This window comes from Delftia sp. JD2 (assembly GCF_001682645.1).
In the GTDB taxonomy this organism is placed as follows: domain Bacteria; phylum Pseudomonadota; class Gammaproteobacteria; order Burkholderiales; family Burkholderiaceae_C; genus Comamonas; species Comamonas acidovorans.
Window position 1 is genome coordinate 1 of sequence record NZ_LFJT01000035.1, and the last position, 57,671, is coordinate 57,671.

At 67.2% G+C, this 57,671-nt stretch carries 44 protein-coding genes (1 of these 44 running past the window's edge); 13 read left to right on the forward strand and 31 right to left on the reverse strand.

Translation table 11 applies throughout. The features are described 5' to 3' along the window. Positions 1 to 166: 166 nt before the first annotated feature. The 25 genes from tssH to ACM14_RS18795 form a co-directional block, all read right to left on the reverse strand. On the reverse strand, positions 167 to 2,908 hold the full coding sequence (gene tssH / locus ACM14_RS18675) for a type VI secretion system ATPase TssH (RefSeq protein ID WP_065346962.1): 2,742 nt from the start codon (positions 2,906 to 2,908) through the stop codon (positions 167 to 169). 49 nt (positions 2,909 to 2,957) lie between these two features. Then, on the reverse strand, positions 2,958 to 3,323 hold the full coding sequence (locus ACM14_RS32470) for a hypothetical protein (protein WP_254662085.1): 366 nt from the start codon (positions 3,321 to 3,323) through the stop codon (positions 2,958 to 2,960). Positions 3,324 to 3,525: 202 nt separating this feature from the next. Beyond that, positions 3,526 to 3,780, reverse strand: coding sequence for a hypothetical protein (locus ACM14_RS32475; protein ID WP_224986298.1), 255 nt, complete (start codon positions 3,778 to 3,780; stop codon positions 3,526 to 3,528). A 370-nt stretch (positions 3,781 to 4,150) separates the two neighbouring features. Continuing rightward, positions 4,151 to 4,990, reverse strand: a complete 840-nt coding sequence (locus tag ACM14_RS18690) for a hypothetical protein (protein WP_065346964.1) — start codon at positions 4,988 to 4,990, stop codon at positions 4,151 to 4,153. Positions 4,991 to 5,014: 24 nt separating this feature from the next. After that, positions 5,015 to 6,205 carry a type VI secretion system baseplate subunit TssG gene (tssG, locus tag ACM14_RS18695; RefSeq protein WP_065346965.1) on the reverse strand — a complete coding sequence of 397 codons (1,191 nt, stop codon included), beginning with the start codon at positions 6,203 to 6,205 and terminating at the stop codon, positions 5,015 to 5,017. After that, positions 6,202 to 8,076, reverse strand: a complete 1,875-nt coding sequence (tssF, locus tag ACM14_RS18700) for a type VI secretion system baseplate subunit TssF (RefSeq protein ID WP_012205684.1) — start codon at positions 8,074 to 8,076, stop codon at positions 6,202 to 6,204. Before tssF ends, tssG begins: the two co-directional genes overlap by 4 nt. Positions 8,077 to 8,097: 21 nt before the next feature. After that, on the reverse strand, positions 8,098 to 8,652 hold the full coding sequence (gene tssE, locus ACM14_RS18705; RefSeq protein ID WP_012205683.1) for a type VI secretion system baseplate subunit TssE: 555 nt from the start codon (positions 8,650 to 8,652) through the stop codon (positions 8,098 to 8,100). Positions 8,653 to 8,661: 9 nt separating this feature from the next. Further along, positions 8,662 to 9,192, reverse strand: a complete 531-nt coding sequence (locus tag ACM14_RS18710) for a hypothetical protein (RefSeq protein ID WP_013802355.1) — start codon at positions 9,190 to 9,192, stop codon at positions 8,662 to 8,664. Between the two features lie 17 nt (positions 9,193 to 9,209). Further along, complete coding sequence (locus ACM14_RS18715; protein WP_043823013.1) at positions 9,210 to 10,142, reverse strand: hypothetical protein; 933 nt, start codon at positions 10,140 to 10,142, stop codon at positions 9,210 to 9,212. 47 nt (positions 10,143 to 10,189) lie between these two features. Beyond that, positions 10,190 to 10,996 carry a type VI secretion system accessory protein TagJ gene (locus ACM14_RS18720; protein WP_065346966.1) on the reverse strand — a complete coding sequence of 269 codons (807 nt, stop codon included), beginning with the start codon at positions 10,994 to 10,996 and terminating at the stop codon, positions 10,190 to 10,192. A 48-nt stretch (positions 10,997 to 11,044) separates the two neighbouring features. Further along, complete coding sequence (locus ACM14_RS18725) at positions 11,045 to 11,584, reverse strand: hypothetical protein (protein WP_254662086.1); 540 nt, start codon at positions 11,582 to 11,584, stop codon at positions 11,045 to 11,047. A gap of 20 nt (positions 11,585 to 11,604) precedes the next feature. Beyond that, complete coding sequence (locus ACM14_RS18730; RefSeq protein ID WP_013802359.1) at positions 11,605 to 11,976, reverse strand: hypothetical protein; 372 nt, start codon at positions 11,974 to 11,976, stop codon at positions 11,605 to 11,607. Between the two features lie 117 nt (positions 11,977 to 12,093). After that, on the reverse strand, positions 12,094 to 13,587 hold the full coding sequence (gene tssC / locus ACM14_RS18735; RefSeq protein ID WP_012205676.1) for a type VI secretion system contractile sheath large subunit: 1,494 nt from the start codon (positions 13,585 to 13,587) through the stop codon (positions 12,094 to 12,096). Positions 13,588 to 13,615: 28 nt separating this feature from the next. Continuing rightward, positions 13,616 to 14,158, reverse strand: a complete 543-nt coding sequence (gene tssB / locus ACM14_RS18740) for a type VI secretion system contractile sheath small subunit (RefSeq protein WP_012205675.1) — start codon at positions 14,156 to 14,158, stop codon at positions 13,616 to 13,618. A gap of 183 nt (positions 14,159 to 14,341) precedes the next feature. Further along, positions 14,342 to 15,367 carry a type VI secretion system protein TssA gene (gene tssA, locus ACM14_RS18745; protein ID WP_065346968.1) on the reverse strand — a complete coding sequence of 342 codons (1,026 nt, stop codon included), beginning with the start codon at positions 15,365 to 15,367 and terminating at the stop codon, positions 14,342 to 14,344. A gap of 57 nt (positions 15,368 to 15,424) precedes the next feature. Further along, complete coding sequence (tagF, locus tag ACM14_RS18750; RefSeq protein ID WP_065346969.1) at positions 15,425 to 16,129, reverse strand: type VI secretion system-associated protein TagF; 705 nt, start codon at positions 16,127 to 16,129, stop codon at positions 15,425 to 15,427. After that, positions 16,111 to 19,767, reverse strand: coding sequence for a type VI secretion system membrane subunit TssM (gene tssM, locus ACM14_RS18755; RefSeq protein WP_065346970.1), 3,657 nt, complete (start codon positions 19,765 to 19,767; stop codon positions 16,111 to 16,113). The genes tagF and tssM overlap by 19 nt, the downstream gene beginning before the upstream one ends. A gap of 4 nt (positions 19,768 to 19,771) precedes the next feature. Further along, positions 19,772 to 21,103 carry a DotU family type VI secretion system protein gene (locus ACM14_RS18760; RefSeq protein WP_065346971.1) on the reverse strand — a complete coding sequence of 444 codons (1,332 nt, stop codon included), beginning with the start codon at positions 21,101 to 21,103 and terminating at the stop codon, positions 19,772 to 19,774. 21 nt (positions 21,104 to 21,124) lie between these two features. Next, positions 21,125 to 22,459, reverse strand: a complete 1,335-nt coding sequence (tssK, locus tag ACM14_RS18765; RefSeq protein WP_012205669.1) for a type VI secretion system baseplate subunit TssK — start codon at positions 22,457 to 22,459, stop codon at positions 21,125 to 21,127. A 17-nt stretch (positions 22,460 to 22,476) separates the two neighbouring features. Then, complete coding sequence (gene tssJ, locus ACM14_RS18770) at positions 22,477 to 23,067, reverse strand: type VI secretion system lipoprotein TssJ (protein WP_065346972.1); 591 nt, start codon at positions 23,065 to 23,067, stop codon at positions 22,477 to 22,479. 19 nt (positions 23,068 to 23,086) lie between these two features. Further along, the gene (locus ACM14_RS18775; protein WP_065346973.1) at positions 23,087 to 23,875 is read right to left on the reverse strand and encodes a PP2C family serine/threonine-protein phosphatase; all 789 of its coding nucleotides are present in this window, start codon (positions 23,873 to 23,875) and stop codon (positions 23,087 to 23,089) included. Beyond that, on the reverse strand, positions 23,872 to 25,977 hold the full coding sequence (gene tagH, locus ACM14_RS18780; RefSeq protein WP_065346974.1) for a type VI secretion system-associated FHA domain protein TagH: 2,106 nt from the start codon (positions 25,975 to 25,977) through the stop codon (positions 23,872 to 23,874). Before tagH ends, ACM14_RS18775 begins: the two co-directional genes overlap by 4 nt. Before the next feature lie 42 nt (positions 25,978 to 26,019). Continuing rightward, a complete protein-coding gene (locus tag ACM14_RS18785) occupies positions 26,020 to 26,508 on the reverse strand; it encodes a TssQ family T6SS-associated lipoprotein (protein ID WP_224986306.1) in 489 nt (162 codons plus the stop codon). A gap of 8 nt (positions 26,509 to 26,516) precedes the next feature. After that, positions 26,517 to 27,305 (reverse strand): PEGA domain-containing protein, encoded by a 789-nt coding sequence (locus ACM14_RS18790; RefSeq protein WP_065346975.1) that lies wholly within the window; start codon positions 27,303 to 27,305, stop codon positions 26,517 to 26,519. Between the two features lie 9 nt (positions 27,306 to 27,314). Next, complete coding sequence (locus tag ACM14_RS18795; RefSeq protein ID WP_065346976.1) at positions 27,315 to 29,396, reverse strand: serine/threonine-protein kinase; 2,082 nt, start codon at positions 29,394 to 29,396, stop codon at positions 27,315 to 27,317. Between the two features lie 615 nt (positions 29,397 to 30,011). On the opposite strand from ACM14_RS18795, the gene ACM14_RS18800 reads away from it, so the two are divergent. The 4 genes from ACM14_RS18800 to ACM14_RS18815 all read left to right on the forward strand — a co-directional run bounded on the left by ACM14_RS18800 (position 30,012) and on the right by ACM14_RS18815 (position 34,929). Further along, complete coding sequence (locus ACM14_RS18800) at positions 30,012 to 30,494, forward strand: type VI secretion system tube protein Hcp (protein WP_013802370.1); 483 nt, start codon at positions 30,012 to 30,014, stop codon at positions 30,492 to 30,494. Positions 30,495 to 31,308: 814 nt separating this feature from the next. After that, the gene (locus ACM14_RS18805; RefSeq protein ID WP_013802371.1) at positions 31,309 to 32,046 is read left to right on the forward strand and encodes a GntR family transcriptional regulator; all 738 of its coding nucleotides are present in this window, start codon (positions 31,309 to 31,311) and stop codon (positions 32,044 to 32,046) included. Between the two features lie 223 nt (positions 32,047 to 32,269). Continuing rightward, entirely contained in the window at positions 32,270 to 33,100 is an 831-nt protein-coding gene (gene fliD, locus ACM14_RS18810; protein WP_013802372.1) for a flagellar filament capping protein FliD, read from the forward strand. Between the two features lie 41 nt (positions 33,101 to 33,141). Beyond that, complete coding sequence (locus ACM14_RS18815) at positions 33,142 to 34,929, forward strand: methyl-accepting chemotaxis protein (RefSeq protein WP_065346977.1); 1,788 nt, start codon at positions 33,142 to 33,144, stop codon at positions 34,927 to 34,929. A 46-nt stretch (positions 34,930 to 34,975) separates the two neighbouring features. Here ACM14_RS18815 and ACM14_RS18820 read toward each other — a convergent pair whose 3' ends face one another. Then, the gene (locus ACM14_RS18820) at positions 34,976 to 35,383 is read right to left on the reverse strand and encodes a hypothetical protein (protein WP_065346978.1); all 408 of its coding nucleotides are present in this window, start codon (positions 35,381 to 35,383) and stop codon (positions 34,976 to 34,978) included. 106 nt (positions 35,384 to 35,489) lie between these two features. Then, the gene (locus ACM14_RS18825; RefSeq protein WP_013802375.1) at positions 35,490 to 35,879 is read right to left on the reverse strand and encodes a hypothetical protein; all 390 of its coding nucleotides are present in this window, start codon (positions 35,877 to 35,879) and stop codon (positions 35,490 to 35,492) included. A gap of 217 nt (positions 35,880 to 36,096) precedes the next feature. Here ACM14_RS18825 and ACM14_RS18830 point away from each other — a divergent pair, with 217 nt between their 5' ends. The 4 genes from ACM14_RS18830 to ACM14_RS18845 are packed head-to-tail and all read left to right on the forward strand — an operon-like array spanning position 36,097 to position 42,311. Continuing rightward, the gene (locus tag ACM14_RS18830; RefSeq protein ID WP_065346979.1) at positions 36,097 to 39,639 is read left to right on the forward strand and encodes a response regulator; all 3,543 of its coding nucleotides are present in this window, start codon (positions 36,097 to 36,099) and stop codon (positions 39,637 to 39,639) included. Between the two features lie 39 nt (positions 39,640 to 39,678). Continuing rightward, entirely contained in the window at positions 39,679 to 40,518 is an 840-nt protein-coding gene (locus ACM14_RS18835; RefSeq protein WP_012205655.1) for a protein-glutamate O-methyltransferase CheR, read from the forward strand. Beyond that, positions 40,518 to 41,132 carry a chemotaxis protein CheB gene (locus ACM14_RS18840; RefSeq protein WP_034393833.1) on the forward strand — a complete coding sequence of 205 codons (615 nt, stop codon included), beginning with the start codon at positions 40,518 to 40,520 and terminating at the stop codon, positions 41,130 to 41,132. The genes ACM14_RS18835 and ACM14_RS18840 overlap by 1 nt, the downstream gene beginning before the upstream one ends. Positions 41,133 to 41,180: 48 nt before the next feature. Beyond that, positions 41,181 to 42,311: a hybrid sensor histidine kinase/response regulator gene (locus ACM14_RS18845; protein ID WP_175403284.1), complete on the forward strand. Its 1,131-nt coding sequence runs from the start codon at positions 41,181 to 41,183 to the stop codon at positions 42,309 to 42,311. A gap of 35 nt (positions 42,312 to 42,346) precedes the next feature. Here the strand turns inward: ACM14_RS18845 and ACM14_RS18850 are convergent, their stop codons facing one another. From ACM14_RS18850 to ACM14_RS18865, 4 genes are all read right to left on the reverse strand, one after another. Then, the gene (locus ACM14_RS18850; protein WP_012205652.1) at positions 42,347 to 42,715 is read right to left on the reverse strand and encodes a response regulator; all 369 of its coding nucleotides are present in this window, start codon (positions 42,713 to 42,715) and stop codon (positions 42,347 to 42,349) included. Positions 42,716 to 42,899: 184 nt separating this feature from the next. Next, positions 42,900 to 43,715, reverse strand: coding sequence for a metallophosphoesterase (locus tag ACM14_RS18855; protein WP_065346981.1), 816 nt, complete (start codon positions 43,713 to 43,715; stop codon positions 42,900 to 42,902). 22 nt (positions 43,716 to 43,737) lie between these two features. Continuing rightward, positions 43,738 to 44,745 carry a diacylglycerol kinase family protein gene (locus tag ACM14_RS18860; protein ID WP_065346982.1) on the reverse strand — a complete coding sequence of 336 codons (1,008 nt, stop codon included), beginning with the start codon at positions 44,743 to 44,745 and terminating at the stop codon, positions 43,738 to 43,740. A gap of 157 nt (positions 44,746 to 44,902) precedes the next feature. Continuing rightward, positions 44,903 to 47,536, reverse strand: coding sequence for an EAL domain-containing protein (locus ACM14_RS18865; protein ID WP_065346983.1), 2,634 nt, complete (start codon positions 47,534 to 47,536; stop codon positions 44,903 to 44,905). 440 nt (positions 47,537 to 47,976) lie between these two features. Here ACM14_RS18865 and ACM14_RS18870 point away from each other — a divergent pair, with 440 nt between their 5' ends. The 5 genes from ACM14_RS18870 to ACM14_RS18890 form a co-directional block, all read left to right on the forward strand. Next, complete coding sequence (locus tag ACM14_RS18870) at positions 47,977 to 48,459, forward strand: YjfI family protein (protein ID WP_254662087.1); 483 nt, start codon at positions 47,977 to 47,979, stop codon at positions 48,457 to 48,459. Between the two features lie 41 nt (positions 48,460 to 48,500). Further along, positions 48,501 to 49,211 carry a PspA/IM30 family protein gene (locus ACM14_RS18875; protein ID WP_065346985.1) on the forward strand — a complete coding sequence of 237 codons (711 nt, stop codon included), beginning with the start codon at positions 48,501 to 48,503 and terminating at the stop codon, positions 49,209 to 49,211. 74 nt (positions 49,212 to 49,285) lie between these two features. Further along, on the forward strand, positions 49,286 to 49,954 hold the full coding sequence (locus ACM14_RS18880) for a hypothetical protein (protein WP_013802385.1): 669 nt from the start codon (positions 49,286 to 49,288) through the stop codon (positions 49,952 to 49,954). A 98-nt stretch (positions 49,955 to 50,052) separates the two neighbouring features. Continuing rightward, positions 50,053 to 52,128: a hypothetical protein gene (locus tag ACM14_RS18885; protein WP_012205645.1), complete on the forward strand. Its 2,076-nt coding sequence runs from the start codon at positions 50,053 to 50,055 to the stop codon at positions 52,126 to 52,128. A 200-nt stretch (positions 52,129 to 52,328) separates the two neighbouring features. Further along, positions 52,329 to 57,671, forward strand: the 5' portion of a protein-coding gene (locus ACM14_RS18890; protein WP_254662088.1) for a DNA repair ATPase. It continues 186 nt past the right edge of the window; 5,343 of the gene's 5,529 nt are visible here — the first part of the coding sequence; its start codon is at positions 52,329 to 52,331; its stop codon lies off the right edge, out of view.

Below are 57,671 nucleotides of genomic sequence, written 5' to 3' on the forward strand. Positions count from 1 at the left end.
CGGCCGGCCTCCAGCGCCTGCTGGCCGGCCGTGGCGGCGCCCGAGGCCCGCTGCACGGTGTCGGCAGCCTGGCCGATGGCGCCCAGGTCCAGCGCCTGCGCGGCCGGGGCGGCCAGCAGCGCGGCTGCAATCACTGCCGTGGTGGCGCGTGGAAGACGGCGCCCGCTCATGCGGGCTCCGCAGCGCGGGTGCGCACGTCCAGCGTGAAGTCGTCGCCGCTGGCGCTGGCGTGCAGGCTTTGCAGTTCCTGGCCTTCCACGGTGGCCTGCAGGAAGTGGGTGGCCATGCGCGGCAGCAGGTTCTGGGTGAGGATGCCGTCCACCATGCGCGCACCGGACTCGACCTCGCTGCAGCGGCGGCGCACCAGGTCCACGGCGGCTTCGTCGAAGCTGAACTGCGCGCCGTGGCGTTCCTCGATGCGCCGCTGTATGCGCAGCATCTGCAGACGGATGATCTGCTCCAGCATGGCGTCGGAGATGGGGTAGTAGGGCACGACGGTCAGGCGGCCCAGCAGCGCGGCCGGGAAGGTCTGCAACAGCGGCTGGCGCACGGCCTGGGCCAGGCCTTCCGGCGTGGGCGCCAGGTCCGGGTCGCGGCACATGTTGGCAATCAGGTCCGAGCCCACGTTGGAGGTCAGGATGATGACGGTGTTCTTGAAGTCGATGTAGCGGCCCTCGCCGTCTTCCATCCAGCCCTTGTCGAAGACCTGGAAGAACATCTCGTGCACGTCGGAGTGGGCCTTTTCGATTTCATCGAGCAGGACCACGCTGTAGGGGCGGCGGCGCACGGCCTCGGTGAGCACGCCGCCTTCGCCGTAGCCCACGTAGCCCGGTGGCGCGCCCTTGAGGGTGGAGACGGTGTGCGCCTCCTGGAACTCGCTCATGTTGATGGTGATGAGGTTTTGCTCGCCGCCATACAGGGCTTCGGCCAGGGACAGCGCCGTCTCGGTCTTGCCCACGCCCGAGGGACCGGCCAGCAGGAACACGCCGATGGGCTTGCCCGGGTCGTCCAGCCGCGCGCGCGAGGTCTGGATGCGGCGCGTGATGGCCTCCAGGCCATGGCGCTGCCCGATGACGCGCTTCTCCAGCGTGTCTGCCAGCGAGAGCACGGACTGCACCTCGTCGCGCACCATGCGGCCCACGGGAATGCCGGTCCACTCGGCCACGACGGCGGCGACCACGCCGGCATCGACCACGGGCTGCAGCAGCGGGGCATCGCCCTGCAGCTCGGCGAGCTGGCGGCGCAGCGCTTCCAGCGAGGCCACGCTGGGGGGCTCGGCAGGTTCGGTTGCGGTGGCTTCGGCGGCCGTCTCCGGTGCCGCAGCGGACGGGTCTGCGGCGGCGCCGGTGGAGAAGACGGGCGGCTTCAGGCCCATGAGGGCGGCCTCGGTTTCCAGGATGCGGCGGGCCAGCGCGCTTTCCTGGCCAAAGCGCTCGGCCAGCGTGGCCTGGCGGTCGCGCAGGCTGGCCAGGTCGGTTTCCAGCGCCTGCAGGCGCTCGGCCGTGGGCAGGCCGAGGGCTGCCTCGCGCAGCAGCACTTCCTGCTCCACGCCCAGGGCCTCGATGCGGCGCTGCACGGCTTCCAGCTGGGCGGGCGTGGCATGCAGGGCCATGGCCACGCGCGAGCAGGCCGTGTCCAGCAGGCTGACGGCCTTGTCGGGCAGCTGGCGCGAGGGAATGTAGCGGTGCGACAGGCTGACGGCCGCAGCCACCGCGTCGGCCGCAATGCGCACCTGGTGGTGGTTTTCCAGCTTGGCGGCCACGCCGCGCAGCATGTCCACGGCGCTGGGCTCGTCGGGCTCGTGCACCTGAACGAGCTGGAAGCGGCGGGTCAGGGCCGGGTCTTTTTCGATGTATTTCTTGTACTCGGCCCAGGTGGTGGCGCCGATGGTGCGCAGCGTGCCGCGCGCCAGGGCGGGCTTGAGCAGGTTGGCGGCATCGCCCGTACCGGCCTGGCCGCCCGCGCCCACCAGGGTGTGGACTTCGTCGATGAAGAGCACGATGGGCGTGGTGCTGGACTGCACGGCGTCCAGCAGGCCGCGCAGGCGGTTCTCGAACTCGCCCTTCATGCTGGCGCCGGCCTGCAGCAGGCCCACGTCCAGCACGCGCAGCTCCACGCCCTGCAGCGGCGGCGGCACGTCGCCCTGGGCGATGCGCAGGGCCAGGCCTTCGACCACGGCGGTCTTGCCCACGCCGGCCTCGCCCACCAGGATGGGGTTGTTCTGGCGGCGGCGCAGCAGGATGTCCACCATCTGGCGTACTTCGTCGTCGCGGCCCGTGACCGGGTCCAGCTCGCCCGCCTTGGCGCGGGCCGTCAGGTCCACGGTGTATTGCTGCAGCGCGCCGCCCTGGCCGGGCGCGGTGCCCGTGGCCTGGCTGGCTTCGCCCGGCGTGCCTTCCAGCCCGCTGCCATCGGCCGCGCGCATGCGTGCCTCGGGCGAGTCGGGCAGCAGGCGGGCGAAGGCATCGCTGAGCGCGGGCTCGGAGATCTTGTCGAATTCGCGCGAGATGGAGCGCAGCTCATTGGCCAGCGAGCGCGTGCGCACCATGCCCGACAGCAGATAGGCACTGCGGATCTGGCTGTCGTTGAACATCAGCGTGGCATAGACCCAGCCGCGCTCGATGGCGGTCTCTATGTGCTCGGAGAAGTCGCTGATCGAGGTGGCGCCGCGCGGCAGCTGGTCCAGGCGGCGCAGCACGTCGGCGGCCAGGCGGTCGGATGCGATGTCGAAGTGGCGCAGGATGCGGATCAGGTCGCAATCGTTTTCCTGCAGCAGCTGGTGCAGCCAGTGCACCAGCTCCACATAGGGATTGCCGCGCAGCTTGCAGAACACGGTGGCGCCTTCCAGCGACTTGAACAGCAGCGGGTTGAGCTTGCCGAAGAGGGATTGGCGGCTGATTTCTGTCATGGGTCTTGGGTGCGGAAAAAAGTGGATGAATGGGGGCCGGGCATGCCGGCTAGCGGAGGGGGCAGACTTCGACCTTGCGGCCCTTGGCCTGGCACTGCGCCAGCAGCCGGTCGACCCAGGCGCGTTCGACGAGGAAGCTGCTGCCGGTGATTTCCTGCGCCGTTTCACGGACGTCGGTGGCGAGGTGGATGGCCTTGGCTTCGGACAAGGCATCGCCATCCCATTGCGCTTCATCCGGCGATGGTTTGGCGGTGAAGCGGCGCTGTCCCAGATTGGCGATCTGGCCACCTTCGAGCCAGACCATCCAGACCGACGATCGCGCAGGGACTGCGCTGCGGTTGTGCTGTTGCACGAAGCAAAAGCGCTGGAGGGCTGCAGGCTTTCCGTGGCCAGTCGATGCCTGGCGGCTCTTCAAATGGATACGCAGGGCGGCTGGAGAAGGAACCAGGGATTGCGCCGGACGCGAGAAATCGGAGGCCCGCCCGCTTTCAGGCGCTGCCAGCAAAGGCAGGGCCGATCCCGCCAGGGTGGCCAGCAGACACCTTGCGAGCAGGCGACGGCCTTGCCTGACACGGCATGGCCCGGGAAAGCGGTTGCGTCCGATATGCGGCATGCGGCTATCGGGCAGGAGCCACTTTGATGGTGCGGCCCTTGGCCTTGCACTGCGCCAGCAGTCTGTTCACCCAGGCGCGTTCGACGAGGAAGCTGCTACCGGAGATTTCCTCTGCCGTTTCACGGACGTCTGTGGCGAGGTGGATGGACTTGCTTCGTGCCAAGCCTTGGCCGTCTTCTTCGGCCTCTTGCGCCGTCGCGTGGACCTGGGCCGGCAGCCGACCCAGATTGAGAATCTCGCCGCCGTCTTGCCAGATCATCCAGACGAAGGGTCCTGGATCTTCAGGTGGCGTGGAGCGCTGTTGGACAAAGCAAAAGTGCTGGGGCCTCCCCGCCATGGATGTGCCTGCACGCCTTTCCTTGAGCTGAAGGTAGGCGCGCAGCACGGTGGGCGAGGGGATGCTTGCCTTGCTGGGGCGCGAAAAGTCGGCGGGAACGGGATCTCGGGGTGCTGCTGGTGTTGGCGTAGCGGTGGCGTTGTCTGCCGCTTCAGATGTATGGGCAGGCGCGGAGACAGACAGAGCCAGCGTGGCCACTAGACATGCAGTCCATCGTATGCGGCAGGCGGGTAGCCAGGAACTCTTGGGTTGTGGCATGGGCATGGTGTCGGGAGTTGGTGGGACAGGGTCTTCAGTCCTGCTTGCGCAGTCGGGCATGGGTGTAGAAGGTGTTGCCCATGAGCGTGGCGTGCACCTTGAAATCCGGACCGGGCGAACCACTGCCTTCCGATCGCCAGGCATACAGGCCGGTGCTTGTGGGATCCGCAGCGAGCGGTTCGGAGGCAACAGTGATGGCCGCTTGTACAAACTGCTGGTACGCCGTCCGCTTGCCATGCAGGCCGTTGTTGGCGATCTGCAGGTAGTCCGTGAGGTTTTCCTGCATGTTTTGGTTCAGCGTGGGATAGGTCGGAAAGCCATGGAACTGCACCATGCCTCGGTCGTTGGCCTTGATGATGTCGGCGATGGTGGTTGCACCGCGGGCCATGAACTCCTCGGGCTTGCCGCTCTTGAGCCGGTTCTCGATGACGCGGCGCATCCAGCGCATGGACGTCAGGACGTCGGAAGCTTTCCATGCGACGTTTCGGGGGGCGCCGTCTGGCGAGAAGTTCTCGGCCAGCAGCAGGCGCACCAGCATCCCCTCCGTCGTCTTCTCCGCAGGCAGCGAAATGCTTTTCTCCACCTGCACGGTGATGGCTGCGGGCATGACGCTGAGCCCGGTTCCCTGCACCGCCACGATGCTGAGCTTGGTGAGCCCGGGCTGCTGCGCCACGAAGTCGAATTGCCAGCTGTCGGCGCGGGCGTTGTGTACGGGGGGCTGGGCCGCAAGAATGCTGGGCGCATCGATCCTGGCGCCCAGCTTGTAGGTCTTTGCGACGGCCTCGATCTTGACGCGCAGGCGGTTGCCTTCGACCAGCGTCAGCGTGGAAGGGACCGGGGCGTTGTGCGGGAACTTGATCTGTACGGTGGGCATGTGTGCGAGCAGGGAAGTGGTGATTCAGCGGTTCGGTGATTCAGTGGTTCGAGGGCTGGGGCCGGGGCGCCGGCCCCGCACGGGCTGGCGGCGCTGGCGAAGCCAGGCTTCGGGGTCCAGGCGGAAGTCGCGCGCGTCCTGTGCCGGCTCGGCATGGGTGAGCCAGGTGGTCCAGCCCAGCTGGGTGCTGCTGCCCAGCCGGGCGGCAGGCACTTCCTGGCGGCGCAACACCAGCACGTAGTCCCAGGCGAATTCGATGCCCAGGTAGTTGCGCACCCAGTCCACCAGGGTCTGGAACAGTGCGGCCTGGGGCAGCAGCTGCCGGTATTGCTCCAGGCCCAGCGGGCCGAGCACCAGGCGGAACTTGCTTTGCGCATCGGGCACGCGCGAGCCCACGACGGCGTCCACGCCCAGGCGCGAGTTGCAGGGGCGGCCCTGCAGCCGGGTCTGCTGCTCGGGCTCCAGCTCCAGGTGGTGCAGGCAGTTTTCTTCCAGCTTCACGGGAATCTGGAAGTAGTGCGACAGGGCCTGGCACAGGCCTTCGGGGTTGCGCGTCCAGCGAGTCAGATGGCCGGCCATGAAGCGCTTGGCGTGGTCTGGCACGTCGTCGCGCGCGCGCTGGCTGGGCAGGCCGGCGCCTATGAAACTGTCTATGTAGCGGCCAAAGGGGTCTTCGCCCGGGCGGTCCAGCGATGCGGTGGGCTGTGCGTCCGACCAGGCGCGGAACAGCAGCAGCAGCATGCGGTGGTGAAAGATGTCGGAAAAGCGTGCCAGCGTGGCGTCGTCATGCTGGCGCAGGCGCTCGCGCACGTATTCGGTGATGTGCGTGGGCAGCGGGCCGTTGGGGCCGTAGAGGCCGAAGTTCCAGACCGTCATGCGCTCGGGCTCGCCGGCGCGCGAGGGCAGGATTTCGGCAATGGTGGCGGGGGCGAAGGCCAGCGACGGGTCCTGGCCCAGGCGCAGCGGCTCGTCCTTGGGGCGCGTGGCCTGGCCCAGGCGCGGCAGCGCGGGATGGCGTGCCTGCAGGTAGCGCAGGCTGTGCATCAGGTCGAACTGGTAGGGCTTGGCGCTCAGGCGCTGCCAGAACAGGCGCGCCCGGGCGTCTTCGGGCCCGGTGGCCTGCACGGGCGCACGCGCGGGCGCCGGCACTGGAGCCGGAGCCGAAGACTGGAGGTGTTCCGGTTCGGGCAGGGGGGCGTGGGCGGCGTTGCTCATATGCCAGGCCTTTGTCCGGGGCGCGGAGTCCAGCGCGCGACGGGGCCGCGCTGGCGCGAGTGCAGCTGCAGCTCGGTGAAGCTGTTGACGCCCACATGGCGGGCGAAGAATCGCTCCAGCACATTGGACAGGGGCCAGGGGCTGACGCCGGCCATGGCCGGCTCGTCCACGCTCAGGTGTACGCCCACGCCGCGGCCGTAGACCAGTTGCCGGTGCTGGGGCAGGCGGCGCGTGATGGGTTCGATGCGCATGCCCTGGATGGCGGCGATCTGCCCGGCCAACTGGTGGTTGCCCAGGTCCAGGTAAAGGCGCAGCAGCTCCTGCAGCGTGGCCGCGCCTTCCTCGTCGGACAGATCGGTCATGGCCAGGTAGTTCAGGCTCAGGTGGGAGATCAATCGCCAGGTCAGGCCTCCGTCGGCCACGGCGGGGATGGGCGCGCTGGGGCCGGCGATGGCGCGGGCCCATTCCACGGGCGCCGATTCCTGCAGCGCAAAGTCGCCGCCCGGCTGGTTGACGCGCATGAGCAGGGGCAGATCGCGGTTGGTGCACAGGGTGTGCATGGACAGCTGCTTGAGGTCGTCGGAGAACGGGGCCTCGCGCTGGTCCACTAGGGAGATGAAGACTTCCGAGCCCAGGTACTGCGTGCGCGGGCCGCTGCGCAGGCTGCGCTCGGAAAACAGCCGGGGCTCGCGCCGCGTGGTGAAGTAGGCCTGCTCGGTGGAGTGCAGGCCGTGCGTGGATGCGTACAGCGGCGCGAATTCGCGGTCCTGGGTCTTGCCTTCGTGGTGGCCGGTGACGGCCTGCACGCCGTAGACCTCGAAGTCCAGCGGCCGCGTGCGGTCGGGAATGACGTGGTACTCGTGCACGTTGGAGGCCACATGCAGGCGGTCCGCCGTGTACTCGAACAGGTTGATGGCCGGAATGCAGTGCATCAGCAGCTTGGCCGCGTCGATCTGCGGCTCCAGCGTGGGCGCGGCGCGGCGCAGCAGCACGGTGATGCCCACGCCGTCATGGGCAATGCGGCGCATGCTGCGCGACAGGCCGTTGATCGAGAAGAACCGCTGCCGCGCGGGAAACGCAAAGTACTCGTGCAGCAGACGGTGGCCCTGGAAGGCGCGATGCGAATAGGGAATCAGCGCCTGCTCGCTGTCATGGCCTTCGGCCCGCAGTGCATCGGGCTGCAGCACGTCCCAGACCTGGCGCGGGTCCTGCGGGTGGTGGACAACGATGGCCAGCGTCTGCGTGTGGATGAGCTCCTGCAGGTGAGAGGCGACGACATCGCCCGCATGGATGTAGACCCACAGCTGGTCCATCGCCAGCTGCATGCACTGCGAGGCGTCTAGCGTGGCCAGCTGCAGGCGCAGGTGGCCGCCGGCCTCGCCCAGCTGGGGCACCAGCGCATGGGGCAGGTCCAGCGCCGGGCCGCCCAGGCGCGCCTGGCGTATCTCCAGCGGCCACAGCGTCAGCGGCCCGCCGGTGCGGAATTCGCAGATGGTCTGCTCTTCCTGTGACTTGTGGGTGCGCAGCACGCTGCCAGAGGGCAGGGTGAAGCCGTCCACGAGGTTGCCTTCCTTGGCGCTGGGCTTGAGCTGGACTACCACCATGGATGGCGTGGGCGCCAGGTAGTGGGGGCAGACCATCTCCATCATGCGCTGGGACAGGCGCGGAAACTCCGCATCCATCTTCAGCTGGATGCGCGCGCTCAGAAAGCTGAAGCCTTCCAGCAGGCGCTCCACATAGGGGTCGGCCACATCGGTGTCGTGCAGGGAAAGGCGGCCCGCCACCTTGGGGAAGGCGGCGGCGAACTCGGCGCCCAGCTCGCGCAGATAGGCCAGTTCGCGGTTGTAGTACTCGACGAGGCGGGGATTCATGGTATGTGGCGGCGTCCGGGCTCAGGCCCTGAGGTTTTGCAGCGAGACCTGGCCGGTCTCCAGGTCCAGGCTGGTCTTGAGCAGCAGCTCCAGCGGATAGGGCATGGACCAGAACTGGCAGCGGATCTCGAACTGCAGCGTGTTGTGGTGGTTGAGCTGCTCGGTGGAGGCCAGCAGCGTCACGGCCAGCGTCTTGGGCAGGATGCGCGGCTCGAAGGCCAGGATGCTTTCGCGGATGCTGCGCTCCACATGGCTCCAGTCCAGCTCGGAAAGCAGCTGGCCGGCCAGCGGCGGCATGCCGTAGTTGATGACCGAGCGCTGCACATGCTCCAGCCCCTCCATCTCCACGTGGTCCCAGGCATCGCGCGCATTGAGCAGCCAGCCCAGGTCGCGCAGCAGGGCCTCGCGCAGGCGGGATTCGTTCACGAAGACCGCGTCGGGCCGCTCGGTGCGCAGATGGGGCTCATGGTCGGTCAGCCGGTCCAGCAGGGCGGGCTGCAGCCGGTCCTTGGCTGCGGTCGCCTGGTTCTGGCGTGTGCGCAGCGTGGGCATGGGGTTGAGGGGACTGGGGCGCATGCAGGGTCCTCAGGAGCTGAAGTGGCTGGAAAGGGAGGGCAGGCTGGAGGACTCTTTTCCCCGCAGCGCCTGCTCATTCACCCATTCCCGGCTTTTGCCGCGCACGCACCATGCGGGGTTGCTGACCCAGTCGGTGAAGTACATGCTGGGATGGCCTTGAAGAATGTTGCAGCGCTCGTATCCCATTCGGGGCATGGCGTAGTGCTGCAGTGGCGCAATCACCAGAAAGGACACGGCAATGGAAAGCACATTGATGGCGAGGACGCCCATCAGTGCGTACTCCACCTTCTTGAGCACGGTCTTGCTGCAGGGAATGGCATTGGCGATGACCGCTGCAACCATCACCAGTGGGAAGGCCAGCGCTGTGATGGCCAGTGGCGACAGCGGCGTGATCCTGACGGCGGGCGCGCGATCGAGCAGGCCCCGGATGTCGGGCGCAATCTCCGCCAGCACCAGGTACGCATTGGCCGCGAGCAGGGCCATGCCAAGGGGGATGGCCCAGATGGCGTTCCTGCGGTTCTGGCGGACGCGGTCTTGCATGGAGTATTCGGTCCCTGTCACTTCTGGCGGTTGATGCTGCACAAGAGGCCGGTACTGCCGGGGCCGGGCGCGCAGGCGATGTCACCGTCGGGCTGCTGACCGTTGTCCTGGTTCAGCTTCTTCCATTCGGGCGACTGGGTGTTGACGCGGTACAGGCCTTGGGGCGTGTCATCGGTCAGGGATTTCAGGGCGGAAATCACCTTTTGCTTGATCTGCCATTTCTGGTCGGCTGCATTCAGCGCCATGCCTGTGACCAGCACGGCCACGGCCATGGCCGCCAGCGGGAGCACGGCCACGGCGGTGGCGCCAGCCACGGCAGCGCCTATGCCAAGGCCCACCATGGTGGCCAGGCCGGCCTTGACGGCCTCCACGCCAATGCCGCCGACCAGGTCGTGCATGGTCTTTTCGTCGTTGAACATGAAGTCCAGCGACTCGATGAGGCTGGAGACCACCACGCCCAGGATGAAGCCGCCCCTGGCCACGTTCTGCAGCCCGCGCATGCCCAGGCCCATCTGCACCATGCGCGGGTTGGAGGCCAGGTAGCGCGTGCCGCGCAGCAGGTGGCCGCGCAGGCCCGCATGGCCCCTGATGATGATGTAGGTGCCGCTGGACGTGGTCTTGACGTAGGAGCCCACGCCGGCCATGCCCAGGGCCTGCAGGGTTCTGGCGATCATGTAGGCATCCATGGAGCCCAGGGCCGCAGGCGCGACCCAGGGCTCGCCCACGTTGGGGCTCATCACCTTGGTCCAGTACTCGCCCAGCGGCGTCTGCGCCAGGATGGCGTGCAGCCGGGAGGCGAGCCGCGGGTCGATGCGTGCCTTGTCCGCGAGGATGCCCAGGTACTCCAGGGGCGTGAGCACCAGGACATCCAGCTGGCGCCGTTCCATCTCATCGGCGATGGACTTGGCGTAGTTGACTTGGAAGAGGGTGAAGGCAATCGATGCGGACATTGTGGGCAGGTGTCTGGTCTTGCGGGTGAAAAAAAAGAGGCGGGGGATCAGGCGGCGGTGCTCAGCGTGAGCTGGCGCACCTGCAGCATGGGAAAGTCCTCGGAGTCGGTGACCCAGGTGCGCTGGCCGTGGCCGGCCACGTGGCCCGAGGATTCGTCAGGATCGGAGGAGCCTGCATCCAGCGGGCTCCACTGCGTGCGGCGCGACATGCGGACGGCGTCGTCATCGCCGGGCGCCAGCGGATAGCGCGCGGGCATGAAGCCCTGCAGTGCGCCGCCCTCGCGCAGCGTGACCTCGCAGGGCAGCCAGATCAGGTCGCGCAGGTCCTGCACGGGCTCGAAGCCGATCTGTGCAATGGCGTCGAAGGGCAGCCAGTAGTAGCTGCCGTGCGCCAGCAGCTCGCAGACGGGCCCCAGGCGGGTATCGCTGTCGGCCAGCCATTCGAAGCGGTGCTCGCCCATGTGGCCTGCGGTGGCGGGCGCTTCGTCCAGGGCGCGGGCGCGCAGGTCCTGGGCAGCTGCTCCTTCATGGGCCAGGGCGTCGATCAGGCAGGCCAGCCATTGCGCGGGCTCGCCCATGAGAAAGGGCTTTTTCTTGCCGGCGAAGACCTCGGCGCGCAGCACTTCGCAGCGGATGGCCTCGCGGTAGGCGCGCGCCATGGGCTCGCACGAGGGGTCGAGCTGCGCGCACAGCTGCAGCTGCTCCAGCGCCTTTTGCCATTCGCCCAGCACGCACAGCAGCTGGAAGTAGTAGACGCGCAGGGGCGCCGAGGCCGGGGCCTGGCGGATCTGGTCCTTCAGGGCCTTGAGTTGCTCGTCCAGGGAAAGCTGTGAGGTGAAGCTGGGCAGGGGCATGGTGAAAACGCAGGAAAAAGAGAGGGGCGGGGTGCGGCTGCGCCCCGGTCAGTCGTCGTAGGAGCGGCAGCCCCAGCGCACGGCGTCGGGCGCCTCGCCGGCCACATGGCCGATGACGATGCGCGGTGGCGTCTCGTCCACGCCCTTTCTGAGCGGCATGGCGCGTGCGTACTGGGCGGGCAGTTCGCCGAAACCTTCCAGGCTCCAGCTGCCGCGTGCCTGTGGCCGGGCCTTGGTGCGCTGGACCAGGGCCTGCAGGCTGCCCGTGGCGCGCGCCGCGACAATGCTGCCGCTGCCGCCGCGCACGGTGATGGAGGACACCTGCGTGCCATCGATCTCCAGCGGCGTGGCAAACAGGTAGAGCAGGTCCAAGCTTTCGCCGGGCGCGCGGTCCACCACGGTCACGCCCTGGGCGCGCAGGCGCTGGGCCAGCGCTTCGTCGCGGCCATCGGGAAACTCGATGCGGCAATGCAGGGCGTCGGTGAACAGGGTGGTCATGTCCACTGCCGTGGCAGGGGCGGCTTGCACCGTGGCGCAGGCCGTGCCGGCCAGCAGCAGGGTGAAGAAAGCTTTGGAACAGGCGTTCATGGCGTGGCTCAATGGGCGCATCAGGGATGGCGGTAGATCTTGAAAGCGGGCTTATGGGTGCGGTAACCGGGGCCTGCCCAGAAACCGTTCTGCTTGAAGTCCGAGATCCAGACGCTTCCGTCGAACATCTGCATGTGGCCGGCGGGCGATGAGGTGAAGCCCTGCATCACGGCCACATCGCCCTTCTTGTAGCCACCTTCGGGCATGGCGTCGTAGCGTGTGAAGCCGGCGGCCACCAGGCTGGTGCCGTAGTCCTTGGCATCGCGCGTGCGCTGCAGTGCGATGCCGCCAGCGCCGATCGCATCGCGCACATAGCGCGCGCAGTAGCCGGCCGAACTGGCGCGGGCATTGGTCTGCAGGGTGGCGACGGCGTTGTCTACATTCCAGGGCATGAAAAGCCTCTCTGAGTTGGGTCCTGGAGGGGAAAGCTTCTCCAGGCCTGTTTCTTGTTATGGGGCCTGGCCCTGGTGCGAGCGTGTCGGCACCAGGAGCCAGGTGGGCGGGCAGTCTTACTTCGCGCCCTGCTTCACGGAAGGCAGCTTGGACACCAGGCGCAGCGACACGGTCAGGCCTTCCAGCTGGTAGTGGGGGCGCAGGAAGAACTTGGAGGTGTAGTAGCCGGGGTTGCCCTCGACTTCCTGCACCTGCACCTCGGCGGCGGCCAGGGGCTTGCGGGCCTTGGTCTCCTGCGAGGAGTTGGCCGGGTCGCCGTCCACGTAGTTCATGATCCAGTCGTTGAGCCAGCGCTCCATGTCGGTGCGCTCGCGGAAGGAGCCGATCTTGTCGCGCACGATGCACTTGAGGTAGTGCGCGAAGCGGCAGCAGGCGAACATGTAGGGCAGGCGCGCCGACAGGTTGGCATTGGCCGTGGCGTCGGAGTCGTAGTACTCGGCGGGCTTGGCCAGCGACTGGGCGCCGATGAAGGCGGCCACGTCCGAGTTCTTGCGGTGCACCAGGGGCATGAAGCCGTTCTTGGCGAGCTCTGCCTCGCGGCGGTCGCTGATGGCGATTTCCGTGGGGCACTTCATGTCCACGCCGCCATCGTCGGTGGGGAAGGTGTGGGCCGGCAGGTTGTCCACCGCGCCGCCCGATTCCACGCCGCGGATGGAGGTGCACCAGCCGTAGTACTTGAACGAGCGGTTGATGTTGACCGCCATGGCATAGGCCGAGTTGGCCCAGCAGTACTTGCCGTGGTCGCCGCTGTCGGTTTCTTCCTCGAAGTCGAATTCATCGACCGGGTTGGTGCGCGCGCCGTAGGGCAGGCGTGCCAGGAAGCGGGGCATGGCCAGGCCGATGTACTTGGCGTCGTCGGACTCGCGCAGGCTGCGCCAGGCGGCGTACTCGGTGTTGGTGAAGATCTTGGTCAGGTCGCGCGGGTTGGCCAGCTCCTGCCAGGATTCCATCTGCATGATGGCGGGCGCCGCGCCCGAGATGAAGGGGCAGTGGGCCGCGGCAGCCACCTTGGCCATTTCACCGAGCAGCTCCACGTCCGGCGGGCTGTGGTCGAAGTGGTAGTCGCCCACCAGGCAGCCGAAGGGCTCACCGCCGAACTGGCCGTACTCCTCTTCGTACACCTTCTTGAAGACGGGGCTCTGGTCCCAGCCCACGCCCTTGAAGCGGCGCATATTGCGGTGCAGCTCCTTCTTGGAGATGTTCATGACGCGGATCTTGAGCATCTCGTCCACCTCGGTGTTGGTCACCAGGTGGTGCAGACCGCGCCAGGCACCTTCGAGCTTCTGGTAGTCGTCGTGGTGGATGATGCGGTTGATCTGCTCGGACAGCTTGCGGTCGATCTCGGCAATGATGGCCTGCACCGTCTGGTAGGCATCGTTGGACAGCGTGATCGCCGAGCCCAGGGCTTGCTGGGCCAGCGTCTGCACGGCCGCTTCCACGGCTTCGCGGGCCTGGTCGGTCTTGGGCTTGAATTCCTTTTGCAGCAGGCTGCCGAATTCGCTGCCGGCCAGCGCCTGGGTCGATTGTTCGAGTTGGGTTGCGGTATTCATGACGTGCTTGCCTTCCTGATGTGCTGCCTCAAGCCTCGGATGCAGGGCCCGAGGCCTGCGGGGCAGTGATGTTGGGCGCGGCGGCCAGCGACTTGAGCAGCGCAGGGTCCTTGAGCACCTTGCCGATCAGCTCCTCGGCGCCCTGCTTGCCGTCCATGTAGGAAAGCAGGTTGTGCAGCTGGGTGCGTGCCTCCAGCAGCGAGTTGAGCGCGCCCACGCGCCGCGCGATGGCGGCGGGGGAGAAGTCCTCCATGCTCTCGAAGCTCAGGTCGATGTTGAGCTTGCCCTCGCCCGTCAGCGTGTTGTCCACCTGGAAGGCGACGCGGGGCTTGATGGACTTCATGCGCGCATCGAAGTTGTCGATGTCGATTTCCAGGAACTTGCGGTCGGCGATTTCGGGCAGCGGATCGACGGGCTTGCCCGACAGATCGGCCAGCACACCCATCACGAAGGGGATCTGCACCTTCTTTTCCGAACCGTAGATCTCGACGTCGTACTCGATCTGCACGCGCGGCGCACGGTTGCGCGCGATGAATTTCTGACCACTCTTGCCGGTTTTGGTGAGCGACATGCGGGTGTTCCTTTCAAGAAAAAAATAGGTCGCAGAAGTAAAAAGCCTGGAGTCCCGCCTTGCGGCGGACCGAAGGGCTGAGGGCGCAAGAGGCCGTGTGGAAACAGGTGGATGGGGTGGGTGTCATGGGGCAGCCAGCTCCTTGAAAGCGAAGTCCGGGTCCAGCAGGTCCGTGTGTGGCCCTCATGTCTGCGGCTCCTGCAGGTGGGCGCCCGTGATCACTTCCACCTGGGCCAGACTGTCGGGCGACAGTTCGCGCAGGATGTCCATGAAGCCCATGCGCATGAAGCGGGCGGCACGGCGGATGAGCAGGGGGGCGGGGTTGGAGGGCTCGGTGCGCTCCACGAAGGCGGCGATTTCCAGCAACTGGGCAATCGCCTGTTCGCGGTTGCGCGCCGGGGCGGGTGCCGAGCCTGGCGCGGGGTGGGCCACCGTGCCGCCCTCTGTGCCGGTTTGTGCGGCCGGATCGGTTTCAGCGTCCGTGTCGGCATCGCCTGTGGACTGGGGCTGCCATTGCTTGAGGGCCAGCAGCAGCTGGCGCAGGCCGTCGAGCTCGGGCTGCTGGTGGCTGGGCAGGTGCTGTTCGCAGCAGGCGCGGATCCGGTCGAGTTCCTGCAGCGCAGGGGTGACGGCCAGCAGGGTTTCGTGGCCCTCGGCATGCGCGCGGGCCGAGGCCATGCGCAATTCGTCGGCGGTCAGGTGCGGCAGGTCCTCGGGCACGTTGCCCTTGGCCATCAGTTCGGCGTCGCGCACGCTGATCTGGCCCAGCGCGCCGCGCAGGAAGTCGGCGTTGCGCAGTTCACGCACAAAGCCTGTCACGTCCGACAGGGTGCCCAGGGCGTTCATGCGCATGAAGTAGTCGTCGCCATCCTCGGGCAGGGGGTGGACATGCTCCCAGTGGCGCTCCAGCAGGGCGCCGCACAGCTGCAGGCCCTGCAGCGTGCCGGGCAGGCCGTGCAGGATGGTCCAGGCACGGCACAGCAGCACGGCCACGCGCAGGTCCTTGGTGCGCTGCATCAGGGCCGAGGCCTGGCGCTCCACGTCGCGCCAGTCCGGTGGCTCGGCGGGGATGACGGTGTCGCCGAACTGCTGTTCTACCTTGCCCTGCGCAGCGCTTTCCATGGCCTGGAAATCGTTGTCATAGGTAAGGTCCGGGCCGCAGGGCGGCTCGGCGGCGGTCTCGGTCAGCAGGTCCTGGATATTGGCCATGGGCGGGTCGGTGTTGCTTGGGTATGGTGTGGAGTGGACGGTGCGATCTGGACGAACTCAGGCGCCCTTGAACAGCCGGGTGAACAGGCGGCGGTGCAGCACTTCGTGCTGGACCACTTCGTCAGGGGCGTGGCGCGGCGTGGCCGAGATCCACCAGACGGAGGTGGTGGAGCCCGGGCGCATGCAGGCGCGCCAGTCCATGCGCGGCAGGCGCGCGGCGTTGCCCTGCGAGGCGCCCATGTCAAGGTCCGCCAGCAGGCTGTGGATGGAGGTACTGCCCGGCGTGCGGCCGTCCTGCTGGAACGGCCATTGCAGGGTGGCCAGCCGCTCATCGAGCTGCTGGGCTGACAGGGGCAGGCGCCGCGCGTCGATGAGCGCATCACGGGCGCCGCTCAGAAAGCGTTCGATGTCCTGGTCCGACGCCGGCATGCCGGAGCTGCCGTCCACCGTGGCCATGATGGCCAGCGGAAAGAGCCGGCCGATGCGGTCGGAGCTGGGCCCGATCACGCCCACCATGGGCTGGCCCAGGATGGAGGCGGGGCACAGGAAGAACCACAGCGGCGAGTGCACGAAGCGCGTGGACCAGTTGTCGGCCGCATCGCTGCGCAGCTGGTCCATGCCGTTGCGCAGCCATTCGTCCCAGCGCATGGTCAGTGCGTGGGGCATGCGCCGGCCGACGAAATCGCCCTGGCTTGGCAGCTTGCCCCACCAGGCGGCGCAGGGTCGCTGGAGGGTCATGGCGTTCACAGCCGGTCCGGACATTCGAATTCCTCCATGGCCTTGAGCCGGAATGGGTTGAGGACGCTGCTGGTGGTGACTTCCATGCGCAGCTTGCGTCCGTCGATGGTGAAGATGGCTGTGAAACGCTCGGGCGAGTTGCCCGGCAGGATCTGGGCACGGTCGAACAGGCGGTGCAGCGCCCAGGGGCCTTCGGTCACGATGCCGGTGTTCTGGGCGCCGGCGGCCGTGATCTGCAGCCGGGCCTGGCCGGTGCCGCGCGTGCCCGGCCAGGAGACGGCCTTGGGGATTTGCGGGCCGTGCTGGTAGCGCACGATTTCGCCGTCCACGTCCAGCACCATCTGGGAGATGGAGGCGTCCATGTCCAGCGGCTTGATCTCCAACCGGATGCCGGGCGTGTTGCCGCCTGCGCGGAAGAACACGTCGCGGATGGAGGCCGCGCGCTGGAAGGCGGCCAGCGAGGCAGAGCCCCCCACCGGCGTGCCGTCCACACCCTGCTTGAAGGTCCAGGGCACGGTGGAGATGTCCACCATGGTCTGCAGCTGGGTACGGAAGAACTCGTCCATGGTGCCGCCGGTGGCGAACAGGCGGGCGAAGTCGTCCGTGGTCACGTCGCGCGTGGCGCTGCGCGTGAAGGGGTAGCGGCCCAGGATGGCCCGGCGGCAGAAGTCGCCGATGGTGGCGTTGAGGTTGCCGCCCAGCGTGCTGCGCACGCTGCTTCCCACGAAGGACGAGGTGGACGTGGCCAGGGCTTCGTACATGCTGTTGAGTGGAGGCGGCACGCGCTTGGCTTCCGAGCGCACCTTCTCCAGCGTGCCGCTCAGCGAGGGCGGCACGCCGCCGCCCTGGATCACCTGCTGGCGCGCCGAGGCGATGACGGCCGCCGCCTCGTTGAGCACCTGCAGGCTGGCGGTGATGGGCGCCGGGCCCGAGCCGTTGCTGGTGGCAAGGCGCCGGTATTCGCGGAAGCGGAAGTCCACGATGTCGGCCTCCAGCGTGCCGGTGGCCAGCATGCCGCCCACGTTCAGCGGCTTGCCGGTCAGGCGGCTGAGCTGGTGCTGTTCCTCGCGGATGCGCTGCAGTTTCTCGCCCAGCCAGCTGCTGGTGCTGCCGGAGCTGCCGCCTTCCTGCTGGTCCGGGCGGCGGGCCAGCGTGGTCTCGCGGGCCACGGCGCGGATGAACTGCTCCAGGCTGGAGTTGGCGGACGAGTACAGGCGGGCCTGCTCGCCGGCCTGCTCCAGCGATGCCGTGCGTATGGGGCGGATGTCGGCCAGGAAGGTTTCCCACAGGCGCGCGTACTCCATCAGGTACAGGCGCTTGACCTCGTTGGCCAGCTGGCCCGTGAGCACTTCCTGGGCCACGCTGCGCCGGCCTTCGGCTTGGCCCAGCACCCAGGTTTCCTCCTTGGCCAGCAAGGTGGTGACCTTGGGCAGCTCGTGCAGGAAGAGGCCGTGGTAGCCGTCATAGGTGAACAGGCCACTGATGCCCTGGGTGAGCGGCTTGCCGCTGGCACGCGCAAAGACCTGGGGCGCCTCGGGACCGCTGGCACGCACCACGCTGAAGTCGGGCGGCAGCTTGTCGCCGGTGTTCAGCAGCTGCTTGAGGCGGCTGTAGGCGCGCTGGGCGGGTGACATCTGGGCCAGGCGCTGGCGCACTTCGGCGACCAGGTTGGCGTCGATGGGCTGGGCGGAAACCACCACGCGGCCGTCGATGAGTCGGTCCAGGTGTTCGGACAGCTGGTCCACCAGGCCGGCCTGCACCAGATGCTGGGGCAGGGTGTTTTCCCAATCGCTGCGCAGCCAGGCCTTGACGAAGGTAGCGTCGAAGTGGTCGGGCTCATAGAGCATGAGATAGGCCTTGAGCGTTTCGTAGCTGGCCTCGGGGCTGCCGGTGCTGACCTGGCGCAGCGAGCGCGCGACATGGCTGCTCAGGCGCGGCAGCCAGGCGTCTTCCAGCAGGCGCAGGTAGGTGGCGTGGGCGGCCGTCTGCACCTTGGGCACCTGCAGCAGGCCCCAGCGCCAGCCAAGCGGGGCCGATTCCTCGAAGCGGCTGCTCTGCGCCACGCGCGCCGCGTGGTTGAGCATGGGCACCAGGGCGACCACGTTGTCGGGATCGGTGGCCTTGGATTCCTCCACGGCCTGGCGCAGCGTGCTGGCGTTGTCGGCCACTTCGTTCAGGTAGCGCTGGTTGTTCTCGTAGCTCAGCGTCCAGGCCAGGGCCGCGCCGCCCAGGGCCAGCAGCAGCGCGCACAGGCCGGCGGCCTGCATCAGGCGCAGCTGGCGCTCTTTCTTGGCGTTGCGCCCGGTCAGGCCGGACTCGTTGAACATCACGTCCTTGAACAGTGACTCCAGGAAGTAGCTGCGGCCCTGCTGCGGCACGGCATCGGCCGGCAAGCGGCCACGCAGCGCAAAGCGGCGCGACAGGGCCGACATCACGCGGTCGAAGGGCATGCCCTCCTGCGTGCCGCTGGTGAAGTAGACGCCGCGCAGCAGCGGCTTTTCCTTGAAGCGCGAGGCGGAGAACGCCGCATCCAGCGTGTCGCGCACCACGTCCTTGAGGCCGGCAAACTGCTGGGGCAGTGCGTAGAGCAGGCTGCGGCGCGCAAGGTCGGGCTCGGTCATCAGCCGCTGGGGCAGCAGGCGGTTGATCTGGGCGACCAGTGCGTCGAACTCCTCCATGTACAGGGCGCTGGCGGCCTGCGGGTCGCTGGCGGGCGAGCGCTGGGTCTTTTCGTCATAGGGATAGGTGAAACCCCAGACCTGGGCGCGCTCCTCGCGGCTCATGGCGCCGAAGAACTCGTTGAAGCCCGCCAGCAGGTCGCTCTTGGTGACCAGCACGTAGACGGGGAAGCGGATGGTCAGCTCCTCGCACAGCTCGCTCAGGCGCAGGCCGATCAGCTGGGCCAGCTGGGCGCGCTCGGCGTCGCTGGCACTGAGCAGTTCCTGCACGCTGAGCGTGACGATCACGCCGTTGACGGGCTGGCGTCCGCGAAAGCGCTTGAGCAGCTGCATGAAGCCCTTCCAGGCTGCCTTGTCCTGCTCCGCATCGCTTTCCTGGGTGGTGTAGCGGCCGGCCGTGTCCAGCAGCACGGCCTGGTCGGTGAACCACCAGTCGCAGTTGCGCGTGCCGCCTATGCCGGGGATGGCGCGCTTGCCGAACTGGGCCGCCAGCGGGAAGTCCAGCCCCGAGTTGATCAGGGCCGTGGTCTTGCCCGAACCCGGCGAGCCGATGATCAGGTACCAGGGCAGCTGGTAGATGTAGCGCTTGTTCCAGCGGCCGAACAGGCCGCCTTCGGTCTGGCCGAAGCGGGTCTTGCTCAGCGTGTCCAGGGCTTCCTTGAAGCGCGACTCCAGCTCGGCCACTTCCTCGGAGCCTGCTGCGGGCGTGCCGTCCGCCTCGCGCGGCGAGGTCAGGCGGGCCAGGCCGGTCATGAGGTGTTCGTTCATGCGCTGTGCGCGCCACCAGCGCAGCAGCAGGCGCAGGAACCAGAGGATGAACAGGCCGGCAATGATCCACCAGCGCACGGTGGGGCTGCCCAGCGGCTGGTAGGGCTGGATGAAGACGAGCGGGCCGACGAACCAGATGAGCAGGCTCAGGGCCACCAGGCCCAGAAGCTCCAGCATGTAGCGGTTGAACAGCCATGAGGCGATGCGACGGATCATGGGATCAGTTCCTGGTCTCGGGTGCGGCAGGCAGGGCCTGCAGTTGCTGGTCACGTTGCTGGGGCGCGACCAGCAGGACGATTTCCACCCGCCGGTTCAGCGCCCGGCCTTCTGCCGTGTTGTTGGGGGCGACGGGGTCGCTGTCGGCACGGCCCTCGGCATGCAGGCGCTGGCGGTCGCGCAGCGAGCCGCCCAGCATCTGGGACACGGCCTGGGCACGTTCCTGCGACAGGTTCCAGTTGGACGGGAAGCGCGCCGTGCGTATGGGCAGGTTGTCGGTGTAGCCGTTGACGACGACCTTGCCCGGCACTTCGTCCAGCGCCGCTGCCACGCGGTGGATGACCTGCACGTAGCGGGGCTTGACGATGGTGGCGGCCGGGTCGAACAGGCCGTCGCCGCGCAGGATGACGGTGCTGCGGTCGGCCTCGTCGCGCACGCTGACCAGGCCTTCGCGGATCTCGGGCTCCAGGAACTGGCGCAGCCGCGGCTTGAGCGTGGCGACGGTGGCGGCCGCCGAGGTGCGCGGGAAGCGGATCTCGTTGATGGCGGCGAACAGGTCGTCCGAACTGTTGGACAGCCGGTAGCTGAACCACAGGTAGATGAAGAACGCCAGCAGCAAGGTGATGGCCGCGGCCACCCACAGCGGCACCATGGCCCAGGGCGGCGAGGCCAGGCGCTGCACGCCACGCCAGTGCACGGACAGCAGGCTGCTGCGGTCGCCGCGCGTGGATTCGATGAGCTGCAGCAGGCGCGCCTTCAGCGTTTCAAGCTGGGCGCGGCCGTTGTCTATCACGCGGTAGCGGCCTTCAAAGCCCAGCATCACGCAGTAGTACAGCAGCTCGATCAGGTCGATGTGCTGGTGCGGCGTCTGCACCAGGCGGGCCAGCAGCTGAAAGAACTTCTCGCCGCCCCAGGTTTCGTTATGCAGGGCGACCAGCAGGCTGTGCTTGGGCCAGACGCCGGCACTGCCCCAGGGCGTCTGGGCGGCGGTTTCGTCCAGCACCGTGCAGATGCAGTAGCGTGCACCGATGATGGTTTCCATGGGCACGCCGCTGGCGCCTGCGCGCTGCTCGAACTCGCGGATGTGCTCGAGCAGCAGTTGTTGCAGCGCGCGCGGGTCCTCGTTGGTGACCATGGCGCGGATCTGGGGGATGAGGTTCAGCAGCCGGTTGGCGGCGGCCACCAGCGGGTTGCCGCCGCTGACCACGTCGGGCAGGTTGGAGCGCAGCGGCTCCTGGCCGGCAGGCGCGGGCGCGGCGCTGGCCGCACCTTCGGCACGGCCCGTGTCGGCGTCGCCGCCCCAGGGCATTTGGTGGCTGATGTTGGAACTGTTCATGTCGGAAGATGCGTCGCGCCGTCAGCGGCGGATGGCCCAGAACTCCAGTTGCAGGTCGGGGAATTCGCCGGAGACGTGCATGGCAAGGCCGCCGGAGCTTTGCAGCTGGTTCCACAGATCGTGCGTGGTGTCCACCTCGAAATAGTTGTAGCCCGCGTGGTAGGGAATCTCGCGCGGGGCAATGGGCAGGGGCCGCAGCGTGACGCCGGGCAGGTGCAGGTTCACCAGGTCGCGTATGCGCTCCACGGGGCCCAGCTTGGTCTGGGTGGGGAAGTGGGTGCGCAGGAATTCCGGCGTGGTCTGGGCATGGGCGGCCAGCACGAAGTCGCAGGTGGTGAGCAGTTCGGTGGACGGGATCAGCGCCACGCGCACGCCGTACTGGCGGTCGTGCAGCGGGATCTGGATGGCGTTTTGCTCCAGCACCGAGGACAGGCTGCGCCGCAGCTCCAGCATCAGCGGCGGGAAGCTGCGCCGCAGGTCGTCATGGTCGTAGGCGGGCAGCACCTCGGGGCGGCGGCGCTCGTGGTCGAAGGTGGTCAGCTCTGCGGCCAGGCGCAGCAGTTCCTCGAACAGGCGCTCGGGGTGGATGCTGGCGGTGCGCACCCAGTGCTGGGCCGCGCCCGTCCAGTGGTTGATGAGCTGCAGCAGCAGGAAGTCGCCGACCTCGCCGATGCCGCCGCGCTCGGGCTGGATCATGCGCTGGGCCAGCACTTCGCCGCGCTGGCGCAGCAGGCCGTGGATTTCCTTGCAGAAGGTGTTGAGCACCGAGCTGGGCCCGTTGTTGACCACGGTGGGGATGAAGCCGGGCTCCAGCAGCACGCCGCCGCTGGCCTGGCGCTCCACCACATGGGCCACAGGCAGGCTGACCCAGCCTTCGGTCAGCTCGTGGGCGGGGCGCAGGCTCAGGCGCAGCCGGCCCAGCTGCACCTCGGCGGGCTGGGCACCCACGTCGTTGCTGTCCGCCACTTCGGTCACGTCGCTGAGATAGCGCGCAGGGCTCTGGGAGCCTTCGCCAAAGGTCACTTCGCTGCCCGAGAAGCGGCGCAGCGGCAGCGCCAGGTGGACCACCACGTCCTTGAAGTCCTTGCCGATGTCCAGCGGGGTGGGCGCCTCGTCGTCGCCCGGCAGCTGGAACGGCGTGCCGTCGGGCAGCACGCCGTGGGCCGAACGGATGCCCAGCTTGCCCATGCGCAGCAGATCGGTGTCCAGCTCCAGTTCCGAGAAGCCCCAGAAAAAGGGCTGCCCCGGCAGGCTGCGTGACTGCAGTTGCCGGAACAGGAAGCGCTCCTGCTGCTGGAAGTGCTGGGGCCGAAGGAACATGCCCTCGGCCCAGATGACTTTGCGTTGCCAGACCATGGTGGATAGATGTGCGTTTATTGGGATGCGGGTTGAATGCGGACGGTGACCTCTTCGCGGGTCAGGTGCACCTGGTAGCGCACGGGCTGCAGCTTTTCGGTGGAGCCCATGCCCCACCAGCGCCTGCGCAGCTCCACGGAGTTGGGCGCGACGGCCGAGGCGCGCCAGGTGCTGCGCTCCAGATCGCGGTAGGCGGCGAACAGGCCGAAGGCGCGCACATCGGGGTTGCCCTTGCGCTCAATCACCTGGCGCTGGCCGGGCGCGACCAGGAATTCCTCGCGCCGCACGAAGTCGCTGCCCAGCTGGCCGTCGTCCTTGTCCTGCAGGTCGAAGAAGCCGGCGCGGTCGAAGGCGGCGGAGGCGCGCAGCTCGTAGATGCGCAGCAGAACGGGCTTGGGAATGCCTTCACGGTCCGGGTTGATGTCCATGTCCGCCACCACTTCGAATATGGCGGTGGGCACGGCTGTGGGCGCCACTTCGGGCGCGCGGCTCAGGGGGTTGAGGGAGCCGCAGCCGGCCAGGCCGGTCACCACGGCCGTGCCCAGGCCCAAGGCGCCCAGCGTTTGCAGCGCCTGCCGGCGCCCCTGCGGTTCCTGTGATCTCCACATGGCTTCTCCTGTCTCGATGTCAGTCATTGGTTTCACGCGGGCAGATCCACACCGTCAGCGCGCTGAGGTTGTCCTGGTGCGGATTGCCGCTGGATACGACGCGGCCGACCATGCGCTGTATCCATTCGTCGGGGCGTTGGCTGGCGGCCAGCAACTGCTCCATTTCCGACTCGTGCATGCCTTCCCACAGGCCGTCCGAGCACAGCAGGAAGACATCGCCAGGCTCCAGGGCCACGGCGTCGGCGCGGATGCTGGGCGGCACCTGGCCCTCGGCGCCAATGGCGCCGGCCAGCACGTTGCGGTTGGGCAGGCGGCGCGGGTCGTTCTCCTCGTACAGGCCGGCGTGCAGCAGCTGCTGGACCAGGCTGTGGTCTTCGGTGCGCAGGTGCATGCGGCCCGCGCGGAACCAGTACAGGCGCGAGTCGCCCCAGTGCGCCCACAGGGCCCGGCCCTGCTCGGGATCGATGCACAGCACCACCACGGTGGCGCTCATGTGCATGCGCGAGATCGAGGTGGACTGCTGGCCGCTGACGCGGTGCTCCGCCTGGGAAATCAGGGAGGCCAGGCTGGCGGGGGCGAACAGCGGGTTCTGCCGGAAGCCATCCACCACGGCCTGCACGGTGAGCTGGGCGGCGAGCTCGCCATGCCCGTGTCCGCCAGCGCCGTCGGCCAGCGTGCAGCACAGGCCGCCGGCGCCCAGGTCCATCAGGCCCATGGCGTCTTCGTTGCTGGAACGCCTGCCGCTGTGGGAGGCGCTGGCCACCTGGATGCTGTAGCGGTGGCCTTCTCCGTCGAGGTAGGCGATCACGGCTGGCCTTTCACGGACTGCTCGGCGTTTTCGTAGGCCTCGACGAAGGTGCGGCCCGAGAAGGCCATCAGGTCGTCCTCGGCATGGCGGCGCAGCACGTCGAAGTTGTGCTTGTAGTCGTCCCACAGCGCGGCCTTGCGGCCATTGGTCAGCAGCTTGTCCAGCAGGCCGGGGTTGGTTTCTGTGCGGCGCTCCAGCTCGGTCGGATCGAACCGGGTCAGGGCCTCGGCATAGGCGGCGCGGATGCCGGCCATCAGGGCCAGCTGGTGCACATGCAGGTCCTGGAAGGCGTCCTGCATGGCAGGCAGCGGCTTCATGAAGCCCGGGAAGGTCTGGTGGACCATCTGCATGAGCACGCCCTCGGAATTGGGCAGGAACTTGAGCGGGTTGTTGGCCCCCGTGGCAATGATGGTCACGCCGGCGCGGAACTCGCGCTTGATCTCGGAGCGCGCGGCCAGCAGGTCGATGGTTCCCTGCACCGCAATGCGCAGGGCTTCTCCGAAAGTGCGCATGAATTCCGGTGTGACCTCGAAATGGGTCTTGGCCGGGTTCAGGCCTGCGCCCTCCATGAAGGCTGCGGCCAGTGCCTGCAGATCGGCGTTGGCGGCCGGCTGGGGCTGCACGGGAATATCGACAGGCGCGGCGGTGGAGGGCAGGGCGCCGATGGGGATGGCGGCGTCGCCCTGGCCGAGGATGCTGGAGGCCGAGGGGATATTGACGTCGACGCCTGTGTCAAGGGGGGCCGAGGTAGGGGCAACGGCCGCCCTGGCGACGGGCGCAACGTGGGCAAGACCGGACTTGAAGAGGTCCAGATCCAGTCTATTGGTGGGCAGCAGACCGTCCAGCGCGGCCGGCTCGGCGGGGATCTGGGGCACGGGCGCCGGGGCAGGCGCGGCAACCGGAATGTCCTGTGCCTGCGCCGGTGCCTGCGTCTGTACCTGCGTCGGTACCTGTGCCCGTGCCTCCACCTGTACAGGAAGCTGCTCCTGCACAGCAGGAATCACGGTATCGATCACAGGCGGGAGTGCAGGCTGGGCCGGTGCTGCCGCCTCCGGCGGTGGCACCGGCTCTGCGGGCTGTGCATGCGATTGCATGCGCGGCAGATTGAAGGCCTGGCCCAGTTCGGAGCCCCGGCCCGAGGCCTGCTGCAGCGGCTGCGCATCGGGGGGCAGGCCGCCCTGGTCGAACAGCGCAAGCGGGTCGAGCTTTTGGGATTGCTCGAAGCACGAAGGCAGGCCGGTATGGGAGGCATCATGCAAGGCCTCGGTGCTCAGGCCCTTGAGCGGCAGGGTGTGGACCATGCCGTCATGGCGCTGCTGTATCAGCTCGCCCGTGCCTTGCGATGGCAGGCCGGCCCAGCCTTCCTCCTGCTGCCGAGCCTGCTGGGGCGGCGGAGCAAAGGGGTCGAAATCATTGGGGATCAGCAGGGGGCGATGCTGCGGCTTGGCGGGCTGCGGCATGGCCAGTGCAGCCTGCTCGGGCGGGATGGCGCTCTCGATCGAAGGCACGGCAGGGGTCTGGATGGCATCCAGGCTCAGTGCCGTCAGGCCTTCCCAGGGATCGGCGATGCCGGGGGCGGCGGCAGGCAATACGTCTGCCAGCGGCGCTGCCTCTGCCAGCGGCGTTGCTTCCGGCAGCGGGGGCTGGACGGCGACGGGAGGCGGGACGATCTGGGGTTGCGGGGCGGCTGTGGCGGGTGGGGCCGCCGCCTGCGTTGCTTGCGCGGCCTTCGCGTTTTGCGCGTTTTGCATTGCAGCCGAAGGCGGTGCCTCGAAAGGCGTGCCCGGCGCCACGGCGGCCAGGGTGTAGGCGCCGATACGGATGCGCGCGCCCAGGGGCAGGCCCACTTCCTGGCCCGAACGCACGGGCTGCTCTGCCACCCAGATGGGATCACGCTCGCTCAGGTTCGCAACAAAGGCTCCCTCGGAATCCAGCCTGACCATGGCGTGCACGCGCGCGACGGAAGCGTCCGGGTCCGAGATGATGAGCTTGTTCTGGCCACTGCGTCCGATCGTGCCACCGGCCATGCCGAATACGGCATGCCAGTGGCGATCGACCGGAACGCCATCGTGGTCCACGACCCTGAGTTCGATTTTGTCCATGGAGTCTTAGGCTAGGCAGTTTTCAGGAAGCGTCGGGATGCCTCAGGAGGCTTTGCGCGCGGGCGCAGGGCGCTTGTTGCGCAGCGCGGCACGGGCGTTGTTGAACTCCCGGCCCCAGATGGGATGGCCCTTTTCGGCCTCGGTCAGCTGGAAGGTGGGGTCCAGGGCCAGGGCCATGTCGAAGTGCTGGCGGCAGGGCTTGCGGCGGCCTTCCACGCAGTGGCTGAAGGCGATGTACTTCAGCGCCTTGACCTGGCTGCTCATGGGCAGTTCCTGTGCGGTGGACAGGGGCGTCAGCGCCGTGATGGCGTCCTCATAGCGGCCGTCCACATACAGCTGGATGGCTTCGACCAGCTCCTGCTCCTTGATCACCACGGGGTCCACGGGCTTGACGGGCTCCGGAGGCTGGACCACGGTCGGGGCCGGCTCGGGCTCCACGGGCTTGGGCGCGGTTTCACACGCGGCCAGGCCGAAGGCAACGGCCAGGGCAAGGGTCAGGCGCTGGATGGAGTGAGGAATATTCAGGGTCATGGACATGGTCAGCGGGCATCAAAGTCATGGGAAAGGGTCACCGACTGGCCGTCGGTGATGCGGATCACCTGCCGATAGCTCTCGAAGCCGGGATTGCGCAGCTCCACCGTGTGGGAGCCTGGCGCCAGCTTGAGCAGCACGACGGGAGGGGTGACGCCGGACGGCTTGCCGTTGATCAGCACGTTGGCCCAGGGGCTGACCCTCAGGCGCAGGTTGTGATCTGTCCGTGGCGTCTCAGACCGTGCGGCCAGTGCGGCGGAGCGCGCTGGAGCAAGGCCGGGTGTCAGGGCGGTGATCGAGGTGATCACGCGGCTGTTCAGTGCAAAGCCACCGGCCGTGGGTGCCGCAGGCGCCGTGCGCAGCCGCTGCGCGGAAGGGCAGCGCTGGATCCAGCGGTCCTGGGCGCGGCTGTAGGCGTCCCGCCACGGCGTACCCGTGGTTTCGTAGGCTTGCAGTGCAAAGCTCGGGTGTGCGGAGAACGCGGAGTCGAAGGCCGCCTCGCAGCGCGCCCATTCCTTGTGCGTGCAATAGGTGTAGGCCAGGTACTTGTGGGCGGAGGCCCGCTCCATGGGATCGGCCAGCCCGCCAAACAGCGCAGCCTGCAGCGCACGCTCGGCCTGGGCCAGGTCGCGCGCCTCGAACAGCGCAATGCCCTGCGCCAGCTGTGGGCGTCCTGCCGAGCCGGTTTGGGCGGGCGCTGCCTCTTCGCATGCCGCCTGGGAATGCGCCAGGCAGGGCAGGCCGAGCACTGCAGTGCACAGCATCCATCGCCAGCGGTGGTTCATCAGTCGAGCCATGGGCCGCGCTCATTCGAAAAGATGGTTCACGGTCACCGACTCGCCCTTGGTGACCGTGATGGTCTTGGTCACCGTGGAGGCCGCACCCGGGTTGCTGATGTCGATGCGGTACTCGCCCTCTGGAAGCTCCATCTGGGTCAGCGGCGGGCTGGTCCGTGCCGGGGCGCGGTTCACGGAGACATAGCCCCAGGGCACGACCCGGAACACCACCTTGCCCGTGGCCGCTGCGGGCTTGACGGGGCGGGCTTCGGTCTTGGGCGGCTCGGTGGGCAACGGCTCGGACCCGGTGGCCACCGTGACGGGGACGACGGGCGGGCTCTGCTCGGGCTGCGAGGGGGCAATCTCGGGCAACGCGGCCTGCTGCTCGGGCGCGGTCATCGGCTGCACCTGCTCCGTGGAGGCCAGCGAGGCCTCGTTGAGCAATTGCTTGAGCAGCGCCTGGGCCTCGGTGCGGTGCTGTCCTTCGGGGAAGCTGTCCAGGTAGTCCTGCAGGCGGGCCAGGCTGGACTGGCTTTGCGCCTGCTGCCAGGCCAGGCTGTCGCGTGCTGCCAGGGTCTTGGCGCGTGCCTGGTCCTGGGAATGGTCGTACCACAGCACGCCGCCGCCCGCGATGGCAGCCAGCACCAGGGCGCCGATGGCCAACGGTACGGCCATGCTGCTGCGCCTGGCCTTGGGCGCTGCCTGGGCCCCCGCAGCTGGAGGCCGGGCAGCCGGAGGCTTGCCTTGGACGGCCGGCGCTGCGGCGGGCTGCTCGGGAACGGGGGCCGGTGCTGAAGCCGTAGCCGGAGCCTGACCCGTAGCCTGAGGAGCCGGCATGCCTGGCAGTGCCTGGTCGATGTCGATGAAAGGCCCGTTGCCCAGGCCCATCGGGTCGGCGGCAGAGGCCTGGGGTGCAGATGGGGGTGCCATCTGAGGCGTGGCCATGGCAGCAGGAGCGGGGGCCGGCGATGCCGGGGCCACGGGTGGAACCGTTGCAACAGGCGGCACGGGCAGCACAGGTGCCACAGGTGCCACCGGCATGACCGTCGCCACGGGCGCAACCTGTGGGGTGGGTGCGGGAACGTAGGTTTCCGTGATCGGCAGGAACCGGGGTGCCTGCGCGGATGCCGACTCGCTGGCCATGGCGGCCTGAACGGCCGCAGGCGTCGTGATCGGGATGTAGATGGGGCTGGGCTCCACAGGCGCAGGCGCCGCCCGGTTTTCGGCAGACAGGCCCAGCAGGCTGCGCAGTTCGGCAATCGACTGGGGCCGGTCCTGCGGGCGCACGGCCAGGGCTTTTTGCATGCCCTGCAGGAAGGCGTCGGAGTAGCCGGGAACCTGCTCGGAAGTCAGCGGCTGCATGGGGTCCGTGACCATGCGCGCCACCGAGGTGGCAGGAGTGCGGCCCGTGGCGGCCTGGTGAATGAGGGCGCCGACCTGGTAGATGTCCGTCCACGCGCCCTGGGGCATGGCGCCGTCGTCCACGTACTGCTCGATGGGCGCAAAACCGGGCTTGAGCACCATGGTCAGCGCCTGGGTCATGTCGCCGATGATGCGGCGCGCGGCGCCGAAATCCAGCAGCACGGGGCTGCCATCGCGCTGCACGAAGATGTTGTCCGGCGCGATATCGCGGTGGAAGCAGTCCTGTGCATGCAGGACCTCGAGCACATCGAGCAGCGGGGCCAGCAGGGTGCTGAGCTGGGCCTGGTCGATGCGGCCCGACGATGCCTGCAGCACGCGGCCCAGCGTCTGGCCCTCGTAGTGGCGCATCACCATGTAGGCCGTGCCGCCGGCTTCGAAGAATCGGTAGACATGCACCAGGGTGGGGTGCGAGAAGCGCGCCAGCAGGCGGGCCTCGTTGATGAAGCTGCGCAGCCCGGCGTCGAACGCGCCACGGTGCTGCGAGCGCACATGCACCTGATGGGAGCTTTGCCGCCCGGCCAGGGCCGAAGGCATGTACTCCTTGATCGCGACCTCGCGGTCCAGCGAGAGGTCACGGGCCTTGTAGACGATGCCGAAACCGCCTTCGCCGATGACATCGAGCACGCGGTATTCGCCAATCTGGACACCTGCCGGAAGGCAGTTGGTCGAACATGCTGCTTCGCTATCCATGCAATCCCACCCAAGATGTTGTTTCACACCCTGGCGGGCGATGTCTGTCGCGCAGCCAGGGTGCCGAACCTGTTCGAGGCCATTGGACAAGGAGAAAGCCGGCATCACACCGGCAATCTGTCTCTGTAAACCGTTGGTTTTCCTCAATCAGCCTATTGTCTGAAGCCAGGGGCCAAAGACGAGCGTCATGGATTCGTCATGAATACAAGATCGTATTTCAATCGGACTCCGAATGCGGCGTGAGTGTAGCTTGAGTTCCGCAAAAAGCCATGACACGAATCGAATGGATATGAGGTGGATACATTTTTTTTCAGATGTATCCGCCGTAACAATTCAGTCTGCTCAATTGTTTGTATTTTGCCGGCCTTATCCACTATCATCGCGGCTCCAACAAAGGAGGGCGGTTCACGACAGTGAGGATTGCAGGCGATTGTCAATACATTCCTTGACCATCCAGGGTATGCGCCGCACTGATCTGAATCACGTGTTAAGTGAATCGGTTTCGTGCGCTCTACCCGAGAGTGGTTTCCCCTTTGTTCGCGTGTGAACTATCCGATGCAATCAGGCTATTGGGTTGCATGCGAACGTTTAATCCATTAGTTCGAGAGGTGTGCAATGTCCGTTGATATGTTCATGAAGGTCGAGGGCGCCAGTGGCGAGTCCCAGGATTCCAACCACAAGGGCTGGACCGACATCGACTCCTTCACCTGGGGTGCTACCCAGCCCAACACCATGTCCAGCGGCGGTGGTGCCGGCGCCGGCAAGGTGAGCTTCCATGACCTGAACGTCATCGCCAAGGTGGACAAGTGCTACCCCGCCGTGCTCAAGCACTGCGCCACGGGCAAGCACCTGGGCCAGGTCGACATCTCGCTGTGCAAGGCCGGCGGCTCGCAGATCGAGTTCACCAAGATCACCCTGACCGACGTCATGGTGACGAACGTGACCGTCAGCGGCGCCAACTCCTCTGACACCGTGACCGTGAACTACTCGTTCCAGGCTGCCAAGGTCAAGACTCAGTACTGGGAACAGACCAATCAGGGCGGCAAGGGCGCCGAGAGCCAGATGGGCTTCAACATCAAGGAAAACCGCGAAGCCTGAGCTTCCTCCCGCAGCTGTGCTGCTGCGGCAACCCGCGTCGGACTCGTCTGGCGCGGGTGTTGCCGTGGACGTGCGGGAATATGGCCTCCATCTATCGATGGAGGCTTTTCAGTATGGAAAGCCGAAATCGGGCTGTTGGGGGAATATCGGAGAGACGTGCCTTGAGGCCGCGTGGGTAACCGCGTGCCTGGCTGGTTTTTGTGTCATTTTTTTGACCTGGGCCAGCTTTCCATTCCTGTCAAAAGCTGAATGTCGTTGGGCTTGTCAATCTTTGACAAACACGAAAACCCATGGCCGCGGGCATGGGGAATCGACTTGCTCGCTGCACTATCAATGTGCAGAAAATTTCTGATAAAAATGGATTGCCGTGGATATGCGCAGGATTACCGCGCGTGGGTTCCTGTGTCTATTGATCAGGCACATTGAATGCCTGGTGCCGGGGCCTGCGAACCGTTGTGGTGCGTTTGGCCCGTACTGCGGCGAGTGGCGGAGCATACACGAACATCGGACGTTGTCGAGAATATTTTTGCCGGTCCAATTATTAAAACGCAATTCGTTTCTTTAATAAATTCCACTGCCAACTTGTGTACAAGAAAGAGTACTAAATGCGTGAATGGACCATTGCCCATTGCCGGCGTGCAAACCCGTCAGAGAGATTGCAGCAGCAATCGGCGTATACCCTGTCACCGTCCGCAAATCTGCCCGGTGCCGCAGGCATGGCTTCGCTCTTTTCCTCCGCCTTGAGCTGTGTCCTGGCTGGCCCTGGCTGTCGCCAACGGCAGGGGCGGTGTTCTCCAACCGGCATGGCAGTCGCATGAGCATCGCGGTTGCCTCCCCGCCCGTGTGCGAGACGCGCCAGGGGCCTGCAAGCAGCGCGCACTCGCTGGCCGCGCAGATCTACGCTTGCCTGAAGAACGACATCTTCGACTTCCGCCTGCTGCCCGGCGACCGCTTCAGCGAGGGCGAAATCGCCACGCGCATGCAGGTCAGCCGCACGCCTGTGCGCCAGGCGCTGTTCTGGTTGCAGCGCGATGGCTATGTCGATGTGCATTTCAAGAGCGGGTGGCAGATCAAGGCCTTCGACTTCAAGTACTTCGAGGATCTCTATGAGGTGCGAACCCTGATGGAGACCAGCGCCGTGGCCAGCCTGGTGGGCGAATCGCTGAAGTCATTGCAGCCGTTGCGCGAGGTCTGGTGCGTGCCCGAGGAGCAGCGCGAGACCGACCCCGCCGTGGTGGCCTCGCTGGACGAGGCCTTCCATACCGGCCTGGTGGCTGCAACCGGCAACCAGGAGATGGCGCGCATCCACCTGGACATCACCGAGCGCATCCGCATCATCCGGCGCCTGGATGTCATCAAGCTGCCGCGGGTCTCGGCTACCTATGACGACCATGCCGCCATCCTCGCGGCCATCGAGGCTGGCGATGCAGCGCGGGCCCAGTCCTGCCTGAGGGAGCACATCGCCGACAGCCGGGCCGAGGTCAAGCGCATCACGTTCTACATGCTGCAAACGGCGCGCGAGCGCTATGGCGCCCTGACGCAGATGGCCTGAGGGCCGCAATGTGTTGCTGGAGGGCCTCTTCGGAGGCCCTTTTTCATGGCTGGGCCGCTGCGGGAAGGCGGCGGACATCCGTTCCGGCGCAGCAAAGCCTGCAAGTCGTGGGCAAGGGGCCTGCTTTTCCCCGCATCGCTGCGGCGGCGTCCCGGTAGTCTTCCTGCCAAACCGTGGACGGGCCTCGCGCCCGCGCCATCTGCCAACTCACAGGGAAGAGAACATGAGCATCAGAACCGACAACCTGAACGTGCAAAGCCTGCTGGCCCGCGCCCAATCCAAGCTCAACAGCAGCACGACGCAGGCGGCTTCGGATTCGGCCGGCAAGAAGAGCGCTGCGGAGACCAGCGCCACCAAGACGGACAGCACCAAGACGGAGACCACCGAAGCGGAGAAGGTCCGCAAGCTGGCACCGTCGCTGACCAAGGCGCACGAGCGCATTGCGGCCCAGGCCCAGGCGGGATCGACCTCGCTGTCGGCGTTGGGGCAGTTCAAGTCATCCCTGGTGGACCTGGCCTCGGCGGGCAAGGATGTGGCCGCGCTCTCGGCCACCAGCACCACCCAGTCGGTGCAAGGCGCGCTGGAAAAGCTGGTGGCGCGCTATAACTCCAGCGTTGCCAAGGGCAGCGTGAGCGCGGCGGCCGGCTCTTCCACCGATGTGGGTGCCACCCGCGCCCTGCGCGAGCTGCGCTCGGCCATCATGAGTGTCACGGGCAGCGCGACCGCGCCCAGCCTGGGCAAGCTCGGCATCGTCCAGCGCCAGGACGGCACGCTGGCGGTGGATGCCAAGGCCCTGGAAAAGTCCATGGCCGCCGATGCCGCCGGCGTGACCTCTGCCCTGGCCGGCATTGGCAAAGCGGTGGAGAGCAGCGCCAACTCTGCGCTGTCCACGGGCAGCCGCCTCAGCTCGTCCATGGCCAGTCTGGGTGACCGGGTCAAGACGCTGCAGCAGCAGCAAAGTGCGGTGGTTGCCACGGCCGAGAAGCTGGGCGACTCCCTGGTCGGTTCGGCCAACTGGAACCGCATGGTGCTGGACGCCTACCTCAAGAACTGATTTCAGCACCATCCCCGCACTGCATCCTGCTCCCGGAAAACATGAAAAACCTGCGCATCGGCCTCCGTCTCGGAGGCGGCTTCACCATTCTTTTGCTGATCATGCTGTTGATCAGTGTCACCAGCATCGTCAGCATGGGGCACATGGCCCGCTCGACCACGGAAATCACCGAGGTGGCCCTGGCCAAGGAGCGGATGATCAGCGACTGGTTCCGCAACATCCACTCGGGCTCGCGCCGGACCACGGCCATCGCCAAGAGCAGCGATCCTTCGCTGGCCACGTTCTTTGCCGAAGACGCGGCCGAGTCCTCGCGCCAGTCGGGCAAGCTGCAGGACCGCATCGAGCCGCTGCTGCAGACGCAGGAAGAAAAGGACATCTGGGTCGAGATCAAGAAGGCGCGCGCCGGCTATCTGGCGGGTCGCGACGTGGTGACCAAGGCCAAGGCCGAAGGCCGTGCAGAAGATGCCGAGCGCCTGTTCACCCAGGAGTACCAGCCCGCCACGCAGCGCTATATAGAGATCGTGCAGCGCTTGCTGGACATGCAGCGCGCCGCCATAGACAGCTCCGCCGCGGAAGTGCAGGTGCGCTTTTCTGCCAGCCGCGCCACCATCATCGCCGTGGTGTCCCTGGCCGTGGTGCTGGGCGCGCTGGCCGCATGGTGGATCACGCGCGGCATCACCGGGCCGCTGGCCGAAGCCCTGCGCGTGGCGCGCACCGTGGCCAACAACGACCTGACCAGCCGCATCACCGTTGATTCGCGCGACGAAACCGGCCAGTTGCTGCAGGCGCTGCGCCAGATGAACGACAACCTGGCCCAGGTCGTGGGGCAGGTGCGCTCGGGTGCGGACAGCATTGCCACGGCTTCGGGCGAGATCGATGCGGGCAACCAGGACCTGTCCTCGCGCACCGAGCAGCAGGCCAGCTCGCTGGAGCAGACGGCTGCCGCCATGGAGGAGCTGACCAGCACGGTCAAGCAGAACGCCGAGAACGCACGCCAGGCCAATCAGCTGGCCGCTTCGGCATCGCAGACTGCGGTGCAGGGCGGCAAGGTGGTGGCGGGCGTGGTGGACACCATGGGCGGCATCAGCGAGTCCAGCCGCAAGATTGCCGACATCATCGGCGTCATCGACTCCATTGCCTTCCAGACCAACATCCTGGCGCTGAACGCTGCCGTGGAAGCGGCACGTGCCGGTGAGCAGGGCCGTGGCTTTGCCGTGGTGGCGGGCGAGGTGCGTGCGCTGGCCCAGCGCAGCGCCTCGGCGGCCAAGGACATCAAGGACCTGATTGCAGACTCCGTGTCCAAGGTGGACGCGGGCACGCGCCAGGTGGCCGAGGCCGGTCGCACCATGGACGGCATCGTGCAAAGCGTGCAGCAGGTCAGCGACCTGGTGGCCGAGATCACGGCCGCCAGCCAGGAGCAAAGCAGCGGCATCAACCAGGTGCACCAGGCGATTTCGCAGATGGACACGGTGACCCAGCAGAATGCCGCGCTGGTCGAGGAAGCAGCAGCTGCGACCGGCTCGCTCAAATCCCAGGTGAATCAGCTGGCGGCCGCCGTGAGCGTGTTCCGCATCGATGGCGTGGCGCCGGCCCGTGCAGGGACGGGAGCAGCTTCGTCTTCAGTACCTGCCGCGCGCGCGCCTTCTGCGGCAACGCCCATGCGTCCTGCGGCCCGACCGCTGGCCGCGTCCGCCCCTGCTGCTGGCACTGCACCCGCTGCTGCCGCACGCAGCGCATCTGCTGCCCCAGCGCCCGCCGCAAAGCTGCCTGCCGCCAGGCAGACCGTGGCGGCCAAGGGCAATGACGACGGGGACTGGACTTCGTTCTGAGTCCGTCCGGCTCCGGTTGAGTTCTGCCGGGTTTGGCCGAGTTCAGCTACTTGGGGGCGCCCAGTTGGTACTTGGAGCCCTCGCCCTGGCCATCGGAGATGGCGGCGGCCTGGCCGGCAGCAGGGTTCACACCGCCGGCATCTTCCTTGTTCGTGGCTCCTACCCCGCTTGCGGGCTCCGATGCCTTGGCGGGCAGGGGCGCGGCTGGCGGCAAGGGCTCGTGCGGATCCCCCTTGGCATGTGGCATGACCTGCTCGGCCATGATCACGGGCTGGCCCAGCAGGGGCTTGTCCGGCGGGGGCTGGTTGAAGCGCGGCACTTCGGCCATGGGAAATCCCGCGCGCGTTGACGAGGTCTCGCCCGAGCAGGCGGCCAGCGTCAGCAAAGAGGTTGCGGCGACGCCCAGGGCCAGCCGTCTGGCGAGTGTCGTGGCCTGCACAAATTCATGGGGCATGGTTGTTCTCCGATGTCGATCTTCCGGCCGACATGCTCCCATGTGTCCAGGACTGGTGGCGTAGGTCCATGCCGGATTCCCGGTGACAGGCCACCGCAATCCTTGCTCAGGGCTGGCTGCCGCTGGCCTTCCACGATCCATCGGACTGCTTGCAGAACCAGAAGCGCCAGTTTTCCGAGGTCTTTTTCAGGCGCACGTCGGCCGACAGCAGGCGGCAGCTTCCGGCCGAGCCGGTCTGCACGGTCTGCTGCGGCTGCAAGGCCATCGTCACGCGCTGGTTGGTACGGTTCGGGCGGCTGGTCCATTCGGTCACGGAGCCGTCGGCGGCCTCGTTGAGCACCTTTGCAACGGCGGCCTTTGCGTCGGGCAGGTCCCTGGCGGGAATGCGTGCGGCGATGGTGTCGTTGAGGAAGATCAACGCTGCGGCATTGGCGCTGGTGGACACCAGCGAGGCGGCGGCGGCCAGCGATGCGACGGTGAGGGCAAAGGTTTTCATGCAATGGTTCCTGGAGTGTGGGCCGACGACCGCAGCGGGATGTCGGAAGGAAGGTATCGGGCCATGTTAACGGCTGCCGTGGTGGCGCCGTGCGTCGCGCACCGCTGAAACCAGCGCGGACTGCGGCCGAGTGTGGTCGAGTGCTGCCGAGGGCCGCGCAAAACCGTTACAGTCCCTGGCGGATTCCTTCGTCCATTTCCGCCAGAAATTCCACTGCATGCCACGATCTTCCAGCCACCAGACCACCCAGCGCTTTGCCATTCCATGGACGCTTGTTGCAGGCTTTGGTGCAGCGGCCCTGGCCACCCTGGTCATCGCCTTCGTCAATTTCCGGGCGTCCGAGGCGCGGGGCCAGGCCGTGAATGCCATGGACCGCACGACGCTGGCCATGCGCCAGCTCAGCCAGCTCAATGCCTCGCTCAAGGATGCCGAAACCGGGCAGCGGGGCTTTCTGCTGACGGGTGACCAGGCCTATCTGCAGCCCTACCAGCAGGCGCGCGATGTGCTGCAAAAGCAGCTGGAGGCGCTCAAGGCGCGCACGTCCAGCGACTCCGTCCAGCACCGGCTGCTGGACCAGATCGAGGACATCTCGACCCAGAAGCTGCGCGAGCTGCAGGAAACCATAGACTTGCGCAAGGCCGGCGACCTGGACGCCGCCATGGCCCTGGTGCGCCTGGACGTGGGCAAGAACGCCATGGACCGGCTGCGCGAGCTGATCGATGATCTCTACACCCGCCAGACCCGTGAGCTGGAGCAGCGCCGCCAGCTGTGGGTGGAGGCCTCCACCACCTCGACGTACTACTCCTGGGGCGGCTCCCTCATCTTGCTGGGCCTGATCCTGGCATCGGCCGCGCTGACGGTGCGCGAGTACCGCGTCAAGGCGCGCCAGTCGTGGGTGACGTCCGGTCTGTCCGGCCTGGGCCAGCAGTTGCAGGGCGACCGCCGGCTGGAAGACCTGGGCCAGAAGGCACTGGAATACCTGGCCACCTACCTGCGCGCCGAGGTGGGCGCCGGCTATGTGGTGGACTGCGCCGACGGCGGTCTGAGCCTGTTCGGCGGTTATGCCTTGCCGCGCGAGCGCCTGCAGCACAAGCTGCTGCCCGGCGAGGGCCTGGCGGGCCAGGCGGTCACCTCGCGCAAGCTGCTGCATGTCAGGGACGTGCCCGCGCAGCACTTGCCGATTTCCTCGGGCACCGGCCAGTCCAGCCCGTTGCAGCTGATGGTGGCGCCCGCCATGGAGAACGGCGAAGTGTTCGCCGTCATCGAACTGGGCTTTCTGCGCGGGGTGAGCGAGGCAGAGCGCAGCCTGCTGGAGCGGGCGTCCGAAATGCTGGCCGTGGCCATCCGCTCGGGCCTGGACCGTTCGCGCCTCGAGACCTTGCTGGAAGAAACGCGCCGCCAGTCGGAAGAGCTGCAGGCCCAGCAGGAAGAGCTGCGCGTGAGCAACGAGGAGCTGGAGCAGCAAAGCCGCATTCTGCAGGAGTCGCAGACGCAGATGGAGCACCAGCAAAGCGAGCTGGAGCAGACCAATGCCCATCTGGAGGAGCAGACCCAGCAGTTGGAGTACCAGCGCGAGCAACTGCTGCGCGCCCAGGGTGCGCTGACCGACAAGGCGCACGAGCTGGAGCTGGCCAGCCAGTACAAGAGCGAGTTCCTGGCCAACATGAGCCACGAGCTGCGCACGCCGCTGAACTCCACGCTGATCCTCGCCAAGCTGCTGGCCGACAACAAGCCCGGCAACCTGCAGGCCGATCAGGTCAAGTACGCACAGACCATTCATGCGGCGGGCAGCGACCTGCTGGCGCTGATCAACGACATCCTGGACCTGTCCAAGATCGAGGCTGGCCAGGTCAGCGTCCTGGTGGAGCCCATGACCATCGCCACCGCCTTGCAGGCGCTGATGGAGCCGCTGCGCCCCATCGCCCGCGAAAAAGGCCTGGAGCTGACATGGACGGTGGACCCCGGCGTGCCGGCCTCCATGCAGACGGACCCCATGCGGCTGGCCCAGGTGCTCAAGAACCTGCTGTCCAACGCGCTCAAGTTCACGGCCAAGGGCTCGGTCGACCTGCAGGTGTCCCGCGTGCCCGGGGGCATGCTGGCGTTTGCCGTGCGCGATACCGGCATCGGCATTGCCGAGCAGCAGCAGCAATTCATCTTCGATGCCTTCCGCCAGGCGGACGGCAGCACGCATCGCAAGTTCGGCGGAACGGGCCTGGGCCTGTCGATCTCACGTGACCTTGCCGGGCTGCTGGGCGGCACGCTGACCGTCTCCAGCACGCCGGGGCAGGGCAGTGTGTTCACGCTGACCGTGCCTGTGATCCTGGAGCTGGTGGAGCCTGGCCAGGCCTTGGCTGCCGCGCCGCTGCCCCGCCCGGCACGGGAATCGCTGGCGAATGCGCAGACGCAGACACAGACGCAGGTGCCGGTGTCATCGCCCGCGTCCGTGCCCGCCGTCGCCTCGGCCCATGTCGCGCCGGCTGCGCCCGCGTTCGCGCCGGCCATGTCGCCAGCCATGTCTGCGCCGATGTTGCCTACTTCGTCCGCCGCGAATGCCCTGCGAAAGAGCGGGCAGAGCGGGCGCCGCATTCTCGTCATCGAGGACGATCTGCGCTTTGCCGACATTCTTTCCGAGCTCGCGCGCGAGATGGGTTTCGAATGCGATGTGGCCAACACCGCGTCCGACGGCCTGGCCATGGCGGCAAGCAACCAGCCCAACGCCATCGTGCTGGACATCAACCTGCCCGATTTCTCGGGCCTGGGCGTGCTGGACCAGCTCAAGCGCAACCCCGTCACGCGCCACATTCCCGTGCACGTGGTCTCGGTGGCCGACTATTCGCAGGAGGCCATGGGACGCGGCGCCGTGGGCTACGCACTCAAGCCCGTCAAGCGCGAGGAACTGGTCCATGCCCTGAAGCGGCTGGAGGCCAAGTTCACCCAGGATTTGCGCCGCGTGCTGGTGGTGGAGGACGACGAGCGCCAGCGCGAGAGCGTGCGCCACCTGCTCAGCCGCAGCGATGTGGACATCGTCTGCGCGGGCACGGCGGCGGCGGCGCTGGAGCATCTGCGCGGCGCCACCTTCGACTGCATGGTGATGGACCTGAACCTGCCCGATATCAGCGGCTACGAGCTGCTGCAGCGCATGACGGACCAGGACGATGTTTCCTTCCCGCCTGTCATCGTCTACACGGGCCGCGCGCTCTCGCGCGATGAAGAGCAGCAGCTGCGGCGCTTTTCCAAGTCCATCATCATCAAGGACGCGCGCTCGCCCGAGCGCCTGCTCGACGAGGTCACGCTGTTCCTGCACCAGGTGGAGTCCGAGCTGTCGGCCGAGCACCGCCAGATGCTGCAGGTGGCGCGCAGCCGCGAGTCGGCGCTGGAAGGGCGCACGGTGCTGGTGGTGGAGGACGATGTGCGCAATGTGTTCGCGCTGTCCAGCATCCTGGAGCCCACGGGCATCCGCGTGGAGATCGCGCGCAACGGGCGCGAGGCGCTGGAAACCCTGGAAGCGCGGGGCACGGCGCAGGCCGGCATCGACCTGGTCCTGATGGACATCATGATGCCCGAGATGGACGGCTACACCGCCATGCGCGAGATCCGCAACCGCCCGCAATGGCGCCGCCTGCCCATCATCGCCCTGACCGCCAAGGCCATGAAGGACGACCAGGAGAAATGCCTGGCCGCCGGTGCCAACGACTACATCGCCAAGCCGCTGGACGTGGAGAAGCTGCTGTCGCTGGTGCGGGTGTGGATGCCCAAGTAGCAAGGAGGACGCGATGCCGCAGCTGAATAGGAGGACGCGATGCCTCAGCTGAAAAAAGCCCGCACCGCCGACATCGAGCAGCGCCTGCTGATCGACGCCATCTACCACCGCTACCACTACGACTTCCGGGGCTATGCCCAGGCCTCGCTCAAGCGGCGCCTGCAGTCGGCCCTGGTGCAGTTCGACTGCAAGACGCTGTCGCAGCTGCAGGACCGTGTGCTGCACGATACAAGCGTGTTCCCGGCCCTGCTCGAGTACCTCACGGTCCAGGTCAGCGACATGTTCCGCGACCCGACCTACTTCCGCTCGCTGCGCACCGAGGTCGTGCCGCTGCTGCGCACCTATCCCTCGCTCAAGGTCTGGGTGGCCGGCTGCAGCGCGGGCGAAGAGGTGTATTCGCTGGCCATCCTGCTGCATGAAGAGGGCCTGCTGGACCGCACCCTGATCTACGCCACCGACATCAATCCCCATGCGCTGAAGGCGGCAGAGCAGGGCGTGTTCGACATGGCGCGCGTGGCAGCATTCACGGACAACCATGCGCGCTCGGGCGGGCACAGCTCGCTGTCGCACTACTACACGGCGCGCTATGGCCGTGTGGTCTTCGACAAGGGGCTGCGCGAGCACATGGTGTTCTCCGACCACAGCCTGGCCACCGACAGCGTGTTCGCCGAGATGCACCTGGTGTCCTGCCGCAACGTGTTGATCTATTTCGAGCGCGAGCTGCAGGACCGGGCGCTGGGCCTGTTCCGCGATGCGCTGTGCCATCGCGGGTTCCTGGGCCTGGGCTCCAAGGAGTCGCTGCGGTTTTCAGGACATTCGGAGGCCTTCGAGGACTTCGTGCTCGAAGACCGCATCTACCGCAAGAGGGCCGGGCTGTGATGCCCGCGACCACGAACACACCCGCCTCGGACGCCGCCACAGCCTACGAGGCCATCGTGATCGGCGGCTCGGCCGGCGCGCTTGATGCGCTGTCCGTGGTGCTGCCCACGCTGCCCGCCAGCCTGCGCGCTTCGGTGCTGGTGGTACTGCACCTGCCGCGCGACCGGCGCAGCCTGCTGGGCCAGCTTTTTGGGCCGCGCTGCGCCCTGCCGGTGCGCGAGGTGCAGGACCAGCAATGGCTGGAGCCGGGCTGCCTGTACTTTGCGCCGGCCGACTACCACCTGCTGGTGGACAGCGGGCCCAGGCTGGCGCTGTCGCTGGATGCGCCCTGGCATTTTTCGCGGCCCTCGATCGATGTGCTGTTCGAGTCGGCTGCCGACTGCTATGGCGAGCGCCTGCTGGCCGTGCTGCTGTCCGGCGCCAACGAGGATGGCGCCCAGGGCATGGCCAGCGTGCACGCGGCCGGCGGCCTGGCCGTGGTGCAGTCGCCAGACAGTGCCGCAATGCAGACCATGCCGCGGGCGGCCCTGGCCCGCGTGCCACAGGCCCAGGTGCTGGCGCCGCAGGGCATTGCCGCGCTCATCGCATCGCTGCACGGCCAGGGGAGGCTTTGAATGTCCATTCAGCGCGCTCCCACCAGACAAAATACCGAGAGAGAATCCATGTCCCAAACAGATCGCGTCAAATGCCTGATCGTCGATGACATTGCCGAGAATCTGATCGCCATCGAAGCGCTGCTGCAGCGCGACGGCATCGAGTTCCTCAAGGCGCATTCCGGCCCCGAGGCGCTGGAGCTTTTGCTCGACCATGGCGATGTGGCGCTGGCCTTGCTGGACGTGCAGATGCCCGAGATGAACGGCTTCGAGCTGGCCGAGCTGATACGCGGCAGCGAGCGCACGCGCCACATCCCGCTCATCTTCATGACGGCCGGCTCGCGCGAGCACAACTGGCAATTCCGCGGCTATGAAAGCGGCGCCGTGGACTTTCTTTACAAGCCCATCGACCCGCACATGCTGACCACCAAGGCCAACGTGTTCTTCGAGCTGCACCAGCGCAAGCAGGCGCTGGCCCAGCAGCTGCAGGAGCGCACCGAGGCGCTGCGCATCAACGAGATGTTCATGGCCGTGCTCAGCCACGACCTGCGCACGCCGCTGCAGTCCATCAAGGCGGCGGCCACCGTGCTCACGCGCCAGCCCGATCCCGGCAAGGTGGCCAACATGGCCGAGCGCATGCTCAGCAGCAGCCAGCGCATGTCGCGCATGATCGAGGATCTGCTGGACGTGACCCGCATCCGCCAGGCAGAAGGCCTGCCGCTGTCGCCTCAGCCGGCCAGCCTGCAGACGTTGCTGCAGCGCACGCTGCAGGAGGTGGAGACGGGCTTCCCGGAGCGGCGCCTGGAAAGCGAGATGCTGGGCAATCTGGAAGGCATCTGGGATGGCGAACGCCTGTGCCAGGTGCTGACCAACCTGCTGGGCAATGCCATGCACCACGGAGATCCCGCGCAGCCGGTGCAGGTGACGGCCGATGGCCGCCAGGACGATCGCGTGTCCATCACGGTGCGCAACGGCGGCACCATTCCCGCGGAACTGCTGCCCACGCTGTTCAACCCGTTTCGCGGTGGTGAACGCCGGCCCGGCCAGCACCAGGGACTGGGCCTGGGGCTGTTCATTGCGCACCAGATCGTGCGTTCGCATGGCGGGCGCATCGATGTGCGCTCCGCCGACGGAGTGACCAGCTTCAGGGTGGAATTGCCGCGCGAGGCGGTGGCGGGAGGCTCCAAGGCCGCGCTGTGACGGCGGGAGCCGGGGGGCGCGAAAGCGCGAACGCTTCAGTGGGCAGGGTTGCCGAGCGCTTCCTGGATGGAGTCCAGCAGCGTCTCCAGGTCCTCGATTTCGAAGGGCTTGAGCAGGGTCCGCACATGGGGGCCCCAGGCCGTGGGGTAGGGGCCCAGGTCGTAGCCGGAGCACAGGATGATCCAGCGCTGCGCATCGGCCTCCAGCAGCTGCCGCGCCAGGTCGGTGCCTGACAGGCCAGGCAGGCTGACATCGGAAACCACCACGTCGAAAGGCTGGGCCGCATCCAGTTCCAAGGCCTGCTCGGCGGTGGCGCAACTGGTCACGAAGCGTGATTCGCTCTCCATCAGCAGGCCAATGGTTTCGCGCAGGTCGGCATTGTCTTCAACGTACAGGATTCGCATATCTCTTTGTTGCAGTGCATCATGCTGCTATCAAAAAAGCAGCATTGACGAGGGCTGATCATCCACACCCTCGGGCGGCCATCGCGTAGGACAGCATGCAAACTTTTCTGCCGCCGCCTGCGTGGAGCCGAGGTTGTGGATTGTGCAATACAACGAAGAACGCCAGAGCAAGGCTTGCGCGCGTTCAGCGGGTGGAGGCCTGCGGCGGGTCCAGAACATGCTTTTGAACGGGCAGGAATTCATCCGCCTGCCGTGAATAGTCCCAGCGCGTGAGCTCGCGGCGCCAGGCCGGGCCCTGTCCAGCCGAGTCCTCCTGCTGCTCCAGCGTGAACAGGCTGTTGGGAGCATGCGCGCGCAGCCGCAGCGATACCGCAGTGCCCGCCTGCGCCGCCCACAGCCCCGGCAGCGGCTGGACCAGGCCGGGGTCATGTCCATGGCCTGACAGCACCAACTGCGCTCCGGCGTCGCGCCAGGCCGCCAGGGCCGTTGCCGCGCGGTGCGGGCGGTGGCTGCGGTCCTGGGCATGGGCGGCTGCCAGCGGGTGGTGGCTGACCACAATGCGCCAGTCGCCGGGGCTGGCCTGCGCCAGCCTTTGGGCCACCTGCCGGATCTGGCTGGCCGACAGGCTGCCGCGCTGGTGGCGCCACCAGCGCGTGGTGTCCACGCCAATCACGCAAAAGCCCTGCTCTGCGCACCAGGGCTGCAGGTCGGCACTGATCCAGCGGGCGTAGCGATCATGGGCATGGCCGCCCAGCCGCTCCCACCAGGCAAGCAACGGCAGATCGTGGTTGCCCGGCACGACCAGGCGGCGCGGTACGGGAAGGGCATCGAGAAACTCGCGCGCCTGGGCAAACTGTGCGGCCGTGGCACGCTGGGTCAGGTCGCCGGAGACCACCAGCAGCGCCACGGGCAGACGTGCGGCCAGTCTTGCCGCGGCGGCGCACACGGCCGGATCGTGGGCGCCGAAATGCAGGTCCGACATATGCATGAGCAAAGCCATGGGCGTTCCTTGTCCCTTGAGATCAGGAGGAGGGCCCGGCCTCGCCCGGCACGACCAGCCACAGCGGCTTCTCGCCCAGGCGAAAACGAATGGGCGGCGCCATCCATTCGCGCTCGCCATCAAAGGCCACCTTCAGGCGCCGCGGGCGCCGACCTGCGGGCTCCGCCACCAGCTCGGTGCAGGCCAGGCTGGCCACCGCATCGTCCTGCGCCAGCCGTCCCAACACGGCATTCCAGACCACGCGCGCCGGGGCCTCGCTGGCCTGCGGCAGCAGCAGCACGGCGGCCAGGTGCTGGCCGTCGGCCACGGCGCGGGCTTCGGCAATGCCCACGCGCTCCAGCTGCATCGGGTTGTTGCCCACGAACAGTGTGCTGGCCAGGTGCTCCTGCTGCTGCAGCGGCGCCTGGCGGTCGGAGCGCAGGGCGATGCGCCAGCGGCGTGCGCTGCCACCGCGAAGAATGCTCCAGATGGAGGCCGCAATGGCCACCAGCCGCGTGCGGCCAAAGCGTGTGGACGCGCGCTCGCGTTCGTCCAGCAGGCGCGGGTACAGGCCCAGGCTGGCGTTCACCAGGAACAGCCGTTCGTTGACCAGGCCCACGTTCACGGGCCGCATCTGGCCGGCCTGCAATGCCTGAAGAATGTCCTGCACGGCCTGGGCGGGGTCCAGCGACAGCGCCTGCTCGCGGGCGAAGTAGTTGAAGGTGCCCAGCGGAACCACGCCCATGGGCACGCCCTGCGCCCAGGCTGCGGCGGCCACCGCATTGATGGTGCCGTCACCGCCGGCGGCCACGACCAGGCCGCCATCCTGGCTGGCCCTGTCCACGGCGCGGGCGGCCAGGTGCACGATGTCGGCGCGTGCGCCAGGCACATGCCACTGCACGCTGCGCTGCTGCAGCGCGGGCACGCTGGTGAGGCGGGCGCGCAGCTGTTCCAGGTCGGCGCCTGGGCGCAGGGGCACGATCAGGTGGATGGGGCCGGCGGGGTCCAGACGGGGCGGGGGCGGCTGGCTCTCGGAATAGGTGGGCGTCATGGAAGGCGGGAGGCTGGAACAGGCGCCGATTGTTTCGTGGATTGCAGCTGCATGTGCACCGGATCATGCAAGCGGCACACGTCAGCCAAAGCCGACAGGCAGGGCACCACAAGGCAGCAGCGGCTCACCAGCGGATCGTCAGCGTCTCACTGCTGGCTCACTCGGGCCAGGGAGAGCGGTACTCCAGCATCTGCGCCAGCGGCACGGGCCGCTCGAACAGATAGCCCTGTGCATGCTCGCAGCCCAGCGCGTGCAGCAGCCTGGCCTGGGCCTGCTCCTCCACGCCTTCGGCCACGACCTTGACGCCAAAGCCCTGGGCGATGCGCAGCACGGCGGTCACGATGGACTTGTCGGATTCGGACTCCGGCAACTGGCCGACGAAGCTCTGGTCGATCTTGATGCAGTCAAAGCGCAGGCGGCTGAGATAGGCCAGGGAGGAGTAGCCGGTGCCGAAGTCGTCAATGGCGATCTTCACGCCCAGCGCGCGGATGGCGGCAATGCGCTGCAGCGTGGCGTCGCTGTCGTCCAGCAGCATGGATTCCGTCAGCTCCAGGGTCAGCAGCCGGGCGGGCAGGCCGCTGGTGGCCAGTGCCTGCTCCAGCGTGGAGGCGAAGTCGGACTGGATGAGCTCGCGTGCCGACATGTTGACGTGCAGCTCGAAGTCGGCGGGCAGCCGGGGCAGGTGGGAGGCGATGTCGTGCGCCGCCGTGCGCAGCACCCATTCGCCCACGCTCAGGATGAGGTCCGACTCCTCGGCCACCGGAATGAAGACGCCGGGCGGCACCATGCCGCGCGTCGGGCTGTTCCAGCGTACCAGGGCCTCGGCGCCGACCATGCTGCCTGTGGCCAGGTCCACCACGGGCTGGTAGAACACGCGCAGCTCGTTGCGCTCCACCGCCTGGCGCAGCTCCATGGCCAGCTGCGTGCGGCCCAGCATTTTCTGCGCCAGGCTGGGCTCGAACAGCAGGAAGGGGTGCGAGCCGCGCTGCGCCTCACCCAGCGCAATGCTGGCGTTGCGCAGCCACTCGGGCAGCGCGCCCGGCAGCAGCTCGCCGCTGACGGCGCCCGCGCAGGCGCGCAGCACGATGTCGTCCTTGCCCACGGAAAATGGCTGGTCGAAGATTTCCAGCAGATGGCGGCATTTGTCCTGCATCTGCTGCGGCGTGCAGTCATGCAGCCACAGCATGGCGAACTCGTTGCTGGCCGTGCGCGCCAGCAGGGCAGGAAACTGCAGATGGTGGTTGCGCAGCCGCTCGGCCACGGCCCGCAGCAACTGCTCGCCCGTGCCGTGGCCCACATCGTCGCGGACGCTGCGGAAATTCTGCAGCTCCAGCAGGCACAGCGCTGCAGGGCAGGGCGTGTTGGCGGCTGCCGCCGCATCGGCCTGCTCGATCAGGCCGGCGCGCGTGAGCAGCTGCGTCAGGCTGTCGTACTGCAGCAGGGTGCGCATGTGCTCGAACGATTCCTGCAGCCGCTGCGCCATGTTGTGGAAGGCCGAAACCAGGGACGATGTCTCGACCAGGGACGTATCCGGCAGCGCCCCTACCGCGCTCCAGTCGCCCTTGGCCAGGCGGTTGGCCGCATCGGCCGTCACCGCCAGGGGGCGCAGCGCCCGGCGCAGGCACCACACGCCCAGCCCCAGTCCCAGCAAGGCCAGGCCGAAAGCGAGGACCAGCGCATGGCGGCTGTCCGCCCGCATGCTGCTGACCAGATCGGATTCGGGCTGCAGCACCAGGATCCGCCAGTCGATGCCGCGTGCATCGTGGAATGCGGTGACCTGGCCGTGGTAGATCTGCCCCTGTTCCTTGAAGCTCAGGTTGATGGTGTTCTGGGGGGCCGCTGGCGCCGATGAATCCGCGCTCAGATGGGGAGGCAGCAGGGCGGCCAGGCTGCGCAGCGCAAGATCGGGGCTTTCGGACAGCCGCAGGCGCACGGGTGGGTCATAGGGGCCTTCGCGCCGTTTCAGCACCGACAGCTCGGACGAGTGCGCCACCATGTAGCCCTGTGCGTCGACCACGGCGATATGGCCGTTGCCACGCAAGGGCTCGTCGCGCAGAAAGCGGTTCATGCTGCTCAGCCGCACATCGGCGGCCACCACGCCGGCCAGCTGGCCGGACACCCGCACGGACGTGGATGCGGAAATCGTGGTATCGCCGCGGTCGCCAGTCACCGTGTAGATGGGCGACCAGTGCGGGCCGTCTTTGTGGATGGCAGGCTGGTACCAGGGGCGCACGCGGGGGTCGTAGCCGGCAAGGCTGGACATGGGCGGGCCGGGCTCCAGCCCCTCGAAGATCTGCAGGGCGCCCTGGGTGCTGCGGTCCTGGAGAATCAGGCGGTAGCGGCCATCGGGCTCCAGCCGCACGCCCGTGTATTCACCTTGTACGCCGCCAAAGCTCAACAGGCTGATCTGGTGGTGCTGGGCATACAGCTCGGTGAATGAGCGTGTCAGATAGCCATAGATGGGGCGCAGGTCGCCGGGTGTGTAGAGCGCCTGCCGGGCCACGGTTTCGGCCAGGGCCTGCTGCACGCGCAGCGGGGTCTCCAGGTAATCGGCCAATTGGTGGCGCGTGGTGGTGGACAGGGAGTCGAGCAGCCGCAGGCTTTCGCGGTTGATGAGTTGGTCCACCTGGCGCTGCTGCCATGCCGCCAACAGCCCGGCCGTGACCACGAACACCGCTATGAAGGGGGCTGTGACTGCCGTGCGAAGTGAGAGCCTGAAGGCGGGCATGCAGAGGTTTCCGTAGCGTGCGCCGGGCAGCCAAGGGCCGGATCTGCCTGCGACAGCGGCCATTGTGCAGTGCCTTCGCAGCCCTGCGCCGCCGCCGCCGCAGTCCGCGCCTGGGCGCTCCTGTGGTTGATAGGAAAATTTGTTGATAAATGGTTTTCGGTAGAAAAAATGAATTCTTGATGGCGATTTGCCAGAACGCAAAGGCGGGCCGTGGCCTGCGCAAAGCCGGCCATTGCGCCACTCGGTTTACATATCCGTTTACAAATTGATCACCATTACATGTAGACATCACATGTAATGGTCGCTATGGTATCCGCATGGAACAAAAGACATCAGCCCATTACCAGCGCCTGCACCGGCAACGGCTGCGCGAACAGGGGCTGGTGAAAAAGGAGGTCTGGATTCTTCCAGAGTACGGCGCGGCATTGCAGCAATTGGAAAAGCAAATGCGCGTGCCGGGATTGCAACCGGAATCAATGGTTCTCATCCACAAGGAGGGCGGCATGGACAACAGCAGACAGGCATATCGGGATATTCACGCCTTGGCGGGCGATCTGCAGCAATCGGCACTGGTGCAAGGCGGCCGGCTCCATATCGAGGTGCTGGAAGGCGCAGACGCAAGTTTGCTGGTCAGCCTGCCCGAATTCGGCGATCTGCCGGTGCATGTGGCGCTCTCGGGCGACCAATTGGTGGTGGAGGCCTTCCTGTGGCCCGCCGACCAGGTGCACGACCGCGCCGGTCTCAACGAGCAAATGCTGCGTCTGCAAAAACTGTTTCCCTTCACCACGATGGCGCTGGAACCCCAGGCCCACGGCGGCGAGGGCTATGTGATGTTCGCCGCCCTGCACGCCAGCAGCAGCGAGGGCGACATCATTGCCGAGATCCTGACCCTGGCCGACAGCGTCATCCAGGCCACCGAGGCGCTGGCCCACTACCTGACGCCTGTGCCCGCACCCGCGTCCGCACCCGCATCCGCGCAGGCCTGACGCCCCGCCCGTTGAAGACACTGAGCCCCTAGGAGATCATCATGACCATCTGGAACAAGCTGGTGACAGCGTTGCGCGGCGCCGCCCACGAGGCCGGCGAGGCGGTGACCGACAGCCAGGCCCTGCGCATCCTGGACCAGGAAATCCGCGATGCCGACAGCGACCTGAACAAGTCCAAGGAAGCGCTGGCCGACATCATGGCCAAGCAGAAGCTGGCGGCCGGCAAGCTCAAGCAGACCCAGGAACGCATTGCCGAGTACGAGGGCTATGCCGTCAAGGCGCTGGACACCAGCGACGAGGCGCTGGCGCTGGAAGTGGCCGGCAAGGTCTCCGTGCTGGAGACCCAGCGCGACGAGGAGCAATCCCAGCTGCACGCCTACACGCAAAGCGTGGAGCAGTTGCGCGTGGCCATACAGACGGCGCAAACGCATATCAAGCGCCTCAAGCAGCAGGCCGACACGGTCAAGGCCACGGAAAGCGTGCAGCGCGCCCAGGCCACGGTGGCCGGCCGCTACGCAGGCTCGCAGACGCGCGTGCAAAGCGCGCTGGATTCTCTGGAGCGCATCAAGCAAAAGCAGGCCGAGCGCGGTGCGCGCATGGAAAGCGCGGCCGAGCTGGCGCGCGACAGCAGCGAAGATGCGCTGGATGCCAAGCTGCGCGCTGCCGGCATCACGCCCCAGGCGGGCAATGCGCAATCGGTGCTGGAACGCCTGAAGGCGCAGCGCGCCGCAACTGGCGGAAAAAGCGCTTGATGCGCGGCCGTTGTCCAGGCAGGCACTGCCAGGCCTGCCGCCTCGGCTGCCGGATTTGAGGGGAGGGGAGAAACATGTCTGCGTTCCTGCAATACGCGTTTGGCTTTCCGACTTTCATCTTTGGCGCCTTGCTGCTGTTCATGCTGCTGTACTGGCTGATCGCCATGCTGGGCCTGCTGGAGGTGGACTCGCTGGACCACTGGGTGCTGTTCGACGGCAGCGACCATGCGCACGGCGTGGAGCATTCGGTCAGCGCGCTGGCCGGGCTGCTGCTCAAGGTGGGCCTGGGCGGCATTCCGCTCACGGTCATCCTCACCGCGCTGTTCCTGATGTCCTGGCTGGCCTCGTATGTGCTGTGCCATTTCGTGCCCATGCCCCAGGGCTGGACCCTGGTGAACCTGCTGACCGGCTCCCTGGTGGCTGCGGCAGCCATGGTGCTGGGCTTTGCCGCCACCGTGCTGCTGCTGCGCCCGCTGCGGGGCATCGTCAACAAGGTGGCGCCTGCAGAGGAGCCCAAGGTGCTGCTGGGCCGAACCGGCCTGGTGCGCAGCGCCGTGGTGGACGGCACGCAGGGCTACGGCAGTGTCGAGGACGGCGGCGCGGGCCTGAACGTGCAGATGCGCTCGCCCGAGCGCGCACTGGGCCGGGGCACCGAGATCGTGCTCATCGAGCACCTGCCCGAGCACAACGCCTGGCGCGTGGTCAGCAAGGCCGAGTTCGACGGCACCGAGCTGCCGCGCTAGTTCCGGGATTCCCACAAGGCCCGAGCGTCCGTTCGGCGGGCGCGGCCTTTCCGTTTTTTCAGCGTTTTCACAGATAGCAATTCACAGGGGAGATTCGCATGAACATGAGCAACATGGAGTGGTATATCGTCGCCGGGGTGGTGATCGGTTCCGTCTTCGTCGTCATCCTCGGGCTGTTCGCCCTGGTCAAGGCCTTCTACATCAAGGTTCCGCAGGGCACGGCGCTGATCATCAACGACACCACGTCGCAGCCCAAGGTCAAGTTCACGGGCGGCCTGGTGCTGCCGGTGATCCACAAGAAGGAGTTCATGCAGATCTCGCTGCTGACGCTGGAGATCGACCGGCGCGGCAAGGAAGGCCTGATCTGCCGCGACAACATGCGCGCCGACATCACCGTGGCCTTCTACCTGCGCGTCAATGAAACGGCAGAGGACGTGCTCAAGGTGGCCAAGGCCATCGGCGTGGACCGGGCCTCGGACAAGACGGCCGTCAACGAGCTGTTCAACGCCAAGTTCTCCGAGGCGCTCAAGACCGTGGGCAAGCAGATCGAGTTCGTCAAGCTGTTCGAGAACCGCCAGGATTTCCGCGACCAGATCATCCATGTCATCGGCAACGACCTCAACGGCTATGTGCTGGAGGACGTGGCCATCGACTACCTGGAGCAGACGCCCAAGTCCTCGCTGGACCCCAACAACATTCTGGATGCCGAGGGCATCCGCAAGATCACCGAGCTGACGGCCAACCAGAACATCGTCACCAACGAGCTCGAGCGCAACTCCGACCTGGCCATCACCAAGAAGAACGTGGAGACCAAGGAAGCCATGCTGGCGCTGGAGCGCCAGCAGGCCGATGCCGAGGCGCGCCAAAAGCGCGAGATCGCCACCATCCAGGCGCGCGAGCAGGCCGAAACCCAGAAGGTGCAGGAAGAAGAGCGCCTGAAGGCCGAGCAGGCGCGCATCCAGACCCAGGAGCAGCTCGACATCCGCGAGGAAAACCGCCAGCGCGAAGTGGCCGTGGCCCAGCAAAACCGTGAGCGTGCCGTGGTGATCGAGGTCGAGAAGGTCACGCGCGCCAAGGAGCTGGAGATCGTGGCCCGCCAGCGTGAGGTGGAGCTGCAGCGCATCGAGAAGGAAAAGGCCATCGAGGTCGAGAAGGCCAACATCGCCAACGTGGTGCGCGAGCGCGTGGTGGTGGAAAAGTCCGTGGCCCAGGAAGAGGAACGCATCAAGGAAGTGCGCGTGGTCTCCGAGGCCGAGCGCATGAAGCAGGTCACCGTGCTGACCGCCCAGGCCCAGGCCGAGGAAGACATGGTGCGCCAGGTCAAGAAGGCCGAGGCCGAAGAGGCTTCCTCGCGCCACAAGGCCGTGGAAGTCACGACCATGGCCCAGGCCGAGCTGGAAGCGGCCAGCAAGACCGCCGAAGCCAAGAAGAAGCTGGCCGAGGCCATCGAGGTCGAGCGCGCCGCGCCCGGCCTGGCCGATGCCAAGGTGCGCGAAGTCACCGCCGCCGCCCTGGAAAAGGAAGGCCTGGCCCAGGCCCGCGTGATTGCCGAGAAGCTGATGGCCGAAGCCAAGGGCCATCAGGAAAAGGGCCTGGCCGAGGCGCGCGTCATCGAGGCCACGGCCGATGCCAACGAAAAACAGGGCCTGGCCGATGCCAAGGTGCTGGAAGAGCGCCTGCTGGCCCAGGCGCGCGGCGAGGCCCAGGTGGGCGCCACCAAGGCCACGGTCACGCGCGACGTGGGCATGTCCGAGGCCGATGTGCTGCGCGACAAGCTCTTCGCCGAGGCCAAGGGCCTGACCGAGAAGTTCACCGCGCTGGCCTCGCTGTCCGACCAGGCGCGCTCGCATGAGGAGTTCCGCATGCAGCTGGAGAAGAACTTCGAGCAGGCGCTGGCCGCCATCGAAGCCAACAAGAGCGTGGCCAAGGACCAGTCCGAGGTGCTGTCGGCCGCGCTCAGCAAGGCCAACATCGACATCGTGGGTGGCGAGGGCGCCTTCTTCGACAACTTCGCCAAGGCGCTGTCCGTGGGCAAGGCCGTGGAAGGCGTGGCGGGCAAGAGCCCCATCGTGCAGGACCTGATCAGCAAGTTCCTCAGCGGCAAGGGCGGCGCATCGCTGCTGAATGCGCTGGGTGACGGCAAGGGCCTGCCGCCCACGCAGAGGGTCGACTGAAGGGGGCGGCCGCCCGGCCGCTCCCTCCACCGGCTGCCCAGCCTCCCGCATCCGCCTTCCTCCGCCCCCCTGCCTGCCAACCAGTCAGCTGGCCGGGGAGGGCGTGAATGGTCCCTGACACGCGAAAGCCCGTGACGCCCATGTCCCAACCGTCCCCATCGTCTTCACAGTCCCCGTCCCCCGACACCGCAGCCTCTGCCGTGGACCAGGCAGTCGCCAGCGGCGGCTCCTACGAAGTGCTGGCCAAGCGCCTTGACGGCCAGGGGCAGGCGCTGGAGACGCTGGCACGCCAGCTCAACGAGGAGCGGCTGGAGGAATTCGGCCGCAGCCAGATGGAAGTCATCGGGCGCATGCGCGTGCGCACCGAAAACAACTGCCTGGGCCGCGACATCGCCCAGGTCGGCGGCTATCTGCTGTTTGGCTACAACGTCTTCATGGGCCTGAAGCAGTCCACGCGCGTGGAAGACGTGTTCGTGCTGTACCGCCTGCACGAGGGAGAGCAGGGCTACGAGGTCACGCCGGTCGATCTCAAGGACAGCTTTCTGGGCATACAGAGCTTCGTGCAGGACTTCCAGGAGCTGTACGCCTACTACAAGAACACCCGGCTGATGCAGCTGGCCGTGCGCGACGGCAAGCTGCTGGCGAGCTTCCAGATCGGCGAGCGCCTGTCCGATGTGCGCGTATTCCGCTGGTCCGTGCCCGTCGATGGCCAGCCCATCCGCTACATAGACAACCGGGGCGAGCGCGACATCGAGCTGCCCGCACCGCATGACTTCGAGTGGCAGCGCGCCGGGCGCGAGCAGCTGGTGCAGGGACGCCATCCGCACATCAACATCCTGGACAAGGTCTTCGTCGAGACGCTGGGCGGCGACCTGACCATCAAGGTCGAGAACAACACCAACGACGGCCTGGGCATCTACCGCGAGCCCGTGCAGGAGAAGAACCAGTCGCTGGACGACGCCGTGTTCGAGTACGCCGCCGTCGGCAGCCTGATCCTGCTGAAGATCCTGCCCTACCGCGAAGAGCAGTGGCGCTACCTGATCTTCAACACCCTGTCGCGCCAGGTGCTGCGCATGGACGCCATCGGCGCGGCCTGCATCCAGCTGCCGCAGGACCACGGCATCATCTTCCCCGGCGGCTACTACCTGCAAAGCGGCGAGAACCGCTCGTTCGAGCAGAACATGCAGGGCATGCGCTACCGGCGCAGCATCCGCTCGCCCAACGGCGAGGATGTGCTCTACGTGTTCTACGAGCCCGAGAGCGGGCGCATGGCGCTGTTCAAGTACAACCTGATCGAGCGCGCGCTGCAGCCACCCATCATCGGCCACGGCTATGCGCGCATGGACGACGGGCGCGTCGTCATCTTCGCGGCCGAGAGCAACGAGGCCTCGCGCGTGCACCCCATGCAGGTCTGGCGCACGCCCTTCGCCTCGGACGACTATGCGGCACGCCAGCCGCAGCGCGACAGCTTCCTGGGCCGCATCGGCAATGCCGAACTGGTCAGCGGCATCTCCGACCTGTACAGCGTGCGCAAGGAAATCGCGGCCACCGAGGTCTCGCTGCCGCGCTACGAGCGCCTGATCGACGCCGCGCGCCGCCTGTTCGAGCGCTACCACTGGCTGGGCGCGCCGCAGCTCAAGGGCGTGCACGAGACCCTGCTGGGCATTGTCGCCACGGGTGATGCGGTCATCGACGAGTACGAAAAGGTCGAGAGCATCCGCAACGCCTCGGCCAAGGCCATGGGCGAGGTTTCCAGCCGCCACGGCCAGTTGCTCAAGACACTGCGGCTGGCCGACTGGAAAAGCATTGGCGAGTACGTGGACGCGCTCACCCAGCTGGGCCAGTTGCGCGGCCAGCTCATGGCCACGCGCGACCTGCGCTATGTGGACCAGGCCGCCATCGACACCATGGTGCAGGGCGTCAACGAGGCCCAGGCCGAAGTCTCCCAGCGCACGGCCGCCTTCATTGCCACCGACGAGGCCATGCAGCCCTATGCCGACCAGCTGCAGGCACTGGACCAGGCCGCGCAGGCGGCAGCCACGGTGGCGCAGATCAACGAGCCGCTGGCGCGCATGGCCGACATGGCGGCCGCGCTGGACATGCTGTCCGAGCTCATGGGCAGCCTGTCCATCGACGACGCCACGCAGCGCACCCAGGTGGTGGATCGCATCTCGGCCGTCTACGCGCGCCTGAACCAGGTGCGTGCACGCGCCGAGCAGCGCCGGTCGGGCCTGGGCGGCGCCGAGAACGTGGCCCAGTTCGCCGCCCAGCTGGCGCTGTTCTCGCAAAGCATCGTCAGCGCCCTGGGCCTGGCGCAGACGCCCGAGAAATGCGACGAGCAGCTGGCGCGCCTGCTGGTGCAGCTGGAGGAAATCGAAAGCCGCTTCGGCGAGCACGAGCAGTTCCTCGGCGACATCATGGCCAAGCGCGAGGAGGTGCTGGAAAGCTTCGAGGCGCGCCGCCAGTCGCTGCAGGACGAGCGCCAGCGCAAGGCGCAAGGCGTGCTGGACGCGGCCCTGCGCATCGTGCAAAGCCTGCCCAAGCGCACCGAAAAACTCGCCAGCGCCGACGCGCTGCATGCCTTTTTTGCGGGCGATCCGCTGATCGGCAAGCTCAAGGAACTGGCCCAGCGCCTGCGCGAGCAACTGCATGACCCGGTCAAGGCCGACGACATCGACGGCCGCGTCAAGAACCTGCGCGACCAGGCGTTTCGCGCGCTGCAGGACCGCACCGAGCTGTACGAAGGCGACGGCGCCATCATCCGCCTGGGCCGCCACCGCTTCAGCGTGGGCAACCAGGAGCTGGACCTGACCCTGCTGCCGCGCAACGGCGAACTGTTCCTGCACCTGGTCGGCACCGAGTATTTCGAGCCCATGGACAACCCGGAGCTGGCCGCCCTGCAGGCCTACTGGGATGCCTCCACGCCGGCCGAATCGCCGCAGTTCTACCGGGGCGAATACCTGGCCCTGGAAGTGGTGCTGGCCGCGCGCCAGCGCCGTGACGGTTGGAGCGAGGCCCGGCTGGCCCAGTTGCTGCCCGACGAGGCGGCGCTGACCCAGGCCATCCGCGAGTTCTCCGCGCCGCGCTACCGCGAAGGCTATGAGCGCGGCATCCATGACCATGATGCGGCCCGCATCCTGCAGGTGCTGCTGCCCCTGCGCGATGCCGCCGGCGTGCTGCGCTTTGCGCCCGACGCCCGTGCGCTGGCCCTGCTGTTCTGGAGCGCACAGGCCCAGGTGCAGCAGCCGCAGCTGGCTGCCGCCATGGCGCAGTGGCCGCTGCGCGCCCAGCAGGCCCAGGCCATGCAGCAGATATTCGGCAGCGAGGCCGAACAGCTGAGCCTGCGCACCGACATCTCCGAGCGCCTGCGCGCCTATGCCGAAGAGCGGGGCCTGCTGCGCGACCTGCTGCCAGGACAGGCGGCGCCCGCAGACAGCGATATCGACAGCCTGATCCACGGCGCCGCCGACTACCTGCAGGCCGAGCTGGCGCAAAAGGCCGTGCGCTTTTCCTTCTCCAGCTACAGCCAGTCGGCCATTGCCGCGCTGCAGGCTGCCGTGCAGCAGCAGGCCCAGCCGCTGCAGCGCTGGGAAGAAATGCAGGCCTACTGGCAGGGCGAGGACCGGCGCGACAAGGCCGTGGCGCCGCTGGACCAGCGCTGGCGCAGCGCGCTGCACTGGCTGCAGACCGCCTGCCGCGCGCTGGACGACGGGCAAGGGCAGGCCTGGCTGGCCTACTGCGGCGAGGCCGCCGCCTGGCTGTGCTGTGCCGGCCAGTTGCCCTGCAAGGTCAGCAGCGTGGACCTGCGCCACGAAGTGCCGGGCCTGCTGGGCCAGCATCCGCGCATTGCGGACGGCCGCATGTGGCTGCAGATCGACGACCTGGGCCAGCGCGCCGCGCGCCATTTCCGAACCTTTGTTCCCGAATTCGGCCGCTACCAGGCGCTGCGCCAGCAGCTGCTGCAGGACTGGCGCTCGCGCGTGCGGGTGGAGGAATTCAAGGCCCGGCCGCTGTCGTCGTTCGTGCGCAACCGGCTCATCAACGAGATCTACCTGCCCGTGATCGGCGACAACCTGGCCAAGCAGATCGGCGTGGCCGGCGAGAACAAGCGCACCGACCAGATGGGCCTGCTGATGATGATCTCGCCACCCGGCTACGGCAAGACCACGCTGATGGAGTACGTGGCCAACCGGCTGGGCCTGATCTTCATGAAGATCAACGGCCCGGCGCTGGGCCACTCCGTACGCTCGCTGGACCCGGCCCAGGCGCCGGACGCCACGGCGGCCAAGGAGCTGGAAAAGCTCAACCTGGCGCTGGAGATGGCCAACAACGTGATGCTGTACATCGACGACATACAGCACACGCACCCCGAGTTCCTGCAGAAATTCATCTCGCTGTCGGACGGCACGCGCCGCATCGAGGGCGTATGGAAGGGCCAGACCCGTACCCACGACATGCGCGGCAAGCGCTTTTGCGTGGTGATGTCGGGCAACCCGTACACCGAGTCGGGCGAGGTCTTCAAGATCCCCGACATGCTGGCCAACCGTGCCGACATCTACAACCTGGGCGACGTGCTGGGCGGAATGCAGGAGGTGTTCAAGCTCAGCTATATCGAAAACAGCATGACCTCGAACGCCGTGCTGGCGCCGATGGCCACGCGCAGCCTGCAGGACCTGTACCTGCTGCTGGACAAGGCGCAGGGCCGGGAGGTCTCGGGCAATGCGCTGTCGCACGACTATTCATCGGCCGAGCTGCGCGAGATCGAGGCCGTGCTGGCCCGCATGGTGCAGGTGCGCGAGCTGGTGTTCAAGGTCAACCAGCAGTACATCCAGAGCGCCGCGCAGGACGACGGCTACCGCACCGAGCCGGCCTTCCGGCTGCAGGGCAGCTACCGCAACATGAACAAGCTGGCCGAGAAGATCACGCCCGTGATGAACGACCAGGAAATGCAGCAGATGCTGGCCGACCACTACCAGGGCGAAGCGCAGATGCTGACCACGGGCGCCGAGGAGAACCTGCTCAAGCTCGCCGAGCTGCGCGGGCAGATGAGCGACGAGGACAGCGCCCGCTGGCAGCAGATACGCCAGCAGTTCCTGCGCCGCCAGGCCGCAGGCGGTGCCAATGCCGACGCTGCCACGCGCGTGACGGCGCAGTTGGTCGATCTGGTCGCCGCCACGCGCGAGGTGGCCCAGTCGGTGTCCCAGTCCCAGCAGCAGGCGGTGCAGGAAGACGCCGCCGGCCAGGCCCACGCATCGGCAGCGGCCGCGCAGGCCGCCGCCAGGGACGCTGACCAATCCCAGACGCTACAGGCGCTTCAGGCTCTGCTGGCGCGGCTGCTGCAAACCCAAAGCGCGGCAGGCGATTCGCTGCACGGCATACGCGAGCTGATGGCGCAAAGGGCGGCCAGCGAGCCCGTCGGCACCCAGGCCAGCACCCCTTCGGAGGTACAGGCCGCCCAGGACCGTCAGGCCCTGGTCCACATGATGGGCCAACTGCTGACCCGGTCGCTGGCCCAGTCCCTGGAGCCCGTGGTCACGCACCTG

Excerpts from the sequence above, each read along its gene's own strand:
- tssH (WP_065346962.1), bottom strand. The coding sequence starts at position 2,908 with ATGACAGAAATCAGCCGCCAATCCCTCTTCGGCAAGCTCAACCCGCTG.
- ACM14_RS32475 (WP_224986298.1), bottom strand. The coding sequence starts at position 3,780 with ATGATCTGGCAAGACGGCGGCGAGATTCTCAATCTGGGTCGGCTGCCG.
- ACM14_RS18690 (WP_065346964.1), bottom strand. The coding sequence starts at position 4,990 with ATGCCCACCGTACAGATCAAGTTCCCGCACAACGCCCCGGTCCCTTCC.
- tssG (WP_065346965.1), bottom strand. The coding sequence starts at position 6,205 with ATGAGCAACGCCGCCCACGCCCCCCTGCCCGAACCGGAACACCTCCAG.
- tssF (WP_012205684.1), bottom strand. The coding sequence starts at position 8,076 with ATGAATCCCCGCCTCGTCGAGTACTACAACCGCGAACTGGCCTATCTG.
- tssE (WP_012205683.1), bottom strand. The coding sequence starts at position 8,652 with ATGCGCCCCAGTCCCCTCAACCCCATGCCCACGCTGCGCACACGCCAG.
- ACM14_RS18710 (WP_013802355.1), bottom strand. The coding sequence starts at position 9,192 with ATGCAAGACCGCGTCCGCCAGAACCGCAGGAACGCCATCTGGGCCATC.
- ACM14_RS18715 (WP_043823013.1), bottom strand. The coding sequence starts at position 10,142 with ATGTCCGCATCGATTGCCTTCACCCTCTTCCAAGTCAACTACGCCAAG.
- ACM14_RS18720 (WP_065346966.1), bottom strand. The coding sequence starts at position 10,996 with ATGCCCCTGCCCAGCTTCACCTCACAGCTTTCCCTGGACGAGCAACTC.
- ACM14_RS18725 (WP_254662086.1), bottom strand. The coding sequence starts at position 11,584 with ATGAACGCCTGTTCCAAAGCTTTCTTCACCCTGCTGCTGGCCGGCACG.
- ACM14_RS18730 (WP_013802359.1), bottom strand. The coding sequence starts at position 11,976 with ATGCCCTGGAATGTAGACAACGCCGTCGCCACCCTGCAGACCAATGCC.
- tssC (WP_012205676.1), bottom strand. The coding sequence starts at position 13,587 with ATGAATACCGCAACCCAACTCGAACAATCGACCCAGGCGCTGGCCGGC.
- tssB (WP_012205675.1), bottom strand. The coding sequence starts at position 14,158 with ATGTCGCTCACCAAAACCGGCAAGAGTGGTCAGAAATTCATCGCGCGC.
- tssA (WP_065346968.1), bottom strand. The coding sequence starts at position 15,367 with ATGGCCAATATCCAGGACCTGCTGACCGAGACCGCCGCCGAGCCGCCC.
- tagF (WP_065346969.1), bottom strand. The coding sequence starts at position 16,129 with ATGTCCGGACCGGCTGTGAACGCCATGACCCTCCAGCGACCCTGCGCC.
- tssM (WP_065346970.1), bottom strand. The coding sequence starts at position 19,767 with ATGATCCGTCGCATCGCCTCATGGCTGTTCAACCGCTACATGCTGGAG.
- ACM14_RS18760 (WP_065346971.1), bottom strand. The coding sequence starts at position 21,103 with ATGAACAGTTCCAACATCAGCCACCAAATGCCCTGGGGCGGCGACGCC.
- tssK (WP_012205669.1), bottom strand. The coding sequence starts at position 22,459 with ATGGTCTGGCAACGCAAAGTCATCTGGGCCGAGGGCATGTTCCTTCGG.
- tssJ (WP_065346972.1), bottom strand. The coding sequence starts at position 23,067 with ATGTGGAGATCACAGGAACCGCAGGGGCGCCGGCAGGCGCTGCAAACG.
- tagH (WP_065346974.1), bottom strand. The coding sequence starts at position 25,977 with ATGGACAAAATCGAACTCAGGGTCGTGGACCACGATGGCGTTCCGGTC.
- ACM14_RS18785 (WP_224986306.1), bottom strand. The coding sequence starts at position 26,508 with ATGACCCTGAATATTCCTCACTCCATCCAGCGCCTGACCCTTGCCCTG.
- ACM14_RS18790 (WP_065346975.1), bottom strand. The coding sequence starts at position 27,305 with ATGGCTCGACTGATGAACCACCGCTGGCGATGGATGCTGTGCACTGCA.
- ACM14_RS18795 (WP_065346976.1), bottom strand. The coding sequence starts at position 29,396 with ATGGATAGCGAAGCAGCATGTTCGACCAACTGCCTTCCGGCAGGTGTC.
- ACM14_RS18800 (WP_013802370.1), top strand. The coding sequence starts at position 30,012 with ATGTCCGTTGATATGTTCATGAAGGTCGAGGGCGCCAGTGGCGAGTCC.
- ACM14_RS18805 (WP_013802371.1), top strand. The coding sequence starts at position 31,309 with ATGAGCATCGCGGTTGCCTCCCCGCCCGTGTGCGAGACGCGCCAGGGG.
- fliD (WP_013802372.1), top strand. The coding sequence starts at position 32,270 with ATGAGCATCAGAACCGACAACCTGAACGTGCAAAGCCTGCTGGCCCGC.
- ACM14_RS18815 (WP_065346977.1), top strand. The coding sequence starts at position 33,142 with ATGAAAAACCTGCGCATCGGCCTCCGTCTCGGAGGCGGCTTCACCATT.
- ACM14_RS18820 (WP_065346978.1), bottom strand. The coding sequence starts at position 35,383 with ATGCCCCATGAATTTGTGCAGGCCACGACACTCGCCAGACGGCTGGCC.
- ACM14_RS18825 (WP_013802375.1), bottom strand. The coding sequence starts at position 35,879 with ATGAAAACCTTTGCCCTCACCGTCGCATCGCTGGCCGCCGCCGCCTCG.
- ACM14_RS18830 (WP_065346979.1), top strand. The coding sequence starts at position 36,097 with ATGCCACGATCTTCCAGCCACCAGACCACCCAGCGCTTTGCCATTCCA.
- ACM14_RS18835 (WP_012205655.1), top strand. The coding sequence starts at position 39,679 with ATGCCTCAGCTGAAAAAAGCCCGCACCGCCGACATCGAGCAGCGCCTG.
- ACM14_RS18840 (WP_034393833.1), top strand. The coding sequence starts at position 40,518 with ATGCCCGCGACCACGAACACACCCGCCTCGGACGCCGCCACAGCCTAC.
- ACM14_RS18845 (WP_175403284.1), top strand. The coding sequence starts at position 41,181 with ATGTCCCAAACAGATCGCGTCAAATGCCTGATCGTCGATGACATTGCC.
- ACM14_RS18850 (WP_012205652.1), bottom strand. The coding sequence starts at position 42,715 with ATGCGAATCCTGTACGTTGAAGACAATGCCGACCTGCGCGAAACCATT.
- ACM14_RS18855 (WP_065346981.1), bottom strand. The coding sequence starts at position 43,715 with ATGGCTTTGCTCATGCATATGTCGGACCTGCATTTCGGCGCCCACGAT.
- ACM14_RS18860 (WP_065346982.1), bottom strand. The coding sequence starts at position 44,745 with ATGACGCCCACCTATTCCGAGAGCCAGCCGCCCCCGCCCCGTCTGGAC.
- ACM14_RS18865 (WP_065346983.1), bottom strand. The coding sequence starts at position 47,536 with ATGGCCGCTGTCGCAGGCAGATCCGGCCCTTGGCTGCCCGGCGCACGC.
- ACM14_RS18870 (WP_254662087.1), top strand. The coding sequence starts at position 47,977 with ATGGACAACAGCAGACAGGCATATCGGGATATTCACGCCTTGGCGGGC.
- ACM14_RS18875 (WP_065346985.1), top strand. The coding sequence starts at position 48,501 with ATGACCATCTGGAACAAGCTGGTGACAGCGTTGCGCGGCGCCGCCCAC.
- ACM14_RS18880 (WP_013802385.1), top strand. The coding sequence starts at position 49,286 with ATGTCTGCGTTCCTGCAATACGCGTTTGGCTTTCCGACTTTCATCTTT.
- ACM14_RS18885 (WP_012205645.1), top strand. The coding sequence starts at position 50,053 with ATGAACATGAGCAACATGGAGTGGTATATCGTCGCCGGGGTGGTGATC.